Raw genomic sequence first — 55,608 nt, forward strand, 5'->3', positions numbered from 1 at the left:
GCTGAACAACAGATGAAATAAACGGCCGATCGGCCTGGCGATGATCCTGAACGACCAATTGGCTCTTGGAAGCCGCTTACTTTATTAGGATCGCCAGGCGCGAATGCTCATCGTGGCGCGGGATACGAGCCCAATAGACGCCGGATAGATTGAAGCAAGCCATCCATTCCATCTGATGAACAGTATTGCAAAAAATGGGGTGACCATAGATTTGTCGTGGCAAAAAGGAACCAAAAACCGTGCGCTCCATTCATCCGGCCCCTACGCTTCGCTCCGGGGTTCCCTCACTCCGGCCTTGCTCCCGGGAGGACCGCGCTGTAGGGCCCATCCTGGGCCCCAGCGCTTGACGGGCATCCATGCCCGTCACCTCCCTTCGCAAGGCCTGCGTTCGGCCTCCTGAAGTCGCGAAGTTAGGGGTGGCGCCTGCACTGGCGCAGCTGTCGCTCGCTGGGGGTGGCGTTAGCCTCTTGATCGGCAACGGCAACGGCAACGGCAACGGCAAGGGCAACGGCAAGGGCAAGGGCAAGGGCAAGGGCAAGGGCAACACTGCGTTCATGGAATGCGTCCATGCCGCCCGGCGGGTCTGCCGCCAACCCCGAGACTCGGTTATACTCGCGGGCTTTTCACCGAATTCGCACGAGAGCTGCCCGCCCATGGAAATCCAACCGATCCTGAACACCATCAAGGACCTCACCGAGCGTTCCCAGTCCATTCGGGGGTATCTTTGACTACGATCACAAACATGATCGTCTGGTCGAAGTAAACCGCGAGCTGGAAGACGCCGCTGTCTGGAACAAGCCCGAGTACGCCCAGGCCCTGGGCCGCGAGCGCGCCATGTTGGCGCAGGTGGTCGAGACCCTCGATAAACTGTCCAACGGCCTGACCGACTGCAAGGACCTGCTCGACATGGCTGTCGAAGAGGGCGATGAAGGCGCTGTCAGCGATGTCGAGACCGAGCTGCAAGGGCTTGAGGAATCCCTCGCCCAGCTCGAGTTCCGTCGCATGTTCAGCGGCGAGATGGACATGAACAACGCCTACCTGGACATCCAGGCCGGCTCCGGCGGCACCGAGGCCCAGGACTGGGCCAACATCCTGCTGCGCATGTACCTGCGCTGGGCCGACAAGCGTGGTTTCGACGCCACCATCATCGAACTGTCCGAAGGTGAAGTCGCCGGTATCAAGGGCGCCACCGTGCACATCAAGGGCGAGTACGCCTTCGGCTGGCTGCGCACCGAGATCGGCGTGCACCGCCTGGTGCGCAAGAGCCCGTTCGACTCCGGTGCCCGTCGCCACACCTCGTTCTCGGCGGTATTCGTCTCGCCCGAGATCGACGACAAGGTCGAGATCGAGATCAACCCGTCCGACCTGCGCATCGACACCTACCGCTCCTCCGGTGCCGGCGGTCAGCACGTCAACACCACCGACTCCGCGGTACGTATCACCCACGTGCCGACCAACACCGTGGTGGCCTGCCAGAACGAACGCTCCCAGCACGCCAACAAGGACACCGCCATGAAAATGCTGCGGGCCAAGTTGTACGAACTGGAAATGCAAAAACGCAACGCCGCTTCCCAGGCGCTGGAAGACAGCAAGTCGGACATCGGCTGGGGCCACCAGATCCGTTCCTACGTGCTCGATGACTCGCGCATCAAGGACCTGCGTACCGGCGTCGAGCGCAGCGACTGCCAGAAGGTCCTGGACGGCGACCTCGACCAGTATCTGGAAGCGAGCCTCAAGCAGGGGCTGTAAGCATCACCGCCGTGGCGGGCCCGTGGGAGCGGGCTTGCCCCGCGATCCCTCACCCGCGAGGGCAACGAATACCTGATGGAAAGAATGACGACATGAGCGACCTCAAGACCGAAGCGCAAGACCTGCAACAGGAAGAAAACGCCCTGATCGCCCTGCGCAAGGAAAAACTTGCCGCAGAGCGCGCCAAGGGCAATGCCTTCCCCAACGACTTCCGCCGCGACAGCTACTGCAACGACCTGCAGAAACAGTACGCGGACAAGACCAAGGAAGAGCTGGAAGCAGCCGCGATTCCGGTCAAGGTTGCCGGTCGCATCATGCTCAACCGTGGCTCGTTCATGGTCATCCAGGACATGACCGGGCGCATTCAGGTCTACGTCAACCGCAAGACCCTGCCAGAAGAAACCCTGGCCGCGGTCAAGACCTGGGACCTGGGCGACATCATCAGCGCCGAAGGCACCCTGGCCCGTTCCGGCAAGGGCGACCTGTACGTTGAAATGACCAATGTGCGCCTGCTGACCAAGTCGCTGCGTCCGCTGCCGGACAAGCACCACGGCCTGACCGACACCGAACAGCGCTACCGCCAGCGCTATGTCGACCTGATGGTCAACGAGGAAACCCGCCACACCTTCCGTGTGCGTTCGCAGGTGATCTCGCACATCCGCAAGTTCCTCATCGAGCGCGACTTCCTCGAAGTCGAGACGCCGATGCTGCAGACCATCCCCGGCGGCGCCGCGGCCAAGCCGTTCGAAACCCACCACAACGCCCTGGACATGGCCATGTTCCTGCGTATCGCCCCGGAGCTGTACCTCAAGCGCCTGGTGGTCGGTGGTTTCGAGAAAGTCTTCGAGATCAACCGCAACTTCCGTAACGAAGGCGTTTCGACCCGGCACAACCCCGAGTTCACCATGCTCGAGTTCTACCAGGCCTACGCCGACTACCGCGACAACATGGACCTCACCGAGGAACTGTTCCGCGAGCTGGCGCAGCTGGTGCTGGGCAGCACCGACGTGCCGTATGGCGACAAGGTATTCCACTTCGGCGAGCCGTTCGTGCGCCTGTCGGTGTTCGACTCGATCCTCAAGTACAACCCCGAGCTGACCGCCGCCGACCTGCAAGACGTCGACCGTGCCCGCGACATCGCCAAGAAGGCCGGCGCCAAGGTGCTCGGCCATGAAGGCCTGGGCAAGCTGCAGGTGATGATTTTCGAGGAACTGGTCGAGCACAAGCTGGAGCAGCCGCACTTCATCACCGAGTACCCGTTCGAAGTCTCGCCGCTGGCCCGTCGCAACGACGACAACCCGGCCGTGACCGACCGTTTCGAGCTGTTCATCGGTGGCCGCGAGATCGCCAACGCCTACTCCGAGCTCAACGATGCCGAAGACCAGGCCGAGCGCTTCCTGGCTCAGGTAGCCGAGAAGGACGCCGGTGACGACGAAGCCATGCACTACGACGCCGACTTCGTTCGCGCCCTGGAGTACGGCATGCCACCGACCGCCGGTGAAGGCATCGGCATCGACCGCCTGGTGATGCTGTTGACCAACTCGCCGTCGATTCGTGATGTGATTCTGTTCCCGCACATGCGTCCACAGGCCTGAGTGATGTGAACAAGCCGCCTTTCGAGGCGGCTTTTTCTTGCCTGAAGCTTTATGTTGTCTGTACTGGCCTCTTCGCGGGGCAAGCCCGTTCCTACAGGTATAGCGCCGGCCAGGAATGCTGTGCTGTACCTGTAGGAGCGGGCTTGCCCCGCGAATGGGCCGGTACAGGCAACCCACTGTTCGTGAGGTAAACCAGAGTGACCCCCGCAATGCCCCACCAAGGCGCCGCCGGCATCGCCACCGCCGTCGCTGAGAGCGTGCAGTACCAGGGCCGCAAGACCGCCCGCCAGGGCAGCGAGCAGCGCCGCCAGCAGATTCTCGACGCGGCCATGCGCATCGTCGTGCGTGATGGCGTGCGTGGCGTGCGCCACCGCGCCGTGGCGGCTGAAGCCGGTGTGCCGCTGTCGGCCACCACCTATTACTTCAAGGACATCCAGGACCTGCTGGCCGACACCTTCGCCCAGTATGTCGAGCGCAGCGCCGCCTACATGGCCAAGCTGTGGACCAATACCGAAGGCGTGTTGCGCCAGTTGCTCGCCCAGGGCGACGGCACGGCTCAGGCCCGGGCGCAACTGGCCGATGAAGTGGCGCGCATGCTGGCTGACTACGTCCTGCGCCAGCTTAACAATCGCCGCGACTTCCTCATGGCCGAGCAGGCCTTCCGCCAGGAGGCGCTGCTGTGTCGTCGCCTGGCAGAGCTGGTACAGGCTCACGAGCAGATCTTGCTGCATGGCGCACGGCAGATATTGCAAGTGGTCGGCTCGCGTCACCCCGAGCAGGACGCCCAGATGTTGACGGCGATAATCGAGCAGATGGAATATCAGGGCCTGCTCGAGGACGCGAATGCACGGGCCGATGAGCAGATGCTCGCTATCCTTGTCCGATACTTGCAGATGGTGCTGGTTTCGGCCTGAGTGGCGAACGATTTTTCAAGGAGAAGCGGATGAAAGCCTGGCGTGTGGTGTTGTTGACCTTGTCATTCCTCCTGCTGGGCGGTTGTCTGGTGACCTTCGACGAACCGCTGCCGGCCAACCAGGCGGCGCCTAAAGCCTTGCTTGGCCAATGGAGCAGCAAGGACGCCTGGGGCCAGCCGTTGAGGTTGAGCATCAGCCGCGCCGGTGGCAATACCTACAAGGCCGTGGCCCGCGCCCAGGGCAAGGAGCCCGAGGAATATGCCTTCACCGTGGCCCGGCATGGCAACCGCTGGTACCTGTCGGCTGGCGTGCCCAAGCGCCTGGGCGGCAATTTCCTGATTGGTGGTTTCGATATCGTCGATGGCAAGGAGCTGGTGATCTACAACCTCGATGTCGAACAGGTGCAGCAGGCTGTGGCCAAGAAGGAACTGAGCGGGCGCAGTACCGCGGTGCCGGACGACAACGGCGAGGGCGTGCTGATCGATAGCCCGGCGCAGCGGGTGCTGGCGTACCTGGACGACCCGGCCAACTCGGACCTGTTCGTTGAGGTGGCGCGCTTCCAGCGTGCCGCCAAGTAGCAGGGCGCGGTTCGCCGGCCTTGCCGGCGAACCAGGCTCATTCGAATGCAAGGAGTCCCCGGTGGACGAATACCAGCAAACCATCCGCAGCTTGTCCGACCGTATCGTCGCCGCGCAGACCCCGATCCGCGTGCTCGACGCGGTCAAGTGGGACGACGGCATCCGCCAGGGTTTTCTCAAGGCCAAGGGCAAGGAGCCGCCGGCAGTGGACCGGGCCTACTACCAGAGCCGCCCGCTGTCGTTCGACTCCAATGCGCTCAAGGCTGAATTCCAGGGCATCGAACGCGATATCACCCGTCAGCTTGGCCAGTTCAACCCGGTCGGGCAGATCATGCGGCGCATGTGCAAGGAATACCGCATGGTGGTGCGCATGCTCGAGGCGCGCGGTACCGAGGACTTCGGCCTGATCTCCCAAGAGCTCTACGGGGCAGCCTCGGACGCGTTCCACGCCGGTGACCCGACCCTGGCCGACCTGGGCCTGATGCTCTCGGACTACCTGAACAACATCGACGGTCGCGGCGACCTGAAGGACGAGCCGAAGAACCTCACGGCGAAAGAGGCGGTGGCGATCCTGCAGCGCCGCCTGAACAAGGTGTTCGGCGAGGCGGAGGAAACCATCCGCGTGTTCGAGTCCGACGGTATCGTCGCCGACGCCGCGGCGGGGGCCGACTACATCAAGGTGCGCGCCGACGCCATGTTCAACAGCCGCGACGTGCGGGCACTGGAGGTGCACGAGGGCCTGGTGCATGTCGGCACCACCCTCAACGGCCTCAACCAGCCGATCTGCACCTTCCTGGCCAAGGGCCCGCCCTCGTCCACGGTGACCCAGGAAGGCCTGGCCATCCTCATGGAGGTGATCGCCTTCGCCTCCTACCCCAGCCGCCTGCGCAAGCTCACCAACCGCACCCGCGCCATCCACATGGTCGAGGAGGGCGCGGACTTCCTGCAGGTCTTCGAGTTCTTCCGTGGCCAGGGCTTCGAGATGGGCCAGAGCTACAGCAACGCCAGCCGGGTGTTCCGCGGCTCGGTGCCCAATGGCCTGCCATTCACCAAGGACTTGTCCTACCTCAAGGGCTTCATCATGGTTTACAACTACATTCAGTTGGCCGTGAAGAAGGGCAAGCTGGAGCAGATCCCCTTGCTGTTCTGCGGCAAGACCACCCTGGAAGACATGCGCACGCTGCGCCAGCTGGTCGAGGAAGGCCTGGTGGAGCCGCCCAAGTACCTGCCCGAGCAGTTCCGCGACCTCAACGCGCTGTCGGCCTGGATGTGCTTTTCCAACTTCCTCAACCACCTGAGCCTGGACCGCATTGAAGCCGACTACGCGAACATTCTCTGACGCCTGGCGTCACCTCGCCCTCGGCCTGGGGTTGCTGCTGTTGGCCGGCTGCAGCAGCCTGCTGTTCTACCCCGAGCCAGGCCAGCCGTTTACCCCGGCGAAGGCCCGGCTCGCCTACCAGGACCTGACCCTGACCGCCACCGACGGCACCCGTCTGCACGGCTGGTGGTTGCCGGTGCCCGAAGGTGTCGCGATCAAGGGCACGGTGCTGCACTTGCATGGCAACGGTGGCAATCTGGCTTGGCACCTTGGCGGCAGCTACTGGTTGCCGAAGGAAGGCTACCAGGTACTGATGATCGACTACCGCGGTTACGGCCTGTCCCAGGGCAAGCCGACGCTGCCCGAGGTGTATGGCGACATCGCCGCGGCGTTGAGCTGGCTCGACCAGGCGCCCCAGGCGCAAGGCAAGCCGTTGGTGCTGCTGGGGCAGAGCCTTGGCGGGGCCATGGCCATCCACTACCTGGCGCAACACCCGCAACAGCGCCAGCGCTTCAGCGCCTTGGTGTTCGATGGCGTGCCGGCCAGCTACCGCGCGGTGGGGCGCTACGCGTTGAGCACGTCCTGGATGACCTGGCCCCTGCAGGTGCCGTTGTCGTGGCTGGTGCCGGACGGCGACAGCGCGATCCGTTCGATCGAGCGCCTGGACAGCCCACCGAAACTGTTCTTCCACAGCATCGACGACAACCTGGTGCCGCTGGCCAACGGCCTGCGCCTGTACCAGCACGCGCCCCCGCCACGGGTGCTGCAACTGACTCGCGGCGACCATGTGCAGACCTTCGCCGACCCGACCTGGCGCCAGGTGATGCTGCGCTTTCTGGACGACCCCACGCACTTCAATGGCCTGCGCCGCTTGGCCGAAGTGCCCAACTACCCTGACGAGAAAAACGCGCAATGAGTGAAGAACGCAACGCCATCCCCCTGATCCTGACCGGTGTCGGCAGCATCATCGTGACGGTGGGGGTCCTCTGGTACTACGGCTACCTGCATTTCGCCAAGCCGCAGGATGCGCTGCTGTTGCAGGACTTCACCATGCTCAAGACCATTCCCGGCGAGGACTACAAGCTTTCCCTGACCCCGGCGCCACAGGTGGCGCAGTGCATCGATGGCGTGCTGGTGCTGTTCGATACCGAGCAGAAGGGCCTGACCGGCGTGTTGGTGGACAACCGCAAGCGTGCGGTGCGTTGCATGGGGCAGGAGACGCCGCAGCAGGTGCAGTGAGAGGGCGGGGGTTAGAGAGTGCAATTCTGTTGCCGTACCTCGTAGCACTTATGAGTTTCGAGAGCTCGAAGACTGGCATGCATGAAAAACCCCGCCATCAGGCGGGGCTTTTCACTGCATCTGCGTGACTTACTGCACTTGGCTTACTGCGCGCGGCGCCACCGGCTGGTTGTCGTTGGAGATGGTCACCTCCACCCGACGGTTCTGCGCACGGCCCGAGTTGCTGCCGTTGTCGGCCACCGGATACTCCTTGCCGTAACCCTGGGCGACGATGCGCGCAGGGTCGACGCCGGCACGCACCAGCGCCATGCGTACCGAACCTGCGCGGCGCTCGGACAGGGTCTGGTTGTAGTTGGCCGAGCCGACGCTGTCGGTATAGCCCTCGACGATCACCTTGCGCTCAGGGTTCTCCTGGAGGAACTGGGCCAGCTTGGTGATGTTCGGGTAGGCGCTGCTCTTGAGGTTGGCCTTGTTGAAGTCGAACAGCACGTCGCCGAAGGTCACCAGGGTGCCGCGATCGGTCTGCTTGGCGTTGAGGCTGTCCTGCAGCTTCTTGATCTGCGCGTCGCGGGCGTCCAGCTTGGCCTGGGCGCGCTGGGCCGCGGCATTCTTCAGGTCGGCCTCTGCGGTGCGCAGGGCGATGGTCTGCTTGGCTACTTCCACGCGCTGGTTGGTCAGGTAGGCGAGCTGGTCGACCTTCTTCTCGTTCTCACGGTCCATGTAGGCCTTGTCGGCTTTGTTCAGCCAGTCCTGGGCGTCCTTGGTCTCCAGCGCGGCCACCTTGCTCGACTGCGGATCGCTCTGCAGGGCCGAGAAGTTGGTGCGGGCCGATTCCAGGTTGGCGTTCGGGTCGTGGGAGCAGGCAGCCAGGCCTACGCTCAGGGCCAGCAGGGCGGGAATCATGATGTGTTTGCGCATAGTGTTCATCCTTTGATCTCTAACGAAGGCTCAAGTGGCGGGGCAGGCTCATTCGGCGCTGCGCAGGCCTTCCTCACGTACGTCGTTGACACCCTGGCGGGCATCCTGCACGGCTTTCTGGGCCTTGGCGGCCTGGGCCTTGCGCTCGGCGACGCGGGCGTCCCACTCGGCCTGTTCGGCGAGCAGCTTGGCCTCGTCGTACTGCTTGTCATGCATGGCGATCTCGGCCTTCTTGAACTTGTCCTGGGCGGCTTTCATTTCCACCGCGGCAAACTCGGTACCGCCTGCACTCACCGCCGAGTTGACCGCCGACTGGGTCACGGCGTATTGCTCGGTAGGCGGTTTGCCCGCGCAACCGGCCAGCACCAGGCTGCTGCCCAGGGCCAGCGCGGCCAGCTTGAGCCCGCGCAGGTGAGTGGAAGTAGGTTTTTCGATGCGGGTCTTCATGGTGGTCAACTCCATTGGGTCACTCCTGTTAAACGACGATGGCCGCTACGGGTTCATCGCTGTTCCCCTGTCGCCAGGCGAGCGCGGCAACGCCCGGGTCTTAAGGGTTTTGCCGTGATGGCTATTGGCTGTGACCGAGGCGTTTTTTGAATAGTTCAGAAAAATTTGCACGCTAAAGGTATTTTTTTCTGACTAATTGGTCAGCGGATTTGACCAGGAACTTACGCGGCCGATGGCGGTATGCCGGGCCTTGCCCGGCACCCGCGAAGCTCAGTGCGAGGGGTCTTCCTGCACTCGGCCAAGGGCCTGCAGGTGGCGGCGGGAGAGGGCCAGAAAGCGCGGGGTAGGGCCGATGTCCTCGTACAGTGGATCGCCTTCCTCGTCGGTGGCGATCACCTGTTGGCCCTTGATGTAGGGGAAGCTGGCTTCCAGCTCCTCGAGCGCGGCGGCCACCAGCTCACCGAGCAGTTCCTCGGGGCTGCGCTTGGGGTACATCTCGATCAGCGCGGCCAGGCGCGCTTCGGCTTCCATGTCCAGGTGCAGGACATGGCCGGTCGGGCTCAGGCGGCCGGAGGCATTCTGTTCCCAGTGCTGGGCGAGTTCGCGGATTTTCATGATGACCTCTGTCAAAGCCTCGAAAGTGGCATTGCTTCGGATGACCTGTGTTCACTTTAGTTGCTTTGCGCGTTCCCGGCTTGCCAGGCGCGCGGCTTGGTGGGCACTCTTGGGGCCTGCTGTTTCCCGGAATGGAGAGGCCCGATGAGCGATATCGATCTGCGCTTGCGTGAGGATGTGCATCTGTTGGGGGAGCTGCTGGGCGAGACCATTCGCCAGCAGCATGGCGAGGCGTTCCTGCAGAAGATCGAGGACATTCGCCACAGTGCCAAGGCCGACCGGCGCGATGCCGGCGAGCAGTTGAGTTCGACCCTGGGCGACCTTGCCGAGCAAGACCTGCTGCCGGTGGCGCGGGCGTTCAACCAGTTCCTCAACCTGGCCAATATCGCCGAGCAGTACCAGCTGATCCACCGCCGCGACGCCGACCAGCCCGCGCCGTTCGAGGCGCGGGTACTGCCCGAGCTGCTGGCGCGGTTGCAGGCCGCGGGGCACGCCAATGATGCCCTGGCCCGCCAACTGGCCAGGCTGGATATCGAGCTGGTGCTCACCGCCCATCCCACTGAAGTGGCCCGCCGCACGCTGATCCAGAAGTACGACGCCATCGCCGCGCAACTGGCGGCGCAGGACCACCGCGACCTGCTTCCCGTCGAACGCCAGCAAGTGCGCGAGCGCCTGCGCCGACTGATCGCCGAGGCCTGGCACACCGAGGAGATCCGCCGCACCCGGCCGACCCCGGTGGACGAGGCCAAATGGGGCTTCGCGGTGATCGAGCATTCGCTGTGGCAAGCGATCCCCAATCACCTGCGCAAGGTCGACGGCGCGCTGCACGATGCCACCGGCCTGCGCTTGCCGCTGGAGGCGGCACCGGTGCGTTTCGCCTCCTGGATGGGCGGTGACCGCGACGGCAACCCCAATGTCACCGCGGCGGTAACCCGTGAAGTGCTGCTGCTGGCGCGCTGGATGGCCGCCGACCTGTTCCTGCGCGATATCGACCAGCTGGCCGCCGAATTGTCCATGCAGCAGGCCAGCCCGGCACTGCGCGCCCAGGTCGGCGACAGTGCCGAGCCGTACCGCGCCTTGCTCAAGCAGTTGCGTGACCGCCTGCGCGCCACCCGGGCCTGGGCCCATGCCTCGCTGGCGGCGACGCAGCCGGCCAGCGCCGCAGTGCTGGTCGACAACTGCGACCTGATCGCGCCATTGCAGCTGTGTTATCACTCGCTGCATGAGTGTGGCATGGGCGTTATCGCCGATGGGCCGTTGCTCGACTGCCTGCGCCGGGCGGTGACCTTCGGCCTGTTCCTGGTGCGCCTTGATGTGCGCCAGGACGCCGCCCGCCATCGTGATGCGCTGTCGGAAATTACCGATTACCTTGGGCTGGGGCGCTATGCCGATTGGGACGAGGAGGCGCGCATCGCTTTCCTCCAGGCCGAGCTGAAGAACCGTCGGCCATTGCTGGCGGCGCACTTCCAGCCCGAGGCCGACACTGCCGAAGTACTGGCCACCTGTCGCGAGATCGCGGCCGCGCCAGCGGCCTCGTTGGGCTCCTACGTGATCTCCATGGCCGGCGCCGCCTCGGATGTGCTGGCAGTGCAGCTGCTGCTCAAGGAGGCTGGCTTGACCCGGCCCATGCGGGTGGTGCCGCTGTTCGAGACCTTGGCCGACCTGGACAACGCCGGCCCGGTCATGCAACGCCTGCTGGGGCTACCCGGCTACCGCGCCGGCCTGCACGGTCCGCAGGAGGTGATGATCGGCTACTCGGACTCGGCCAAGGACGCCGGCACCACCGCCGCCGCCTGGGCCCAGTACCGCGCCCAGGAGAACCTGGTGCGTATCTGTCGCGAGCATCAGGTCGAGCTGTTGTTGTTCCATGGCCGTGGCGGCACGGTTGGCCGCGGCGGCGGCCCGGCCCATGCGGCGATCCTGTCGCAGCCACCGGGCTCGGTGGACGGGCGCTTGCGCACCACCGAGCAGGGCGAAATGATCCGCTTCAAGTTCGGCCTGCCCGGCATTGCCGAGCAGAACCTCAACCTTTACCTGGCCGCGGTGCTGGAAGCGACCTTGCTGCCGCCACCGCCGCCGCAGCCAGCCTGGCGCGCGCTGATGGACCAGTTGGCGGCCGATGGGGTCAAGGCTTATCGCGGCGTGGTGCGCGACAACCCGGACTTCGTCGAGTATTTCCGCGAGTCGACGCCGGAGCAGGAGCTGGGTCGCCTGCCGCTGGGCAGTCGCCCGGCCAAGCGCCGCGCCGGCGGTATCGAGAGCCTGCGGGCCATTCCCTGGATTTTCGGCTGGACCCAGACGCGGCTGATGCTGCCCGCCTGGCTGGGCTGGGAAACCGCGCTGAACAATGCCCTGGCCCGCGGCCAGGGTGAACTGCTGGCGCAGATGCGCGAGCAATGGCCGTTCTTCCGTACCCGCATCGACATGCTGGAGATGGTCCTGGCCAAGGCCGACGCGCAGATTGCCGAGGCCTACGACCAACGTCTGGTGCAACCTGCGCTGCTGCCCCTGGGCGCGCACCTACGCGACCTATTGTCGCAGTCTTGCCAGGTGGTACTGGGTTTGACCGGCCAGCCGGTGCTACTCGCGCACAGCCCGGAAACCCTGGAATTCATCCGCTTGCGCAACACCTACCTGGACCCGTTGCACCGCCTGCAGGCTGAGCTGCTGGCACGCTCGCGCAGCCGTGAAGCCGCTCTGGACAGCCCGTTGGAGCAGGCCTTGCTGGTGACCGTGGCGGGTATCGCGGCGGGCTTGCGCAATACCGGTTGAAGGGCCGGGGCGCCAGGTCACCCGGGTGTGCTGCCTGGGGCCCCGCGCGGGCATGATGCCTGGTTGCGCCGGGCGCAACCGCCCCCCTGGCGGGCCGCAAGTGGCGCATTCCTGCCACTTTGGGACGCTTGTCGGGGGGGCGGGCGCTGTGTATCTTGATCAGCCTTTTGACCGATTTTGCGGTCTCATCCGATTTTCCGGAGTTGGCCTTGTGCGCCGAATCCGTTGATTTGCATAGAAAAATATGAGGAGCACAAGATGCGCGTAATTCTGCTGGGAGCTCCCGGGGCCGGTAAAGGTACTCAGGCAAAGTTCATCACCGAAAAGTTCGGTATTCCCCAGATCTCCACCGGTGACATGCTGCGTGCCGCCGTCAAGGCCGGCACCCCGCTGGGCCTGGAACTCAAGAAAGTCATGGATGCCGGCCAGCTGGTCTCCGACGAGCTGATCATCAGCCTGGTCAAGGAGCGCATCGCCCAGCCGGACTGCGCCAACGGCTGCCTGTTCGACGGTTTCCCGCGCACCATCCCGCAGGCTGAAGCCATGGTCGCTGCCGGTGTCGACATCGACGCCGTGGTCGAGATCGCCGTGGACGACGAAGAGATCGTCGGGCGCATGGCCGGTCGCCGCGTGCACCTGGCCTCGGGTCGCACCTACCACATCCAGTACAACCCGCCGAAGGTTGCAGGCAAGGACGACGCCACTGGCGAAGACCTGATCCAGCGCGACGACGACAAGGAAGAGACCGTGCGTCATCGCCTGTCGGTCTATCACAGCCAGACCAAGCCGCTGGTGGACTTCTACCAGAAGCTGTCGGCCGCCAACGCCGGCAAGCCGAAGTACAGCCATATCGAAGGCGTTGGCTCGGTCGAGTCGATCACCGCCAAGGTGCTGGCAGCCCTGAGCTGATCCGCCACCGTGCGTCACGACGGCCCGCTTGCGGGCCGTTGTCGTTTATACTGCCGCTCTTTTTCCTATCGCCTGGATACCTTGCTCGATGACCACCTTGCTGGCCCTGGATACCGCCACCGAAGCCTGTTCCGTCGCCCTGCTGCATGATGGCAAGGTGACCAGCCATTACGAGGTGGCCCCGCGCCTGCACGCGAAGAAGCTGCTGCCGCTGATCAAGCAGCTGCTGGCCGACTCGGGCGTGGCCTTGAGCGCGGTGGATGCCATCGCCTTCGGTCGTGGCCCCGGTGCCTTCACCGGCGTGCGTATCGCCATTGGCGTGGTCCAGGGCCTGGCCTTCGCCCTCGAGCGCCCGGTGCTGCCGGTATCCAACCTGGCCGCGCTGGCCCAGGGCGCGCTGCGTGAGCGTGGTGCGCAGCAGGTGGCCGCGGCCATCGATGCGCGCATGGACGAGGTGTACTGGGGCTGCTACCAGGCGCATCAGGGCGAAATGCGCCTGGTCGGCCACGAGGCAGTGCTGCCGCCGGAGCGCGTTGCCCTGCCATCCGGGCTGGGCGGTGAGTGGTTCGGCGCCGGCAGTGGCTGGGGCTATGCCGAGCGCCTGGCGGTGCAGGTCGCCGCCAGCGATGCCTGCGCGTTGCCCAGCGCCCAGGATATCCTGACCTTGGCCGGCTTTGCCTGGGCCCGGGGCGAGGCGGTCGCCGCCGAGCAGGCGCAACCGGTGTACCTGCGCGATAATGTGGCTACGCCCAAGGCGCGCTGAAGGCAGTTCGTCGGCTATCGCCGATCACGATAAAACCTTTTGCGCGATCTGTGGTCCAGTTATCAGTTCGGGCATTAGCGAAGGATTCCTGATGCTGCTAAATTGCCATCATTGATCCTGAGTGCCTTTTCATGCGTATCGACGGTTTTTCCTCATCGATCTACCCCATCAAGCGCGCGCCGCGCAAGGCGTTGGCCCGTGACGAAAACATCGACGAGGCCGATGCCGAGATCATCGACGACACCGACGCGCAGATCAGCCGCGCCAGCCGTCGCAGCGAGAACCTCCCAGCTCGTCAGCAGGACCTGATCTTCCCCCGCGCCCGTGACCGACGCACGGCCTCGGCCCTGGCCAGCTACCTGACCACTGCCGGCTTCACCGACTGGGAGATGGAAGTGCTGGGGCTGGACCTGTACATTTGATGGATGACGCCATCAGCCCTGCCTTATTTTCTCGGTTGTCCGTCCTGGGCTGAAAATGCCTGGCGCGACTATCTCTATCCCGCCGACGCGCGCTCCGGCGAGTACCTTGGGCTGTACAGCCAGGTGTTCAACGCCGTCGAGGGCAATACCACCTTCTATGCCCGTCCAGCCCCCACCACCGTCGAGCGCTGGGCGCAACTCATGCCGCCGGGGTTTCGCTTCACTGCCAAGTTCCCTGGTGATGTCAGCCATGCTGGCGACCTGCGCGAACAACTCGATTCGGCCCGCAACTTCACTCAGCTGATGGCGCCACTGGGCGCGCGGGTATCCCCGTACTGGCTGCAGTTACCTGCGATGTTCGGCCCGACGCGGTTGGGTGAATTGGCGTGTTTCCTCGATGAGATCGGCGTGCCGGTGGCGGTGGAGGTGCGCAACGATGCGTTCTTTGCTCGTGGCGAAGAGGAGCGCCTGCTCAACCGCCTGTTGCGTGAGCGGGGTGTCGAACGTATCTGCCTCGATCCACGCGCGCTGTTCAGTTGCGCGTCCCGCGAGCCCGCTGTGCTTCACGCCCAGTCCAAGAAGCCCAAGGTGCCGCCGCGCCCCGCTGCGTTCAGCCTGCATCCTCAGGTGCGCTTCATCGGCCATCCGGAGTTGGCGGCCAACGAGCCTTTCCTCACGCCCTGGGTCGACAAGGTGGCGGCCTGGATCGAAGAGGGGCGCAGCCCTTATGTCTTCCTGCACACCTCGGACAACCGCCTCGCCGCAGCGCTTGCCCAGCGTTTTCACCAGCGTCTGATGGCCCGCCTGCCGGGGCTGGCGCCCCTGGCGGAATTGCCACGCGCCCCGGAGGTCGAACAACTGGGGCTACTTTGACCTTAACGCGAGAGGTTGATCCATGGATGTGCAAACCCTGCGAGCCGAAGCCTTCAAGGCGCTGCATGAACGTGATGGCGCGTTCGTCATCGCCAATCCGTGGGATGCCGGTTCTGCGCGGTTGCTGGCCAGCCTGGGTTTCGAGGCGCTGGCCAGCACCAGCGCGGGCCTGGCCTTCAGCCTGGGGCGACCGGACGCGGAAGGTGCGTTGACCCTGGATGAGACCCTGGACAACGCCAAGGCGATTGTCGACGCCACGCCGCTGCCGGTGGCGGCAGACCTGGAAAACGGCTTTGGCGACCTGCCGGAGGACTGCGCGCAGGCCATCCTGCGGGCGGCCGAGGTCGGCCTGGTGGGTGGCTCCATCGAGGATGCCAGTGGCCAGGGCGCGGCGCCGATCTACGACTTCGAGCTGGCGCTGGCGCGGGTGCGTGCCGCGGTCCTGGCTGCCCGCAGCCTGCCGTTTCCCTTCACCCTGTGCGCCCGCGCGGAGAACCTGCTGCATGGGCGCCTGGATCTGGACGACACCATCAAGCGGCTGCAGGCCTATGCCGAGGCGGGGGCCGATGTGCTCTACGCGCCGGGGTTGCGCAGTGTCGATGAGATCCGCGCGGTGGTGCAGGCCGTGGCGCCTAGGCCGGTCAACGTGTTGATGGGGTTGGCAGGTGTGCCGCTGAGCGTGAACCAGTTGCAGGACCTGGGGGTCAGGCGCATCAGTGTGGGTTCGTCACTGGCCCGTGCCGCGCTGGGGGGCCTGCAGCGGGCAGCGCTGGAGATCCAGGGGCAGGGAACTTTCACTTATGGCGAGCAGGCGTTGCCTTTTGCCCAGCTCAATGACCTGTTTCGCCGCTGAGGCCGCATGCGCCTGACCCTGGCGCTGCTGGGAGGCCTGCTGCTGGCAGGCCTGGCTTGGCAGTTGCTGGGCTGGCGCCCGCCGGATACCTGGAACCCCTGGGCCGTGCTGGATGTGCGGCAGGCGCCGAACCTGCTGACGCCCTACAAGCTGTCACGCCTGCGCGATGATCCTGAGCTGTGTCGCCGGGCGTTGGCAACCTCGTCCCTGCGCTATCGACGGCAGGCGGACAGCCCTGAGGCTGCCAGTTGCCCATTGCGTAATGTCTGGCGCATCGATGGCGGCGATGTGCGTTTGAGCAGCAGTTTTCTAGCCAGTTGCCCGCTGGCGGTGGCCTATGCGTTGTTCGAGGTGCACGGTCTGCAACCGGCAGCGCAGCGTGCGTTCGGCCAGCCGGTGGCCCAGATAGATCACCTGGGCAGCTTCGCCTGCCGCAATGTCTACCATCGCAAACAGGGACGTCCAAGCCAGCATGCCACCGCCAATGCGCTGGATATCAGTGGTTTTCGCCTGAAGGACGGCCAGCGCATCGTACTGGCGCGGGACTGGCAAGGGCAGGGGATAAAGGCGCAATTCCTGCGTGAGGTGCAGCAGGTGGCTTGCGGGAGTTTCAGCACGGTGCTGGGGCCTGACTATAACGCCGCCCATCACAATCACTTCCACCTGGACATGGGGTTCTGGCAGATCTGCCGATGACCTCAGGCCTGTACGCGCACGTTGTTCAGCACCACCGGGCGTGCCCAGTGAATATCGAACTCCAGCTCGTTCTGTTGCTGGGCCAGGGTCGCTTCATCGAACGGCTCGGGCGCCGGGTCGAGCAGGTTCATCTCGAACTCGGCAATCGGCAGGAACAGTGGACGCGGCGAAGGACCGGGGCCTGGCTCGGCGATAGGTTGGCCCTGGCTCATCACCACCGGGCGCAGCCAGCTGTTGTTGATGTCCAGCTGGCGCTGCTGCTCGATCAACTCGGCAGTGCTGAACGGCTCGGGGGCAGGCGGCAACAAACGCGCCTCCAGCTCGGCCTTGGGCAGGAACAGCGGCTCGGGCGGCGCGACTTCGGTGTCGTGTACCGGCAGGCCACGCTGGGCATCGATCAGCGCCAGGGCGCGGGCGCCGCCGATGGGTTCGCCGCTTTCCTGGTCGTACTGCGCCAGGGCCTGGGCTGCGCCGTCGACCTCGCCTTGCTGCTCGGCCATCGCGCGGGCGAAGAAATCCTGCCACAGGTGGCTGACGCCACCCAGTGCCTGGGTATTCTGCCGACCGTAGTTGCCGACGGGCGACAGGTAGGTCAAGCCGATGGGAAGAGTATCTGACATGGCAGTCGCGCGCGTTGTGCTCTGGCAGAATAGCGGGAATATGGCCTGTATCGGCGTTGGCCGGGTTTTCATTAATTTATTTGCGAGTGCGGGATCGGATGGCAGAGCAACAGCAGGGCACAGGTATCAGGGTCGAGGCATTGGCCCCGCAATTCCAGGCGCAGGCCGTGGCATGGGCTGAGCGCCTGGGGTTGCCGCTGGTGGACGAGGCCGCGCAATTCGCTGTGCAGGTGGGCGACGAGGGTTTGCAGATCCAGCAACTGGGGCCGCAGGCGCCGGGCCCGGTGCGGGTTGATTTCGTCGAGGGCCAGGCTGCGCACAGGCGTTTGTTCGGTGGCGGCAGCGGGCAGATGATCGCCAAGGCCGTGGGCATCGCCCAGGGCGTGCGGCCGCAGGTGCTCGATGCCACGGCGGGTTTGGGCAAGGATGCATTCGTCCTGGCCAGCCTGGGCTGCCAGATGACCCTGATCGAGCGCCAGCCGTTGGTTGCCGCGCTGTTGGAGGACGGCCTGGCGCGGGCGCGGGGCAATGAAGAGGTGGGCGCGATCGTGGCGCGCATGCGCCTGCTGACTGGCAATGCCATCGAGCGCATGCGCGCCTGGGAAGGCGAGGCGCCGCAGGTGGTCTACCTGGACCCGATGTTCCCTCACCGCGACAAGAGCGCGCTGGTGAAGAAGGAAATGCGCGTGTTCCGGCCGCTAGTCGGGGATGACCTGGATGCGCCGGCGTTGCTCGAGGCAGCCTTGGCGTTGGCATCGCACCGGGTGGTGGTCAAGCGCCCGCGCAAGGCGCCGATTATCGATGGGCCCAAGCCGAGCCATAGCCTGGAAGGCAAGTCGAGCCGCTATGACATCTATCCCAAGAAGGCGTTGAAAGGCTAAGGCCTTCACCGGCTACTGCCGGTAAGCCCTGGCAAATACCCCAACCGCCTCTCGCACATGCGCCTCGGCCGCGTCGCCCTGCAAAGGCGGCGCATAACCGATCAGCAGGCGGTAGTCCGGCGCGCCCTTGACCAGGCAGAAAAAGTGCTCGGCCGCCTGCAACGGATGCTCGATGCGCAACAACCCCCGCTGGTCGACGTCGCGTAGCAAGCCTTCCATGCCCGCCAGTACCCGCTTCGGGCCGGCCTCGTAGAAGTACTGGCCGAAGCCTGGGTCCTGGCTGCCCAAGGCGATGATCAATCGGCTCAGCTTGACCGCCTCGTCACTGCTGATCAGCGCCTGGAAACCACGGGCGATGTTCAGCAGCACCTCTTCCACCGCCACCCCTTCGGGATACTCGAACATCAGGTCGGGCAACTGGTTCTGGCAGGTAGCCATGACGGCCATGCCGAACAGCGTCTGCTTGTCGGTGAAGTGGCTGTAGACCGTGAGTTTTGAAACACCTGCCGCCGCAGCGACCGCATCCATGCTGGTGTTGGCATAGCCAAGGCTGAGGAACAGCGACTTGGCGGCTTCGAGGATGGCCTCGCGCTTGGCCAGGTCCTTGGGCCGGCCTGGGCCGATGGGTGCGTCGTTGGACATTGGAAACCGTATCTGCTGGGAAAGGTGAGCATCTTACCGGGTCGCGGGCTGTCCGGCTGTAGCGTACGTCGCATGGCGAATGCACGTTTTCTCCTGTTTACCCGCTTCCCCGCCCCGTTTCGCTGACTTAATATACCGGCCAGTATAAATATTCGATGCGTCCTCTGCCAAAGGTCCTGCCCATGTTGCGTCGTGCGTTGTCCCTCGCCCTGCCTGCTGCCATCGTGCTGCTCACCGCCTGCGGCCAGGAGGCCGCGCCTCCTGCGGCTCCGCGCCCGGCGCTGGTGATCCAGCCCCAGCCCGCCGGGGCGTCCGCAGACAGTTATCCGGGCGAGGTGCGCGCGCGCTTCGAGCCGGAACTGGCCTTCCGCATTGGCGGCAAGGTCAGCAAGCGCCTGGTGGAGGAGGGGCAGCGGGTCAAGGCCGAGCAACCGCTGGCCGAACTCGACCCCCAGGATGTGCGCCTGCAACTGGAGGCCAATCGCGCTCAACTGGCCGCCGCCGAGGCCAACCTGGCGCTGGTGCGCGCCGAGCGCGACCGCTACCAGAAACTGCTCGAACGGCAAATGGTCAGCCATTCCCAGTTCGACAACGCCGAGAACCTCTACCGTGCCGGCCAGGCGCGGCTCAAGCAAGCCAAGGCCGAGTTCGAGGTGGCTGGCAACCAGGCCGAATATGCCGTGTTGCGCGCGCCGCAGGCGGGTGTGATCGCCAAGCGCCAGGTCGAAGTGGGCCAGGTGGTCGCGGCCGGACAGACCGTATTCACCCTGGCCGCCGATGGCGAGCGTGAGGTGGCCATTGGCTTGCCCGAGCAGCAGTTCGCCCGTTTTGCTGTCGGCCAGAAGGTCAGTGTCGAGCTGTGGTCGCACCCGGACCAACGCTTCGAGGGGCGCATTCGTGAATTGTCCCCGGCCGCCGATCCGCGCTCGCGCACCTTCGCCGCCCGTATCGCCTTCGCCTCCCGCAGCGCCCCGGCCGAACTGGGCCAGAGCGCGCGGGTGTTCATCGCCCACAGCGAGCGCGCGCCGTTGGCGGTGCCGTTGTCGGCGGTGACCGCCGAGGCGGGCCAGGCCTATGTCTGGCGAGTCGGCAAGGACAATCGCCTGGAGCGTGCCGCGGTACGCCTCGGCGCATATGGCGCCGACAGCGTGCCGGTGCTCGAAGGCCTGCAGGCCAGCGACTGGGTGGTGGCCGCCGGCGGCCATGTGCTGCGCGAAGGGCAGCAGGTCCGCCCGGTGGACCGCAGTAACCGTGAAGTGAACCTGACGGCCAAGGAGTAAGTCCCGATGGGTTTCAACCTTTCCGCCTGGGCGCTGCGCAATCGCCAGATCGTGTTGTTCCTGATGATCCTGCTGGCGGCGATCGGCGCCATGTCCTACACCAAGCTCGGCCAGAGCGAGGATCCGCCGTTCACCTTCAAGGCCATGGTCATTCGCACCTTGTGGCCGGGGGCGACCGCCGAAGAGGTATCGCGCCAGGTCACCGAGCGCATCGAGAAAAAACTGATGGAGACCGGCGAGTACGAGCGGATCGTCTCGTTCTCGCGCCCAGGCGAGTCGCAGGTCACCTTCATGGCCCGCGATTCGATGCATTCCAAGGACATTCCCGAACTCTGGTACCAGATCCGCAAGAAGGTCGCGGATATCAAGCACACCTTGCCGCCGGAGGCTCAGGGGCCATTCTTCAACGACGAGTTCGGCACCACCTTCGGCAATATCTACGCCCTGACCGGCGCCGGTTTCGACTATGCGGTGCTCAAGGACTACGCCGACCGTATCCAGATCCAGTTGCAGCGGGTCAAGGACGTGGGCAAGGTCGAGCTGGTCGGCTTGCAGGACGAAAAGGTCTGGATCGAGCTGTCCAACGTCAAGCTGGCCACCCTCGGCGTGCCGTTGAGCGCGGTGCAGCAGGCGTTGCGCGAGCAGAACGCGGTAAGCACCGCGGGCTTCTTCGAGACCCCCAGCGAGCGCCTGCAACTACGGGTGAGTGGCCGCTTCGACAGTGTCGAGCAGATTCGCCAGTTCCCCATTCGTGTCGGTGACCGTACCTTCCGCATCGGCGATGTCGCCGAGGTGCAGCGCGGTTTCAACGACCCGCCCGCGCCACGCATGCGCTTTATGGGCGAAGACGCCATCGGCCTGGCCGTGTCGATGAAGGACGACGGCGACATCCTGGTGCTGGGCAAGGCCCTGGAGGGCGAGTTCGCGCGTCTGGCGCAGAGCCTGCCGGCGGGCATGGAGCTGCGCAAGGTATCCGACCAGCCGGCGGCGGTGAAGGCCGGTGTCGGCGAGTTCGTCCAGGTGCTGATCGAGGCCCTGGCCATTGTCCTGCTGGTGAGTTTCTTCTCCCTGGGGCTGCGCACGGGCCTGGTGGTGGCGCTGGCGATTCCGCTGGTGCTGGCCATGACCTTCGCCGCGATGCACTACTTCGGCATCGGCCTGCACAAGATTTCCCTGGGCGCGCTGGTGCTGGCGCTGGGGCTGCTGGTGGACGACGCGATCATCGCGGTGGAGATGATGGCGATCAAGATGGAGCAGGGCTATGACAGGCTCAAGGCGGCCAGCTACGCCTGGACCAGCACCGCCTTTCCGATGCTCACCGGCACCCTGATCACTGCCGCTGGCTTCCTGCCGATCGCCACGGCAGCCTCGAGCACAGGTGAATACACCCGCTCGATCTTCCAGGTGGTGACCATCGCCCTGCTGACCTCATGGGTGGCCGCCGTGGTGTTCGTACCCTATCTGGGCGAGCGCCTGCTGCCGGACCTGGCCAAGCTGCACGCTGCCCGTGGACATGCCCCCGACCCTTACGGCACGCCGTTCTACCAGCGGGTGCGGCGGGTGGTGGAGTGGTGCGTGCGTCGGCGCAAGACGGTGATCGTGCTGACCATTGCCGCTTTCGTCGGCAGCATCCTGCTGTTCCGTTTCGTGCCGCAGCAGTTCTTCCCGGCCTCCGGGCGGCCCGAGCTGATGGTCGACCTCAAGCTGGCCGAAGGCGCCTCGCTGAACAACACGGCCGAGCGGGTCAAGCAACTGGAGGTGATGCTCAAGCAGCAGGACGGCATCGACAACTACGTCGCTTATGTCGGCACCGGCTCGCCGCGCTTCTACCTGCCGCTAGACCAGCAACTGCCGGCGGCGAGCTTCGCCCAGTTCGTGGTGCTGGCCAAGTCGTTGGAAGACCGCGAGCGCCTGCGCAGCTGGTTGATCGCCACCCTGGATGAGCAATTCCCCGACCTGCGCTCGCGGGTGACGCGCCTGGAGAACGGCCCGCCGGTGGGCTACCCGGTGCAGTTCCGCGTGACCGGCGAGCACATCGAGAAGGTCCGCGCCCTGGCCCGGGAAGTGGCGGCCAAGGTGCGCGAGAACCCGCACGTGGTCAATGTGCACCTGGATTGGGAGGAGCCGAGCAAGGCGGTGTACCTGGACATCGACCAGGACCGCGCCCGCGCGCTGGGGGTGAGCACCGCGCACCTGTCGAGCTTCCTGCAAAGCTCGCTGACCGGCAGCAGCGTCAGCCAGTACCGCGAAGACAACGAGCTGATCGAGATCCTCTTGCGTGGCACGCCTGAAGAACGCCGTGAGCTGGGCAACCTGGGCAGCCTGGCGCTGCCCACCGACAACGGCCAGAGCGTGGCGTTGTCGCAGGTGGCCACGCTGGAGTACGGCTTCGAGGAGGGCATCATCTGGCACCGCAACCGCTTGCCGACCGTCACCGTGCGGGCCGATATCTACGACAAGGAGCAGCCGGTAACCCTGGTCAAGCAGATCCTGCCGACCCTGCAACAGGTCAAGGACAAGCTGCCGGACGGCTACTTGCTGGAGGTTGGCGGCACGGTCGAGGACTCCGAGCGCGGCCAGCGTTCGGTCAACGCCGGTATGCCGCTGTTCATCGTGGTGGTGTTGAGCCTGCTAATGATTCAGCTGCGCAGCTTCTCGCGGATGTTCATGGTGTTCCTCACCGCGCCCTTGGGGCTGATCGGCGTGACCCTGTTCCTGCTGGTGTTCCGCCAGCCGTTTGGTTTCGTCGCCATGCTCGGGACCATCGCCCTGGCGGGCATGATCATGCGCAACTCGGTGATTCTGGTAGATCAGATCGAGCAGGATATCGCGGCGGGGCTGGATCGCTGGCAGGCGATCATCGAGGCCACGGTGCGGCGCTTCCGGCCGATCGTGCTGACCGCGCTGGCGGCGGTGCTGGCGATGATCCCGTTGTCGCGCAGCGTGTTCTATGGGCCGATGGCGGTGGCGATCATGGGCGGGTTGATCGTGGCCACGGTGTTGACCCTGTTGTTCCTGCCGGCGTTGTATGCGGCGTGGTTCAGGGTCCGGAAAGACTGAAAAGCGCAGGGGAGGGCTATGCCCTCCTTTCGCGGCACAAGGCCGCTCCTACGGGGGATCGCGGCGCGGCCTTGTGTCGCGAAAGGGCTGCAAAGCAGCCCTCATGGCCCTCAAAGAGCGCCGAACACCTTCTTGGCCAGGCTGGTGGCGGCACCGGCCGGGTTCTGGCGAATGCTTTCTTCCTGCTTGCCGATCATTTCGAACAGGCCATCCAGCGCCTTCTCGGTCACGTAGTTCTCGATGTTGGCGTCATCCTTGATCAGGCCCAGGCCCTTGGCCTGCCCGGCGAAGCTGTTGTATTGCTGGGCCAGGCCGACTTTGTCGGTGGCCTGCTTGACGATCGGCAGGAACTTGGCGCGGATCTGCTCGCGGCTGCTCTTGTTCAGGTACTGGGTGGCCGAGTCCTGGCCGCCGCTGAGGATGCCTTTGGCATCGGTCACGGTCATCTTCTTCACGGCATCCACGAGGATCGCCTGGGCTTGGGGCACAGCGGCCTCGGCGGCCTTGTTCATGCTGGTTTCCAGGGCTTCGACTTGATCCCCCTTGCCGAACATTTTCATCGCTTTGGCAGCCTTGCCCAGGTTGCCCGGCAGTTCGATGCGCACGTCTGGGTTGTTGCTGAAACCACCCGGGCTGCTCAGTTGCTTGACGGCGATCTGCGCGCCTTGGGTGAGGGCGTCTTTCAGGCCGCCGGAGGCGTCGCTCTGGGACAGGTCACCAAGGGACAGGGCCAAGGCGCTGGCCGACAGCAGCAGGCCGGCGCACAGGGTGGTGAAGCGCAGGGGAGTGCGGATCATGGGGATTTCCTTATGGGCAGAATATGAAACGAACGGGTTTAGCGGACCGGATCGACCTTGACCCGCACCGGCTGTGGGGCGCCGCCGTCGAGCTGGACGCCGTGGTGCTCGGTGTTGATGAACAGCAACTTGCCGTCCAGTTCGATACGCGCGCTCACTGCATAGCGGTGGCCAGGCTTGATCTGGGCAGGGTCGTAATCGAGGTGGAACGGCAGCGGCACGTTGCCTTTGACTGGGCCGGCCTGACGGGCCAGGATCACGGCCGGGGCATCCATCAACGATACGTCCTGCAGCTCGACGCTGAGGGTGGCGGCTGGCGGCAGGGCCATGCGCTGTAGATAGAAGACTTCGCCATCCAGGCTGGCCTGGTTTGACGCGGGGTGATGGGAACAGGCTGCGAGCAGGGATGCGCAACACAGCATGACAAGCTTTTTCATGGAATCTCCAAGGTCCTTGGGCCGGCTTTTAGCCAACCCAAGGACTTTAGCGGAAATTCACCGGCAGGGGTGACCTTGCCGTGGATCGATTACGCTTTGGGCTTGCGCAGCTCGATCTGCTGGCCGGACTCCCAGGTATTCAGGTCGATGTCGCGCACGTTACGACCGGCAACGATGCTGCCCGACGGCGCGCGCAGCATGAAACTCAGGTCGTGGCTGGCGCCGTTGTTCACCAGTACCTGCTTGTCGTAGTGCAGCGAGAAGGGAGCGTTGAGATTACGCATCTGGTAGACGTTCTCGGAGATCGAGTTGAAGACCTTCTGTCCCTCGTCGTTCAGGCTAACTCCATACAGGTTGACGAACAGCTGGTGCGCGGACAGGTCCTCGATGTCTGAAGCCAGTACCGTGCCAGTGATTTGTTTGAAGTCGGGGGCAGTCAGCGGCGACTGGCCCTGGCCTTGAACGGTGATGTCCTGCTCGACACGTGGAGTGTCGTGACCCAGCGACAGCTCGAGTTTGACGCGTGCCTTTTCGGAACCCTCACCCCAGCCTGCCAGCAGAATGGCTTCCAGTTCCAGTGTTTCATTGGCTTGGAAGGTACGCTTATCGACATGCAGCTGGTAGGGGATCGGCGCGCCGCTGTACTGCTGGGTGCAGGATGCCAGCCATTCGGCGCGAGGCACGATGCCTGGATGGGTCAGCGCCACCAGAACGCGCACCGGAGTGGCCTCGAATTGGGGAATGTTGTCGAGCTTGATCGAACCGCGCAGTTCGATGATGTTGTCAGTAGTCATAAAAATTCCTGTTTCAATCATTAGGTATGTACGGTGCTGGTAGCCAGCATCGGAACTGATTGTGGGAAACAGGAGGGGGGGCTGATCAGATGGAAGTTTTGCGCACGTGGGGTTGAGTTCCCCCCCCACGTACGTTGTCTCAGATGTTCATGCTGTCCTGTGGCTCGTCGCGATGCAACGCCACCTGGCGGATCGACAGGCGCAGCTCGGCCGACAGCACCCGCTTGGCCACACCTTCGGCCAGTTCGGCGAGCTTGTCGTGGTAACCCAGCTTGCCATCGCCATCGGGTTGCAACACCCCTTCGCGGACCAAGGTCTGGATGAAGTGGCGGAACAGGGTCTTGTCGAAGAACTCCGGGGCGTTGAGACCGTGCAGGATCGACAGGCGCTGGGCCATCATCACGCACAATTCTTCCAGCTCCTCGGCGTTCAGCGTGTGCTGGCCGCTGTTGAGCAGCAACGAGGTGGCCATGTAGAAGCGCTGCAGGGTCTGGGTGATGGTCCGCGCCAGCAGGGTCAGCAGCACGAACTGCCGCGAGCTCGGCGCCGGGCGCATGTACACCTCGCCCTCCTGGCGCAGCAGGCCCTGCTCGACCAGCGCCGCCAACCACTGGTCGATCACCTCGTCCAGTTGCTCGGGTGTCCAGCGCAGGAACAGCTCGGCTTGCAGGTACGGGTACAACGCTCGTACGTACTGGCCCAGCAACTCGCGGCTCATGCGCGAGCTGCTGAGGAAGAAGCTCGCCAGCAGCCCCGGCAGGGCGAAGATGTGCAGCACGTTGTTGCGGTAGTAGGTCATCAGCACCGCGTTGGCTTCGTCCAGGTAGAGGATGCGGCCCAGCGCGTCCTTCTGCTCGGCCAGCAAATCCATACCCAGTACGTGCTCGATAAGTGCCTTGCCGTCACCCTCGGGCAGGGTGGTGTGCGGCGAGTAGGGCACCTGGCGCAGCAGGGCCAGGTACAGGTCGAGCACGCGGGTCAGGGCACGTTCGTCCAGGGCCAGGCGGCTGGTCGACAACAGGGCCAGGGCCACCAGGTTGACCGGGTTGATCGCCGCGGCCTCGTTGAGGTGGCGGGCAACGGTCTCGCCCAGGCGGGTGGTGGTCTCGTTGAGCCAGTCCGGGCGGAACTGCGGGGCCAGCGCCTGTTCGCGCCAGCCGGGTTGCTGCTGGTCGAGGAAGCTGTTCAGGCGGATTGGCTCGCCGAAGTTGACGTACACCTGGCCGAAGCGCTGCTTGAGCGCGCCGATAACCTTGAAGATGTCGAAGATCGACTCCTTCTTCTTGCTGGCGCCGCGCAGCTCGCCCAGGTAGGTGCGGCCTTCGAGCACCCGCTCGTAGCCGATGTACACCGGGACGAAGACGATTGGCGTGCGCGATGAGCGCAGGAAGCTGCGCAGGGTGATCGCCAGCATGCCGGTGCGCGGCTGCAGCATGCGCCCGGTACGCGAGCGCCCGCCCTCGACGAAGTACTCCACCGGGAAGCCCTTGGTGAACAGGGTGTGCAGGTATTCGTTGAACACCGCGGTGTACAACGGGTTGCCCTTGAACGTGCGGCGCATGAAGAACGCCCCGCCGCGCCGCAGCAGGCCGCCGATCACCGGCATGTTGAGGTTGATGCCGGCAGCGATGTGCGGCGGCGTCAGGCCGTTGCGGAACAGCAGGTAGGACAGCAGCAGGTAATCGATGTGGCTGCGGTGGCAGGGCACGTAGATCACTTCGTGGCCCGGGGCGATGCCCTGCACCTGCTCGATATGGTTGACCTTGATGCCGTCGTAGATCTTGTTCCAGAACCAGCTGAGCACCACTTCGAGGAAGCGGATGGCGGTGTAGGTGTAGTCCGAGGCGATCTCGTTGCCGTAGTGCAGCGCCTTGGCCTCGGCCTTGGCGTAAGGGATTTTCTCGCGGTCGGCCTCGTCGCTGATCGCCTGGCGCACCAGCGGGTCGTGGACCAGGCCCTTTACCAGGTTGCGTCGGTGCGAGATATCCGGGCCGATCACCGCCGTCTTGAGGTTGCGAAAATGCACGCGCATGACCCGCTGGGCCATGCGCACCGTGCGTTCATGCCCCTTGTTGTGGGCGACCAGCTCGCGCAGGTGGATGGGGGCGGAAAACTGCACGCGGGTCTTGCGCCCGAGGATCAGCACGCTGAGCAGGCGCCGCAGGCGGCCGGTGACGGCCCAGCTGTCGGCGAACAGCAGTTTCCACGGGCTCGACTCGCTGGCCGGGGTCTGGCCCCAGAACACGCTGACCGGGATGATCTGCGCGTCTTCCTCGGCGTGCTGGCTGATCGCCGCGACCAGGCGCTCGAGGGTGGGCGGCGCGCCGCGTTTGTCCTGGCGCCCGAGCCAGTCGGGGTCGGGGGTCAGGTAGAAGAACGCCGCGGGCTCCTGCAGCGGGCCGACGGCCACCGGCAGTACCGGGCGCGGCAGCCCTGCTTTGGTGCACTCGTGGTCGACCACGGCCAAGTCGGTGAGCGACGGCGAGGAGAGGGCATAGAACACCGGTCGGCTGCGGTCGAGCTTGAGCGTCAGCGAGGACTGGTTGATGGTTTCGGAGCGCACCCACAGGTAGAGAACGCGACGCAGGGCGCCGAAGATGAGGCGGCGCAGGGGAGAACGGGTCATGGGGTGGGCCCTGGGTGGAAGTAACGGTGTTTTTTCAGCGCGTTAGTCTGCCGTATCTGCGTAAGTTCAGCAAAATTCCGCCATAAATGCCCCTGTCATGAATTTTTTTTGTTCCCTGTCATATACTCGGCCTGCCGCTTGCAGGATATTCGTGCAAGCTGCGTCGGCGCGGGCGGTGAGCCCATGCCAGCAAGGCGATCTTCAAAATAAAAATCCGGAGTAGTTCAGATGTCGTCTCGTGAGACTGGGAATGTGAAGTGGTTCAACGATGCCAAGGGTTATGGCTTCATTCAGCGTGAAGGTGGTGCGGACGTGTTCGTCCACTATCGGGCTATCCGCGGTGAGGGGCATCGCACCCTGGTCGAGGGGCAGCAGGTGGAGTACGCACTCGTGCAGGGCCAGAAAGGCCTGCAGGCAGAGGATGTAGTCGGGCTCTGAGCCTTCTGGCTGCACGCTCAAGCTGCAAGTTGTCCGTGGAACTTGCAGCCTGATGCGAACGGTCTCAGCTGGTACGCCAGGTGATTTCCTCTTCACCGTCGGCGCTGATGCGGATCCAGCGATCAGCATCTTCTTCCCCGTCTTCTTCCGCCCAGCTACCTGGCGCGCAACGCACTTCGACGTTGAGCGCGGCGAACGCCGCGCGGGCGCAGGCGATGTCGTCGTCCCAGGGGGTCTGGTCGCTTTCCAGGTACAGGCTGTTCCATTTCCCCACAGCCTTGGGTAACCAGGTGACCGGAATGTTACCGGCCGTGCACTTGAAGGTCTGGCCTTTTTGCTTCCATTCGCTGCACGGGCCCAGGGCCTGGGCCAGCCAGTCGGCGATCTGCTTGTGATCGACCTCGTCGTCCTTGAGGTAGATCTCGATATCGGGTTGACGCATGGGGGGCTCCGGTGTGTGCTCAGTCTTGGCGCACAAAATAGTCATAACGCATGGAAACGGTGACCTCGAACGGCTCGGGCTGGTCGATGACCTGCGCGCGTTTCTCGGCGCTGGCGCGCCAGCCGTGCGGGGTCATGGCCAGCAGGTCGGCGCGGGCCTTGGCCTCGACCAGGCTCAGGCGAAACTCCAGGGTTTCGCTGTGGGCGTGGTGCATGCCTGGCGGCACCAGCGCCAGGTGCTTGTCGTCGGCGTAGGGGCGTACTTCATCGTAGAGCACCTCGCGCAGTTCCAGCAGGTGGCCGCTGGTCGGGCCCACCCGCATCAGGCCGCCACCGGGGGCGAGCAGGCGCTTGGCTTCGGCCCAGTCCAGCGGGCTGAACACGCTGGCGATGAAGCCGCAGCAGGCGTCGGCCAGGGGCACGCGGGCCATGCTGGCGACCATCCAGGTGAGCTGCGGGGCACGGCGGCAGGCGCGCTTGACCGCCTCGCGGGAGATGTCCAGGGCATAGCCGTCGGCTGCCGGCAGGGCCTGGGCGATCTGTGCGGTGTAATAGCCCTCGCCGCAACCGATGTCCAGCCAGGCGCCTGGCTGGCGCTCGGCGGCCAGTTGCGCCAGGCGCCCGGCCACCGGCGCATAGTGACCGGCGTCGAGGAAATCGCGACGGGCTTCGACCATGGCTTGGTTATCGCCTGGATCGCGGCTGTTCTTGTGCTGCACCGGCAGCAGGTTCAGGTAGCCCTGGCGGGCGCGGTCGAAGCGGTGGCCGGCTGGGCAGGCCACGCCGTTGTCGAGACGCGCCAGGGGCGCCTGGCAAAGAGGGCAGGCGAGCATCAGGCGAGCAACCGTACCATTGTCTGGTAGTAGATCTCGGTCAGCAGGTCGAGATCGCTGGCCAGGATGCGCTCGTCCACCTGGTGGATAGTGGCGTTGACCGGGCCGAGTTCGACCACCTGGGTGCCCATGGTGGCGATGAAGCGGCCATCGGAGGTGCCACCGCTGGTCGACGGTCGGGTCTCGCGGCCGGTGACGGCTTTGATGCTCGAGGACACCGCATCGAGCAGGTCGCCCGGCTCGGTGAGGAACGGCAGGCCCGACAGCGCCCAGTCGATGTGCCACTGCAACTGATGCTTGTCGAGGATCGCCGCGACCCGCTGTTGCAGGCCTTCGACGGTCGACTCGGTGGAGAAGCGGAAGTTGAACAGCGCGGTCAGCTCGCCCGGGACCACGTTGGTGGCGCCGGTGCCAGAATTGAGGTTGGAGATCTGGAAGCTGGTCGGCGGGAAGAACGCATTGCCTTCGTCCCAGTGCTCGGCGGCAAGCTCCGCCAGGGCCGGCGCGGCCAGGTGGATCGGGTTGCGTGCCAGGTGTGGGTAGGCCACATGGCCCTGCTTGCCGCGCACGGTCAGGGTGGCGCCGAGCGAGCCACGGCGGCCGTTCTTGACCACGTCGCCGAGCAGGCTGGTGCTCGACGGCTCGCCGACGATGCACCAGTCCAGGCGTTCGTTGCGCGCTTTCAGGCGCTCGACCACGGCCTTGGTGCCGTGGTGGGCCGGGCCTTCCTCGTCGCTGGTGATCAGGAAGGCGACCTTGCCGCGGTGGTTCGGGTAGTTGTGCACGAAGCGTTCGCAGGCCACCACCATCGAGGCCAGGCTGCCTTTCATGTCGGCGGCGCCGCGGCCGCAGAGCATGCCGTCGGCGTCGATCAGTGCCTCGAACGGTTCATGCTGCCACTGCTGCACGGGGCCGGTGGGCACCACGTCGGTGTGGCCGGCGAAGCACAGCACCGGGCCGGCCTGGTTGCCATGGGTGGCCCAGAAATTGTCGACGTCCTCGAAGCGCATCGGCTCGAGCTGGAAGCCGACAGCGCCCAGGCGGTTCATCATCTGGGTCTGGCAGTCGGCGTCGACCGGGGTGACCGACGGGCGGCGGATCAGCTCGCAGGCCAGTTGCAGGGTAGGCGAAAGCTCGGCTGGGGCCGTCATTGCAGGACTCCGGGGCAAGGCAGGGCGGGAAATCTGAGGGGCGTTATCTTATATCAAACGGCGGGCCGCTGTGCGGCCCTTTCGCGACACAAGGCCGCTCCTACGGCAGTGTGCGATCCCCTGTAGGAGCGGCCTTGTGTCGCGAAAGGGGCGCACAGCGCCCCCGGTATTCTCAAGCCTGTTGTGTTTCGGCGGCCTTTGCGGCGGGCTTGGGCAGCGACGACAGCAATGCCATCACCAGCGCCGCCAGGTAAGGCAGCGACTGCACCAGCAGCATCGCCACCCAGAAGCGCATGTCCGAACTTGGCAGCCCCTGCACCAGGTAGATCCCCAGCGCCGCGCCCCACAGTAGCAGCATGATGAACAGCTCTTCGCGGGCTTCGGCAAGCGCCACCAACAGGCCATGGCTGTCGGCATTCTTCGGCGTGCGGAAGAACGGCATGCTGTTGGTGAAGAAACCGTACAGCACCGCCTTGGCGATGGTATGCGACAGCGCCAGCCCTGCCAAAGCGGCGGCGAAGGCATCCTTCAGGTCGACCCCCACCGCGCGGCGGTAGAGGAACAGGATCTTGCCGACCTTGAAGAAGAACAGCGCCAGCGGCGGGATGGCGAACATCATCAACGGCGGGTCGACCCGATGCGGCACGATGATCATCGCCGCTGACCACAGCAGCGCGCCGACGGTGAAGAAAATGTTCATGCCATCGGCGATCCACGGCAGCCAGCCGGCCAGGAAGTGGTAGCGCTGGCCACGGGTCAGTTCGCTGTCCTTGCCGCGCAGCAACGCGCTGGCGTGGTGCTTGATGATCTGGATGGCGCCGTAGGCCCAGCGGAAGCGCTGCTTCTTGAAGTCGATGAAGGTGTCGGGCATCAGGCCCCTGCCGTAGCTGTTGTGGGCATAGGCGGCCGACAGGCCCTTTTCGAACACGCGCAGGCCCAGCTCGGCGTCCTCGCAGATGCACCATTCGGCCCAACCCAGTTCTTCGAGCACGCTGCGCCGGGTCATGGTCATGGTGCCGTGCTGGATGATCGCGTCACGGTCGTTGCGGGTGACCATGCCGATATGAAAGAACCCCTTGTACTCGCTGTAGCACAGCTTCTTGAAGGTGCTTTCGTGCTGGTCGCGATAGTCTTGCGGCGACTGCACCACGGCGATCTTCGGGTCGGCGAAATGCGGCACCATGTGCTTGAGCCAGTTGCGGTCGACGCAGTAGTCCGAGTCGATCACCGCGATCACCTCGGCGTCCTTGGCCGTGTGCGGGATCAGATAGTTCAGCGCGCCGCCCTTGAAGCCGGCCAGCGGTGCGACGTGGAAGAACTTGAAACGCTCGCCCAACTTCTCGCAATGGGCCCTCAACGGCTCCCACACGGCTGGGTCCTTGGTGTTGTTGTCGATCACCAGCACTTCGTAGTCGGGGTAGTCCAATGCGGCGAGGGCGTCGAGGGTCTGTTTCACCATCTCGGGTGGCTCGTTGTAGCACGGCACATGCACCGAGACCTTCGGGCGGTAAGCGCTGTCGGCCTGCACTGGCAGGAACTCCCGTCGGCGCTTGTGAATCCACACCGCCTCGGCCAGCTCATGGGCCTCGGTCAGCAGCACGATGAACACGCCCAGGGCACCGAGCGCCAGCAGCACGCCCACGGTCAGGCTGAACCAGGTGCTGTACTGCTGACTGTAGTCATAGGCGATCCACACCAGCACCGAGCCGCACAGGAAGGTGATGAAGGTGAGGAAGGTACGCCCGCGCTGGCGCAGGGCCGAGCCGTCGATCAGCAATATGGCCAGGGCGATCATCGCCAGCACCACCGAGGCCACGGCCAGGGCACGCCACTGCGGGATCGCCACGATCGGCCCCTCGAAGTTGAATTTCTGCTGGCGCTCGGCGTTGTACACGCCCCAGTAGGCGCCTACCGAACCTTCGTCGCTGGCCTTCCATGGTTGGTCGTAGGCCTCGATGACGAAGTAGTTGTAGCCGCGACGGTTGAGGGTGTTGACCAGGGTGCGCAGGTAGATGGCCTGATCGGCCTGGGTGGCGTCGGCGCCGCCGCGCATGCGGCCATTGCTCGGCCAGCCGACCTCCGAGAGCAGCAGCGGCTTGCGCGGGAACTGCTTGCGCAGTTCGCGGGCGCGGTCGAGGACGAACTGCACCGAGTCCTTCATCGGCACGAACTCCCAGTACGGCAGGATGTGCGCGGCGATCAGGTCGACATGCTTGGCAAGTTCCGGATGTTCCTTCCAGATATGCCACTGTTCACTGGTGGTCACCGGGACCTTGACCGCGGCGCGCACCCGGTCCAGGTAGCCAATCAGTTGCTCGGCGCTGACCTCCTCGCGGAACAGCGCCTCGTTGCCGACCACCACCCGCACCACGCTACGCGAAGTATTGGCCAGGCCAATGGCCTTCTCGATCTCGCGTTCGTTGCGTTCCTGGTCATTGCTGATCCAGATACCCAGGGTAACGCGCAGGCCAAGCTCCTCGGCCAGGTGCGGCACTTCGGCCTGGGTGCCCTCGACGGTGTAGATGCGGATGTTGTCGGTCAGCTTGTTGAGTTGCTCGAGGTCCTGGCGGATTTCCTCCTCGCTGGGGTACTGGCCCTTCTGCGGGCTCTGGCCCAGGCGGAACGGCGAGTAGGAAAAGCCGGAGACCTGCTCCGGCCAGGCAGGGGCGGATACCGGGCGGTTGATCAGGGCCCAGAACCCGGTGAACAGCGCGGCGATGGCCAGCACCACCACCAGGTTGAGACCGAATTTGCGTGATGACATAGGTGTTCGTGGTTCCGAAGAGAGGCGCGGGGCGTGGTGTCTGGCTGTAAGTCCTACACTGCCAGGGCAGGCAATGCGTTGGATTTTCGACAAGGGATGAAGTTCTTGGCCCGCTCGCTTGTCGTTCAGATCGTCTTACGTAATAGGACATTAAAGCAGGCTTGGCAGGACTCTTGCCAACGCCGTCCCGGAATCACGCTGCTTGGCCTATAATGCGCGCCGGATTTTTCGAGGTAGCAGCATGAGCACAGAAGACCCACGCTTCGCCGGCGTTGCCCGGCTCTACGGCGACGACGGCCTGCAGCGCCTGCGCCAGGCCCATGTGGCCATCGTCGGTATCGGCGGGGTGGGCTCGTGGGCGGCCGAAGCCCTGGCTCGCAGTGGCGTGGGCGAGATCAGCCTGTTCGACCTGGATGACGTGTGCGTCAGCAACACTAACCGTCAGGCCCATGCCCTCGAGGGTCAGGTCGGGCGCGCCAAGGTCGAGGTGATGGCCGAGCGCCTACGCGCCATCAACCCAGCCTGCACGGTGCACGCGGTGGCCGACTTCGTCACCCGCGAGACCATGGTCGAGTACATCACCGAGCAGTTGGATTGCGTGATCGATTGCATCGACAGCGTGATGGCCAAGGCCGCGCTGATCGCCTGGTGCCGGCGGCGCAAGATTGCCGTGGTCACCACCGGTGGCGCCGGCGGGCAGATCGATCCGACGCAGATCCAGATCGGCGACCTGAACAAGACCTTCAACGACCCGCTGGCCTCGCGGGTGCGCTCGACCCTGCGCCGGGACTACAACTTCTCGCGCAACACCAGCCGCAACTATGGCGTGCCGTGCGTGTTCTCCAGCGAGCAACTGCGCTATCCCAAGGGGGATGGCAGCGTGTGCCTGCAGAAGAGCTTCGTTGGCGAAGGTGTGCGGCTGGACTGTGCTGGTGGGTTTGGCGCGGTGATGATGGTGACGGCCACCTTTGGTATGGTGGCGGCGAGCAAGGCGGTGGAGAAGCTGGTGGCCGGAGCGCGGCGCCCGTCGGAGCGGGCCAAGCCCCTGTAGGAGCGGCCTTGACGTCAGTGAGTGGTCGCCAGGTCGGCCATTCTCAGCAACACCGCATGCAGCCCATTGCTGCGCGACGGTGACAGCTGGCGCTCCAACCCCAATTGGGTAAACCAGGCGCCCAGGTCCAGCACCGCTAGCTCGTCGCTGGCCAAGCCCTGCACCCGTACCAGCAGCAGTGCCAGCAAGCCGCGCAACAGGCGTGCATCACTAGCGGTTTTGAAATGCCACTGACCATTTTCCTGATGTGCCACCAGCCACACCAGGCTTTCGCAGCCGTGCACCCGGTTGGCCTCGGTCTTCTCGCTGTCACCCAGTGGCTCCAGCCGATCGCCCCACTGCATCAGCAGTCGCGCCCGCTGCTCCCACCCTCGCGCCTGTTGGAAACTCTCCAGCGCCTGGCTGGCCTCGGCCGACAGGCTCATCGCAGCAGCTCCAGGCCCTGGTCGAGCGCGTCGAATAAACGTTGCAGGTCATCGCTGTCGGTATAGAGCCCGAGAGAAACACGGATCGCGCCCTCCAGCCCCAGCCCCTTGAGCAAGGGCATGGCGCAGTGATGCCCGGCGCGTACGGCAATGCCTTGTTCCGTCAGCAGGTGGGCGATATCGGCGTTGTGCACCCCTTCAATGACGAAACTGGCGAGCGCCGCTTGCGGTGAGCCAAGCAGACGAACCCCTTCCCGATCAGCCAGGCCGCGTACCAGGTGTTGGTGCAAGGTGGCCTCATGGGTGGCCACCGCGTTGGCGTCTAGGCTGGCCAGGTAGTCCAGGGTTGCACCCAGGCCGATCACCCCGGCGATTGGTGGGGTGCCTGCCTCGAAGCCCAGCGGTGTAGGGCGGAAACTGGCGGTCTGGTACTCGGCGAGCTGGACCATTTCGCCGCCAAATTGCCAGTGGCGCAGCAGCCCCAGCGCCTGGGGGCGGCCATAGAGCACACCGACGCCTTCCGGGCCGTAGAGCTTGTGGCTGGAGAATACGTAGAAGTCACAGGCCAGCTGTTGCACATCGTGACGGCCATGGACCACGCCCTGGGCGCCATCGACCACCGTCAGGGCACCCTGGGCCTGGGCATGGGCCAGCAGAGGCGCCAGCGGTTGCCAGGTGCCCAGCACGTTGGACAGCTGGCTGATGGCGAGCAGGCGGGTGCGCGGGCCGATCAGTTGCAGGGCCTGATCCAGGTCGACATGGCCCTGCTCGTTTACCGGCAGCACCACCAGGCGCAGTTGGCGACGTTGCGCCATTTGCTGCCAAGGCAACAGGTTGGCGTGGTGTTCCAAGGCACTGATGGCGATTTCGTCGCCGGCCTCGAAGCGGTGTTCCAGGCCATAGGCCAGCAGGTTCAGCGCCGAGGTGGCGCCGTGGGTGAAGATGATCTGCCGTGAGTCGGCGGCATTGAGCCAGGCGGCGACCTTGTCGCGGGAGCCCTCGAAGGCCTGGGTGGCCAGGGCGCCGGGCAGGTGCTGGGCACGGTGCACGTTGGCCGCGCCATGGCCGTAATAGTGGCTCAGGGCATCGAGCAGGGCCTGGGGTTTCTGCGTGGTGGCGGCGCTATCCAGATAGGTCTGGTGCTGGCGTTGCAGGGTGGCGATGGCGGGAAAGTCGGCACGCCAGGGGGAGGGTTGGAACATGGTCGCGGGGCCTGGAATGAAAATCGGGTCTGCCTTCAAGAGCAAACCCGATCTTATCACTTCACGCCTGAGGGGAATCAGTTGTGGGCGTGCAACGCCTCGTTCAGCTCGATGGCCGACTTGTGGGTCTTGCACTCCACGGCGCCATTGAGCGAGTTGCGGCGGAACAGCAAGTCGGTCTGGCCGGCCAGATCGCGTGCCTTGACCACCTTGACCAGCTGGTTGTTCTCGTCCAGCAGGTTCACCTTGGTGCCGGCGGTGATGTACAGGCCGGCCTCGACGGTGTTGCGGTCGCCCAGCGGAATGCCGATACCGGCGTTGGCACCGATCAGGCAACCTTCGCCGACCTTGATGACGATGTTGCCGCCACCGGACAGGGTGCCCATGGTCGAGCAGCCGCCGCCCAGGTCCGAGCCCTTGCCGACGAATACGCCGGCCGACACGCGGCCTTCGATCATGCCCGGGCCTTCGGTGCCGGCGTTAAAGTTGACGAAGCCTTCGTGCATGATGGTGGTGCCTTCGCCGATGTAGGCGCCCAGGCGCACACGGGCGGTGTCGGCGATGCGCACGCCGGCCGGGACCACGTAGTCGGTCATCTTCGGGAACTTGTCCACCGAGAACACTTCCAGCAGTTCGCCCTTGAGGCGCGCTTCCAGTTGCTGCTCGGCCAGCTCGGCCAGGTCGATGGCGCCCTGGCTGGTCCAGGCCACGTTTGGCAGCAGCGGGAAGATGCCGGCCAGCGACACGCCGTGCGGCTTGACCAGGCGGTGCGACAGCAGGTGCAGCTTGAGGTAGGCCTCTGGCGTGGAGGCTAGAGCAGCGTCTTCGGCCAGCACGGTGGCGACCAGCGGCTTGTGGCTTTCGGCCAGGCGGGTCAGCAGGGCGGCTTGTGCGGCGTCCACACCCTTGAGTGCTTCAGCCAGTTGCGCGGCCTGGGCGGTGGTGAAGGCGATGGCCTGGTTGCCGCCCTCATAGCCGAGGATCGGCGCGACGGCGGCTACCAGCTCGGCCGACGGCTTGAGCACAGGCTGCGCGTAGAAGACTTCCAGCCAGGCACCCTGGCGGTTCTGGGTGCCGACACCGAAGGCCAGGCTGAACAGCGATTGAGACATGCGATTACCTCATGCGAAAAGGGGATGGAGCGTAATGCGGGATCAGGTCAGCGCAGCGGCGTACAGGTCGGGCTTGAAGCCAACCAGGGTACGCTCGCCAAGGTCGAGTACCGGACGCTTGATCATCGACGGTTGGGCGAGCATCAGTTCGACGGCCTTGGCCTGGTCGAGGTCGGCCTTGCTGGCGTCGTCGAGCTTGCGGAAGGTGGTCCCGGCGCGGTTCAGCACGATTTCCCAGCCATGCTCGTCGCACCAGCGGTTGAGGCTGTCGCGGTCGATGCCCTGGGTCTTGTAGTCGTGGAACTCGAAGCCGATGGCCTGTTCTTCAAGCCAGGTGCGGGCCTTTTTCATGGTGTCGCAGGCTTTGATGCCGTAGAGAGTGTAAGCCATTGAATGCCTGGGGCAGCCTGGGCGTGCCCGATACTCCTTGAAGAGGGGGTAGGGCCGATTATGCGGTATCGACAGGGTTGGCGCCACGGCTGCGGGCTTATCGGTACGGGGCGATGTGTGTCACGGCGTCACTAGTAGCATTGTGTTACATATTCGTTGAGCGGCTGCGACTATCGTGCAGCGGTCCAAGATAGACGTAGGCCGCTAACATATTGTTTCAATGGCGATGTTGCCCCCGCTATCGTTTCTCGAATCACACAGGAAGTTTGCCGATGCAGTCAGCTTATACCGTTCTTATCCTGCTGATGCTGGTGAGCGTTTCCAAACTGGTGGGGCGCCTGTTGCCGCTGCCGCTGCCGTTGGTGCAGATCGGCGCCGGTGCCTTGCTGGCGTGGCCGACCCTGGGCCTGCATGTGGCGCTGGACCCGGAGCTGTTCCTGTTCCTGTTCCTGCCTCCGCTGCTGTTCGCCGACGGCTGGCGCATGCCCAAGCGCGAGCTGTGGCGCATACGCGGGCCGGTGGTGGCACTGGCGGTGGGGCTGGTGCTGTTCACCGTGGTCGGCGCCGGGTACTTCATCCACTGGCTGCTACCGAGCATTCCCCTGCCGGTGGCCTTTGCCCTGGCGGCGGTGCTGTCGCCCACCGATGCGGTGGCGGTCTCGGCCATCACCCAGGACCGCCTGCCCACGCCGCTGATGCACATGCTCCAAGGCGAGGCGTTGATGAACGACGCCTCGGGCCTGGTGACCTTCAAATTCGCCCTGGCCGCCGCCATCACCGGCGTGTTCTCGCTGACCGAGGCCAGCTTGACGTTCGTCCTGGTCGCCCTGGGCGGCCTGGCGGTGGGGGTGGCGCTGAGCTGGTTGGTTGGGCGCCTGCGCATGTGGATGATCACCCGCGGCTGGGACGATCCGGCCACCCACGTGGTGTTCATGCTGCTGCTGCCGTTCGCCGCCTATGTGCTGGCCGAGCGCCTAGGGGTGTCGGGCATCCTGTCAGCAGTGGCCGCCGGCATGATGCAGAGCTGGCTCGACCTGCTACCACGCCAGACCAGCACGCGCCTGCTCAATCGCAGTGTCTGGTCGTTGCTTGAATTCGCCTTCAACGGCCTGATTTTCCTGCTGCTGGGCCTGCAATTGCCGGACATCATCAAAGCGGTGATCAGTGACGAAGCGGCGGTATGGCCGACCCTGGCCTGGCGCTGCCTGGATGTCGTGGCGATCTTCGCCGCGCTGGTATTGCTGCGCTTCGTCTGGGTCCAGAGCATCTGGCGCGCCATTGGCGTGGTGCGGCGTTGGCGTGGCAAGCCGGCGTTGGTGCTGATGCCTACCGCGCGTTCCTGCTGGCTGCTGACCCTGGGAGGGGTGCGTGGAGCGGTGACCCTGGCCGGCGTGATGTCGATTCCGCTGCTGATCGGAGCGGGCCAAGCCTTCCCAGAGCGTGACCTGCTGATTTTCATCGCTGCCGGGGTGATCCTGTTGTCGCTGGTCAGTGCCGTGATTGCCCTGCCAATCCTGCTGCGCGGCGTCACCAAGAGCCCGGATGAGCGCCTGCAGCAGGAGGTTCAGGAGGCTTGGCGACGCACGGCGGAGGCCGCGATCCATGCCTTGGAGGCGGAAGAAGTGACCGACGCCAACACGCCGCAGGATGCCGCCCAGGCGGCCCTGGCGGTCGAGCTAAAGGCGCGGTTGATGGCCGAATACCGAGACGAGCTCGAGAGCTACAACGACAGCGTCGAGGCCCGTGCCCTGGCCGAGCAGATGGACCTGCTGGAGCGCCGCCTGCGCGTGCGGGCACTGCGCGCCCAGCGCCTGGAGTTGTACAACTTGCATCGCCAGCATCGAGTAGGAGATGAGGTGGTGCGCCAGGTGCTGGGCGAACTGGACTTGAGCGAGGCCAAGCTAGGGCAGCTCAGATAGCCGCAGGCTATTCAGGGATCGGATAGATCATGCTGATGAACTGCTTGTCCTTGTTGCTGAGCTGGAAATTCCAGTCCGATGACCAGTCCGTCAAGGTCAGCGATTGGTCGATGGCGTAGTGCATGATTGACTCCTTGTCATAGCGCAAGGTGATGATGGTCTCATAGGTGATCGGCAGGTAATTCTGCCTGATCAACCGCTCCAAGGTTTCCGCGAAGGCTGGGTCCTCGCGTTCCTCTTGCGTGAACTTCGCTGCGACGTACTCCCGCACGGCGTCCAGATCCCAGGGAATATTGGCCTCGGGATGCTGGTGCTCGTGGTAGAGGCCCAATGCATGTCCAAACTCATGCAGCACAGTAAGTTCGAAGCGCGGATGACCCGGCTTGATACCCAGGGTCATGGTCTCATCGTCCGGATCCGGCCGGTACTTGCCGTAGTTGCTTTGGTTCAGGGTTTCAGGGGCGTCGGTCTCGATGTATATCTCGGCCGAGCTATCATTGTCTTCGCGCAGTTCGAATGTCAGGTTAGCGTGATCGAGCCATTGGGTGGCGGCGCTCATTATTGCTTGCTTGAGGGATTCCTCTGGCGCGCCGCGGAACGAGACGCCCAGTGTCTGGCCGGGGGCCCAGAAGGTCTCTGGCAAACCGATCGAGCGGGTGGAGAGGGTGTGCTTGCGGCGCAATGTCTTGCGTACTTGATGAACGGTTTTTTCGAGTAGGATGTGTTTCATGTCATGTACCTTTTTGTGTAGGAAATCCCACTTTAAAAAGGTCATGGGTGCGCAATGCGGTACATATTGCTACGGGTGGCGCCCGATAAGTTTTTGAACCAAGGGGCGCCAGCTCCTGTTGATTGCTGCCCAGCCCTGCGGATGAGGGGCCGGCAGCGCTGCATTGTCAGCGAGTCAGGAATGCCCTGATTCGCTCCGCCGCCTCGATGCACTCGGCCAGCGGCGCGACCAGCGCCATGCGCACACGCCCGGCCCCCGGGTTGACGCCATCCACTTCCCGCGACAGATACGACCCCGGCACCACCGTCACATGCTCGGCTTCGTACAGGTCGCGGGTGAAATCGGCATCGCTGCCCGGCACCTTGGCCCACAGATAGAAGCTGCCATCCGGGCGCTGCACGTCCAGCACCGGTTGCAGGATCTCGAGCACGGCGTCGTACTTGGCCCGGTACAGGTCGCGGTTCTCGCGCACATGGGCTTCGTCCTGCCAGGCAGCGACGCTGGCCAGTTGGGTTTGCACCGGCATCGCGCAGCCGTGGTAGGTGCGGTACAGCAGGAATGGTTTGATGATCTCGGCGTCGCCAGCCACGAAGCCCGAACGCAGGCCTGGCAGGTTGGAGCGCTTGGATAGGCTGTGGAACACCACGCAGCGCTTGAAGTCACTGCGACCAAGGGCAGCGCAGGCACTCAGCAGACCCGCTGGCGGCGCGTCCTCGTCGAAGTACAGCTCGCTGTAGCACTCATCGGCGGCGATCACGAAGTCGTGCTTGTCGGCGAGGGCGATCAGCTTCTTCAAGGTGTCCATCGGTACCAGGGCGCCGGTGGGGTTGCCTGGGGAGCACAGGAACAGGATCTGGCAGCGTTCCCAGGTCTCGGCCGGTACAGCATCGAAGTCGGGGTTGAAGCCGTTGCTTTCCAGGCATGGCAGGTAGTGCGGGGTGGCGCCGGCCAGCAGCGCCGCGCCTTCGTAGATCTGGTAAAACGGGTTGGGGCTGACCACCAGGGCGTCGTCGCTGCGGTTGACCACGGCTTGAGTGAAGGCGAACAGCGCCTCGCGGGTGCCGTTGACCGGCAGGATGTGGCGGTCGGCATCGAGCCAGCCGGCCGGGACGTCGAACCGCCGCTCGCACCACTGGCCGATGGCCTGGCGCAGGGCAGGCAGGCCGATTGTGCTTGGATACACCGCCAGCTTGTCGAGGTTGTCGGCCATGGCCTGAGCGACGAACGCCGGCGATGCATGCTTCGGCTCACCGATAGACAGGGCGATGGCGCGCTTGTCGGCTGCCGGCTTCACGGTGCCCAGCAGGGCGCGCAGTTTCTCGAACGGGTAGGGCTGGAGCTGGGTCAAGGCGTGGTTCATCGGCGCAAGGTCTCGTTATCGTCAAAAGGTCATGCGGGTAGGGCTGGCATCGCTGGCCTGGCCGGCCTGCAACTGCTGGACGATGGCTTCCTGCAGGCGGCTGCACAGTTGCGGATCGGATAGCGGCTGGTTGTCGGCGTCGGTGATGAAGAACACGTCTTCCACGCGCTCGCCGAGGGTGGCGATCTTGGCGTTCTGCAGCGAGATGTCGAACTCCAGGAAGATCCGCCCGATCCGCGCCAGCAAGCCGGGGCGGTCGGGGGCGGTGATCTCCAGCACGGTCACCGGGCGCTGGGCATCGTTGAGGATGGTCACCTGCGGCGGGAAGTTGAAGTGCTTGAGCTGGCGCGGCACCCGACGCTGGATGATGGTCGGGTAATCCTCCGGGTTGCGCAGCGCCTCGGTCAGGCCGTCGCGGATCTGCCGGACCCGTTGCGGGTTGTCGCCGATAGAGCCGCCGTCGTTGTCGAGCACGATGTAGGTGTCGAGGGTGAACTGGCTGCTCGAGGTGATGATCCGCGCATCGTGAATGTTCAGGTTGAGTTGGGCCATGGCGGCCACGGTCACTGCGAAGAAGTCATGCTGGTCGGGGGCATAGATGAAGATCTGCGTGCCGCCCTCGAACTCGCGCTGGGTGGTTTCCTTGATCAGCACCAGTGGGCCGCCGTCGGCCGGCTGCTGGAGGATCGCGTCGCTGTGCCAGGCCACGTCGGCGGCGTTGTGCTTGAGGAAGTAGTCATCGCCCAGCTGTGACCACAACTGCTCGACGTCGTCCGGGTCGGTGCCTTCGCGCACGAGAATATCCAGGGCCGCGGATTGGGTCTGGCGGATCTGCTCCTCGCGGTCCAGCGGGTTCTCCAGGCCCCGGCGCAGGGCGCGCTTGGTCTCGGTGTAGAGCTGGCGCAGCAGGCTTGCCCGCCAGGAGTTCCACAGGCTGGGGTTGGTGGCGTTGATGTCGGCCACGGTCAGCACATAGAGGTAGTCCAGGCGTGTCTCATCGCCGACATGCAGGGCGAAATCGTTGATCACCTGCGGGTCGGAGAGGTCCTTGCGCTGGGCGGTGGTGGACATCACCAGGTGGTTCTGCACCAGCCAGACGATCAGCCGGCTGTCCCAGGCGGGTAGCTGGTGCCGCGTGCAGAAGGCTTGCGCGTCTACCGCGCCAAGCTCGGAATGGTCGCCCTGGCGGCCCTTGCCGATGTCATGGTACAGCCCGGCCAGGTAGATCAGCTCGGGCTTGGGCAGACGGCCCATGAGCTTGCTGGCCAGCGGGAATTTCTCCGACACCGGGGTGTACTGCAGCTTGCGCAGGTGCTTGATCAGGTTGAGGGTGTGGGCGTCGACCGTATAGATGTGGAACAGGTCGTGCTGCATCTGCCCGACGATCAGGCCGAATTCCGGCAGGTAGCGGCCGAGGATGCCGTAGCGGTTCATCCGCCGCAGGTTGCGGTGGATACCGATTTCGCACTTGAACAGTTCGATGAACAGGCTGGTGTTGCGGATATCGTGGCGGAACTTGTCGTCGATCAGATGACGATGCTCGCGCAGCAGGCGCACGGTGTCGGCGCGCACACCCTTGATTTCCGGGTGCTGGGCCATCAGCACGAAGATTTCCAGCATGGCGAACGGTGTGCGGCGGAACACGTTGGGGTTGGCTGCCTCGATATAGCCGTCGTGTAGGCGGAACCGGGCGTTGAGCGGCTGCGTGCTGCCGCTGTCATCGGCGAGGATCACCTCCTCGAAGTGCTGGATGATCAGGTCGCACAACTGGCTGATGCTCATCACCACCCGGTAGTACTGCTGCATGAACTGCTCGATGGCGCGCTTGGGGTTGTCGTCGCTGTAGCCCAGCAGCGCGGCGATGCTGCGCTGGTGGTCGAACAGCAAGCGGTCTTCGGCGCGCCCGGCGAGCATGTGCAGGGCGTAGCGCACACGCCAGAGGAAGGCCTGGGACGAGGCCAGCAGCTCGTTCTCGCTTTCCAGCAGGAAGTCCTCGCCGGCCAAGGCGTGCAGGTTGAGGGTGCCGTACTGGCGCCGAGCTACCCACAACACCGTCTGGATGTCGCGCAGGCCGCCGGGGCCGCCCTTGACGTTGGGCTCCAGGTTGTACTCGGTGTCGTTGTACTTGTGGTGGCGGGCCTTGAGTTCGGCGCGTTTGGCCAGGAAGAACTCCTTGCTCGGCCACATGTGCGCCGTGCTGGTGGCATCGAGCATGCGCTGGCGCAGTGGCTCGGGGCCGGCGATGGTGCGGCTTTCCATCAGGTTGGTGATGACCGTGAGGTCGGCGCGCGCCTGCTCGGCGCATTCGTCGACAGTGCGCACGCTCTGACCGACTTCCAGGCCGATGTCCCACAGCAAGGTCAGAAAACGTTCGATGGCGTCGCGGTACTGCTCGTGCTCGGCGGCCTCGAGCAGGATCAGCAGGTCGATGTCGGAGTACGGGTGCAGCTCGCCGCGACCATAGCCGCCGACGGCGACCAGGGCGATGCCGTCGGGGTTGCCCCAGTCGAACTGGCGCCAGGCCTGTTGCAGGATGTTATCGACGAACCAGGCACGGTCCTCGATCAGGCGGCGGATCTCCCGGCCCTCGCGAAAACGCTTGTCGAGCACCTCGCCGGCCATGCGGATGGCCTTCTTGAACGCGGCGATGGGGCTAGCCTTGAGGGCCAGTTCCGCCTGGAACTGGCCGCGGTCGAACAGCTCGGGATCCACCTGGGGCATCGAGTCGCGTTCCTTTGGATAAGAGTCAGGCCGAGGTGCGCGGGATAGTGTCGTCCTTGCGCAGGGTAAAGATCTCGTAGCCGTCTGCGGTCACCACCAGGGTATGTTCCCACTGGGCCGAGAGCTTGCGGTCCTTGGTAATGGCGGTCCAGCCATCGCCCAGCACCTTGGTGTCGGCCTTGCCCTGGTTGATCATCGGCTCGATGGTGAAGGTCATGCCTTCCTTGAGCTCCATGCCGGTGCCGGCGCGGCCGTAGTGGAGAATCTGCGGCTCTTCATGGAACACCTTGCCGATGCCGTGGCCACAGAACTCGCGGACCACCGAGAAACCATTCTTTTCGGCGTGCTTCTGGATCACTTCGCCGATGTCGCCCAGGCGGCAGCCCGGCTTGACCAGCTCGATGGCCTTGTACAGGCATTCCTGGGTGACTTTCGACAGGCGCTCGGCCCACGGGGCGACGGTCCCGACGTGGTACATGCGGCTGGTGTCGCCGTGATAGCCGTCCTTGATCACGGTGACATCGATGTTGATGGTGTCGCCGTCCTTCAGGGGTTTGTCATTGGGGATGCCATGGCAGACCACGTGGTTGATCGAGGTGCAGATCGACTTGGGGAAGCCCTTGTAGTTGAGCGGTGCGGGGATCGCCTGCTGGACGTTGACGATGTAGTCGTGGCACAGGCGGTCGAGCTCTTCGGTGGTGACACCGGGCTTGACGTGCTGTTCGATCATTTCCAGCACTTCGGCGGCCAGGCGGCCGGCGATGCGCATCTTTTCGATGTCTTCTGCGGTCTTGATGGTGACGGTCATTACAGGCTCTCTACGGCGCCACGGGCGGCGCGAACAAACGGGAAAGACCGGATTCTACCAGAGCGCGGCGGCGATCTGGCGGGCTCTCGCGGGAGAAACCCGGCGATCCGGTGGTCTATTGAAGGCATTCTGGCCCCAAAGCCGGGTCGCTGCAAAAGCCGCTGACGGACGCTGCATCATCCGGGTTCCGTTAGCGCGCAGTCTGTGGTATAAAATGCGCCGCTTTCGGGGGAGACCTCCGTTAGCTCAAACCCACACACGTGTCGACACGATGGCCTGGGTGCCCCGCTTGTTCGCAAGCGCGGGTTGGTCATTGGGATACGTGGAGGCCCAACCCGACTTATCAAGGAACTATCATGTCCCAAGTCAACATGCGCGATATGCTGAAGGCCGGTGTGCACTTCGGCCACCAGACCCGTTACTGGAACCCGAAAATGGGCAAGTACATTTTCGGCGCGCGTAACAAGATCCACATCATCAACCTGGAAAAAACCCTGCCGATGTTCAACGAGGCTCTGTCCTTCGTCGAGCGCCTGGCCCAGGGCAAGAACAAGATCATGTTCGTCGGCACCAAGCGTTCCGCCGGCAAGATCGTCGCCGAGCAAGCTGCTCGTTGCGGTTCGCCATACGTTGACCACCGTTGGTTGGGCGGCATGCTGACCAACTACAAGACCATCCGCGCCTCGATCAAGCGTCTGCGCGACCTGGAAACCCAGGCCGAAGACGGCACCTTTGCCAAGCTGACCAAGAAAGAAGCCCTGATGCGTTCGCGCGATCTGGAAAAGCTGGACCGCAGCCTGGGTGGTATCAAGGACATGGGCGGCCTGCCTGATGCCCTGTTCGTGATCGACGTCGACCACGAGCGCATTGCCATCACTGAAGCCAACAAGCTGGGCATCCCGGTCATCGGCGTTGTCGATACCAACAGCAGCCCAGAAGGTGTTGACTACATCATCCCAGGTAACGATGACGCCATCCGCGCTATCGAGCTGTACATGACTTCGATGGCTGACGCCGTCATCCGCGGCCGCAACAATGTTGCCGGCGGCACTGAAGTCTACGCTGAAGAAGCGGCTGCACCTGCTGCTGAGTAATTGACGCCTGGCGTCTACTTGGCACGCAAAAAGGGGGCTTGGCCCCCTTTTTGCCACCTTGAAATCCTGCTGTCAGCAACGGCCCCGCATCATGGGCGAGCTGATATAAAGGCAGCGATTTGCAGAATTTAACGCCCGTGACGAGCGGGTGGAATGGTTGAAAAACTTTCCAAGAGGATTTTGAAATGGCAGCAATTACTGCGGCGCTGGTCAAAGAACTGCGCGAGCGTACCGGCGAAGGCATGATGGATTGCAAGAAGGCCCTGGAAAAGGCCGGCGGCGACATCGAGAAAGCCATTGACGACATGCGTGCCTCGGGCGCCATCAAGGCCGCCAAGAAGGCTGGCAACGTCGCTGCTGAAGGCGCTATCGCCGTCAAGACCGACGGTAAATCCGCCGTCCTGCTGGAAGTGAACTCGCAGACCGACTTCCTGGCCCTGCAAGACGACTTCAAGAACTTCGTTGCCGAAAGCATCGAAGAAGCCTTCGCCCAGAAGCTGACCGACGCCGCTCCGCTGATCGCCTCGCGTGAAGCTGCTCGTGAAGCCCTGGTCGCCAAGTGCGGCGAGAACGTCAACATCCGTCGCCTGGTGCGCGTTGAGGGTGACGTTGTCGGTGCCTACCTGCATGGCAACAAGATCGGTGCCGTCGTTGTCCTGAAAGGCGGTGACGTCGATCTGGCCAAGAACATCGCCATGCACGTTGCAGCCTCGAACCCAGAGTTCCTGGATGCGTCGGAAATCTCCGCCGAGGCCATCGAGCGCGAGAAGAACGTCTTCCTGCAGCTGAACGCCGACAAGATCGCCGGCAAGCCGGAAAACATCGTTGAGAACATGATCAACGGTCGTATTTCCAAGTTCAAAGCCGAAGCCTCGCTGAAAGAGCAAGCCTTCGTGATGGATCCGGAAGTCAAGGTCGGCGCACTGGCCAAGAAAGCCGGCGCTGAAATCGTTTCCTTCACCTACTTCAAGGTCGGCGAAGGCATCGAGAAGCCGGTTGACGACTTCGCTGCCGAAGTTGCCGCCCAGGTAGCTGCCGCCAAGCAGTAAGACGGACTCGTCTGTCGCCCCAAAGAGGCTGCCCGCTCACGCGCGCAGCCTCTTTGTCAAAGCGGGAGCGGTTTGTCAGGCCGTTGCTCGCTGACGCAGTCGCTGCGTCATGTCAGTGTTACATGCAGGCTCAAGCAGCCCGCCAGAATTTTACAAACGCCGCAGGAGAGATTCGCAATGGCTCAGCAGGGCAGTGGTTATCAGGCTCGCTATAAACGCATTCTACTCAAACTTAGCGGCGAGGCCCTGATGGGCTCGGAAGAGTTCGGGATCGACCCCAAGGTCCTGGATCGCATGGCGCTGGAAGTCGGCCAACTGGTCGGTATCGGCGTTCAGGTCGGCCTGGTGATTGGTGGTGGCAACCTGTTCCGTGGCGCGGCGCTCAGTGCAGCCGGCATGGATCGTGTCACCGGCGACCACATGGGCATGCTGGCGACCGTGATGAATGCCCTGGCGATGCGCGACGCGCTGGAGCGGGCGAACATCACCGCAATCGTCATGTCGGCCATCTCCATGGTCGGTGTGACCGATCACTACGATCGTCGCAAGGCCATGCGCCACCTGAACTCCAAGGAAGTCGTGATCTTCGCCGCCGGTACCGGTAACCCGTTCTTCACCACCGACTCCGCCGCTTGCCTGCGCGCCATCGAAATCGATGCCGACGTGGTTTTGAAGGCAACCAAGGTCGATGGTGTATACACTGCAGATCCATTCAAGGACCCGCATGCCGAGAAGTTCGATCATCTGACCTACGATGAAGTGCTGGATCGCAAGCTGGGCGTGATGGATCTGACGGCAATTTGCCTGTGCCGCGACCACCAGATGCCGCTGCGCGTCTTCAATATGAACAAGCCCGGCGCCCTGCTGAACATCGTGCATGGCGGCGCGGAAGGAACTCTGATCGAGGAAGTTCAAAAATGATCAACGAAATCAAGAAAGACGCCCAGGAGCGCATGGGCAAGTCCATCGAGGCGCTGGCCCGCAACCTGGCGGCGATCCGTACCGGTCGCGCCCATCCGAGCATCCTGGACAGCGTCAAGGTCCCTGCCTGGGGTAGCGACATGCCGCTGAACCAGGTGGCCGCGATCACCGTCGAGGACGCCCGTACCCTGAAGATCGTCGCTCACGACAAGAACCTCAGCGCGGCCATCGAGAAGGCCATCCTGACGTCCGACCTGGGCCTGAACCCGTCTAGCGCCGGCACCACCATTCGCGTGCCGATGCCGGCCCTGACCGAGGAAACCCGCAAGGGCTACACCAAGCAGGCCAGCGCTGTGTCCGAAGACGCCAAGGTCGCCGTGCGCAACGTGCGTCGCGATGCCCTGGCCGACCTGAAGAAGCTGACCAAGGACAAGGAAATCAGCGAAGACGAAGAGCGTCGCGCCGCGGACGAGATCCAGAAGCTGACCGACAAGTTCGTCGCTGAAGTCGACGCCGCGTTCAAGGCCAAGGAAAAGGACCTGATGGCCGTTTGAGGCCAGGGTTGCTCTTTAATGGAAAAGACCAAGCCAGCGGCGCCGTCCTCGGTGCCGCGTCATGTCGCTATCATCATGGATGGCAACAACCGCTGGGCGAAGAAGCGCCTGCTGCCTGGCGTCGCCGGGCACAAGGCGGGTGTCGATGCCGTCCGCGCGGTGATCGAAGTGTGCGCCGAGGCGAAGGTCGAGGTGCTCACGCTCTTCGCTTTCTCCAGCGAAAACTGGCAGCGCCCGGCCGAAGAGGTCGGTGCGCTGATGGAGCTGTTCTTCTCGGCGCTGCGTCGCGAGGCCAAGCGCCTGAACGACAACAACATCAGCCTGCGCATCATCGGTGACCGTTCGCGGTTCCATCCGGAGTTGCAAGCGGCCATGCGCGAGGCGGAGGCTGCCACCGCTGGCAGCAACCGCTTCATCCTGCAGATCGCCGCCAACTATGGTGGCCAGTGGGATATCGCCCAGGCCGCGCAGCGCCTGGCGCGGGAAGTTCAGGCCGGGCACCTGCGTCCGGAGGACATCACCCCCGAGCTGTTGCAGACGTGCCTGGCCACCGGGGACCTGCCGCTGCCCGACCTGTGCATCCGCACCGGTGGCGAACACCGCATCAGCAACTTCCTGCTGTGGCAGCTGGCCTACGCCGAGCTGTACTTCTCCGACCTGTACTGGCCGGACTTCAAACACGAGGCCATGCGCAACGCGCTGGCCGATTTCGCTTCGCGCCAGCGCCGCTTCGGTAAGACCAGCGAGCAGGTCGAAGCTGGAGCCCGTGCTTAATGCTTAAACAACGCATCATTACCGCGCTGATCCTGCTGCCGATCGCGCTGGGTGGTTTCTTCCTGCTCAATGGTGGGGATTTCGCCCTGTTCATCGGTTTCGTGGTCACGCTCGGCGCCTGGGAGTGGGCGCGCCTGGCCGGCCTGGTGGCGCAGCCGCTGCGCATCGCCTATGCCGCGGTGGTGGCCGGTGGGCTGATGCTGCTCTACTTGATGCCGGACCTCGCTCCCTGGGTGCTGGGCGCCTCGGTGATCTGGTGGGCGCTGGCCACCTGGCTGGTGCTGACCTATCCACGCAGCAACGAGCTGTGGAGCAGCGCCGCCTGCCGCCTGCTGATCGGCTTGTTGGTGCTGCTGCCGGCCTGGCAGGGCCTGGTGCTGCTCAAGCACTGGCCGCTGGGCAACTGGTTGATCCTGGCGGTGATGGTGCTGGTCTGGGCCGCCGACATTGGTGCCTATTTCTCCGGGCGTGCCTTCGGCAAGCGCAAGCTGGCGCCCCAGGTGAGCCCAGGCAAGAGCTGGGAGGGTGTCTATGGCGGCCTGGTGGTCAGCCTGCTGATCACCCTGGGCGTGGGCCTGGCCCGCGACTGGGGCATTGGCCAGATCCTGCTGGGCCTGCTGGGCGCGGTGGTGGTGGTCATGTCCTCGGTGGTCGGTGACCTGACCGAGAGCATGTTCAAGCGCCGCGAAGGCATCAAGGACAGCAGCAACCTGCTGCCGGGGCACGGCGGGGTGCTCGATCGCATCGACAGCCTGACCGCGGCGATTCCGATGTTTGCCGTACTTTTGTGGGCTGCCGAATGGGGTGTGATGTGAATCGTGCGCAACGTATTACCGTGCTCGGGGCCACCGGCTCGATCGGTCTGAGCACCCTGGATGTCATCGCGCGCCACCCTGAGCGTTACCAGGTGTTCGCCCTGAGTGGCTATTCACGCATCGACGAGTTGCTGGCCCTGTGCGTGCGTCACCGTCCGGCATTCGCCGTGGTGCCGAGCGCCGAGGCCGCCGCGCGCTTGCGTGACGGGCTGGCCGCGGCGGGCTGCGCCACCGAGGTGCTGGAAGGCGAGGCCGGCCTCTGCCAGGTGGCGTCGGCGTCGGAAGTGGACGCGGTGATGGCGGCCATCGTCGGCGCCGCGGGCCTGCGTTCTACCCTGGCGGCGGTCGAGGCGGGCAAGAAGGTGCTGCTGGCCAACAAAGAGGCCCTGGTGATGTCCGGGGCCTTGTTCATGGACGCGGTGCGTCGCAGCGGTTCGGTGTTGCTGCCGATCGACAGCGAGCACAACGCGATCTTCCAGTGCATGCCCGGCGACTTCGCCCGTGGCCTGGGCAACGTGGGGGTGCGACGGATCCTGCTGACCGCCTCCGGTGGCCCGTTCCGTGATACCCCGGCCGCGGAGCTGCTCAACGTCACGCCCGAGCAGGCCTGCGCCCACCCCAACTGGTCCATGGGCCGCAAGATCTCGGTCGACTCGGCGAGCATGCTCAACAAGGGCCTGGAGCTGATCGAGGCCTGCTGGCTGTTCGATGCCAAGCCGTCCCAGGTGGAAGTGGTGGTGCACCCGCAGAGCGTCATTCACTCGCTGGTCGACTACATCGACGGCTCCGTGCTGGCCCAGCTGGGCAACCCGGACATGCGCACGCCGATCTCCAATGCCCTGGCCTGGCCGGAGCGTATCGACTCGGGTGTCGCGCCGCTGGACCTGTTCGCCATCGCCCGTCTGGATTTCCAGGCCCCCGACGAACAGCGCTTCCCATGCCTGCGCCTGGCGCGTCAGGCTGCCGAGGCCGGCAACAGTGCGCCGGCGGTGCTTAACGCCGCCAACGAGGTGGCGGTGGATGCGTTCCTGCAGCGTCGTATTCGCTTCCCGGAGATCGCGAGTATGATCGAGCAGGTACTCGATCAGGAGCCGGTGGTCTCGCTGCCTACGCTCGAGGCGGTGTTCGCCGCCGATCAACGTGCCCGGGAACTGTCCCGGGAGTGGTTGCGGCGCCACGGCCGCTGACGCCAGCGGCACGCCGCGCCGACTGTCACCCGGAGATTGGACATGACTGCGCTCTACATGATCATCGGTACCCTGATTGCGCTGGGTGTGCTGGTCACCTTCCACGAGTTCGGCCACTTCTGGGTGGCGCGCCGCTGCGGGGTCAAGGTGCTGCGCTTCTCGGTCGGCTTCGGCACGCCGCTGCTGCGCTGGCATGACCGCCAAGGCACCGAGTTCGTAATCGCGGCGATTCCGCTGGGCGGCTACGTCAAGATGCTCGATGAGCGTGAGGGCGAAGTGCCGCCAGCGCTGGTCGAGCAGTCGTTCAACCGCAAGTCGGTGCGCCAGCGCATTGCGATTGTCGCCGCCGGTCCGATCGCCAACTTCCTGCTCGCCATCCTGTTCTTCTGGGTGGTCGCCATGCTCGGCTCGCAGCAGGTGCGGCCGGTCATTGGCGCGGTGGAACCGGGTAGCCTGGCGGCAACCGCCGGTCTGAATGTCGGTCAGGAAATTGTTTCCATTGATGGCGAGCCGACCACGGGCTGGTCGGCAGTCAATTTGCAGCTGGTGCGGCGCCTTGGCGAGAGCGGCACCCTGCGGGTGGGCGTGGTCGACGAAGGCGCGACTACCGAGCGTCATCACCAAATCACCTTGAGCCACTGGCTCAAGGGCGTCGACGAGCCGGACCCGATCCAGTCCCTCGGCCTGCGTCCGTGGCGCCCGGCGGTAGCGCCGGTGCTGGCCGAGATCGACCCCAAGGGGCCGGCGGCGGCCGCCGGGCTCAAGACCGGCGACAAGCTGCTGGCCCTGGACGGCGTGGCCCTCGCCGACTGGCAGCAAGTGGTCGACGCCGTGCGCGCGCGCCCGCAGCAGCAGGTGAGCCTGCGGATCGAGCGTGACGGCGCGTCGCTCGAGGTGCCAGTGACCCTGGCGCGCAAGGGCGAAGGCAAGGCCGCCGGCGGTTATCTGGGGGCGGGCGTCAAGGCCACGCAATGGCCGGCGCAGATGCTCCGCGAGGTCAGCTATGGCCCGCTGGAAGCGGTGGGCGAGGGCCTTTCGCGTACCTGGAACATGAGTGTTCTGACCCTCGAATCGCTGAAGAAAATGCTGTTCGGGGAGCTCTCGGTAAAAAACTTGAGCGGACCGATAACCATTGCTAAAGTGGCGGGCGCTTCAGCCCAGTCGGGCGTCGGGGATTTCCTGAATTTCCTGGCCTATCTGAGCATAAGCCTGGGGGTTCTGAACCTGCTGCCCATCCCGGTACTGGATGGGGGGCATTTGCTGTTCTACCTGATCGAGTGGGCGCGCGGTCGTCCGCTCTCGGATCGGGTGCAAGGTTGGGGGGTCCAGATCGGTATCAGTTTGGTCGTCGGGGTGATGTTGCTCGCCCTGATCAATGATCTGGGTCGACTATAAAAAGCTTCGCTCAATCGCGAAAACCTGCCGCCCTGTCGCGGCGGGTTGTTTATTGCCAGTTGGAATAAAAGGACTTCATGAAACGTCTGCTGCTAACTGCGGTGCTCTCCGCACTGATGATCGCTGAAGTTCACGCCGAGTCCTTCACCATCTCCGATATCCGTGTCAACGGCTTGCAGCGGGTCTCCGCCGGCAGCGTGTTCGGCGCCTTGCCGCTGAACGTCGGTGACCAGGTCGACGACCGCCGTCTGGTCGATTCGACCCGCTCGCTGTTCAAGACCGGCTTCTTCCAGGACATTCAGCTGAACCGCGACGGCAATGTCCTGATCATCAACGTGGTCGAGCGCCCATCGGTGTCGAGCATCGAGATCGAAGGCAACAAGGCGATCAGCACCGAAGACCTGATGAAGGGCCTGAAGCAGTCGGGCCTGGCCGAAGGCGAAATTTTCCAGCGCGCGACCCTCGAAGGCGTGCGTAACGAACTGCAGCGCCAGTACGTGGCCCAGGGCCGCTACTCGGCCGAGGTCGACGCCGAGGTCGTGCCGCAGCCGCGCAACCGCGTTGGCCTGAAGATCAAGATCAACGAAGGCACCGTGGCCGCGATCCAGCACATCAACGTGGTGGGCAACACGGTCTTCGACGACGAGACCCTTGGCCAGCTGTTCGAGCTCAAGACCACCAACTGGCTGTCGTTCTTCAAGAACGACGACAAGTACGCCCGCGAAAAACTCTCCGGTGACCTTGAGCGCCTGCGTTCCTACTACCTGGACCGCGGCTACATCAACATGGACATCGCCTCTACCCAGGTGTCGATCACCCCGGACAAGAAGCACGTCTACATCACCGTCAACATCAACGAAGGCGAGAAGTACACCGTCCGCGACGTGAAGCTCTCCGGTGACCTCAAGGTACCGGAAGACCAGGTCAAGTCGTTGCTGCTGGTGCAGCCGGGGCAGGTGTTCTCGCGCAAGGTGATGACCACCACGTCCGACCTGATCACCCGCCGGCTGGGTAACGAAGGTTACACCTTCGCCAACGTCAACGGCGTGCCACAGCCGAACGACGAAGATCACACTGTCGACATCATGTTCGTCGTCGATCCGGGCAAGCGTGCCTACGTCAACCGCATCAACTACCGCGGCAACACCAAGACCGAAGACCAGGTGCTGCGTCGCGAGATGCGCCAGATGGAAGGCGGCTGGGCCTCGACCTACCTGATCGACCAGTCCAAGACCCGCCTCGAGCGCCTGGGCTTCTTCAAGGAAGTCAACGTCGAGACCCCGCCGGTGCCGGGCACCGACGACCAGGTCGACGTCAACTACAGCGTCGAGGAGCAGGCCTCCGGCTCGATCACCGCCAGCGTCGGTTTCGCCCAGAGCGCCGGTTTGATCCTCGGCGGCTCGATCAGCCAGAGCAACTTCCTGGGTTCCGGTAACAAGGTCTCCATCGGCCTGACCCGTTCCGAATACCAGACCCGCTACAACTTCGGCTTCGTCGATCCCTACTTCACTGCCGACGGTGTGAGCCTGGGCTACAACGCCTTCTACCGCAGCACCGACTACGACGACCTCGATGTCGACGTGGCCAGCTACGCGGTGGACAGCCTCGGTGCCGGTGTCAGCCTCGGTTACCCGATCAGCGAGACTTCGCGCCTGACCTACGGCCTGACCGTGCAGCAGGACAAACTGAAAACCGGTCGCTACACCGTGGATGAGATCTTCAAGTTCATCCAGGACGAAGGCGACAGCTTCCTCAACTTCAAGGCGTCGATCGGCTGGTCCGAATCCACCCTGAACAAGGGCGTGCTGGCCACCCGTGGTCACTCGCAGAGCCTGACCCTGGAAACCACCGTGCCGGGCAGCGACCTGTCGTTCTACAAGCTCGACTACCGCGGCCAGCTGTTCAAGCCAATCAACAACGACTACACCCTGCGCCTGCACACCGAACTGGGCTATGGTGATGGTTTCGGTTCGACCTCGGGCCTGCCGTTCTACGAGAACTACTACGCCGGTGGCTTCAACTCCGTGCGCGGCTTCAAGGACAGTACCCTGGGCCCACGCAGTACGCCAAGCCGTGGCGCTGCGGTGACCGGCAACCAGGGCACCATCGCCGACCCGGATCAGGATCCACTGCCGTTCGGTGGTAACGTCCTCGTCCAGGGTGGTGTCGAGTTGCTGTTCCCACTGCCGTTCGTCAAGGATCAGCGCTCGCTGCGTACCTCGGTATTCTGGGACGTGGGTAATGTGTTCGATACCAACTGCGGCTCGAAGCCCGATTGCACTAAGGTCGGTTTCTCGGACATGGCCAGCTCCGTCGGTCTGGGCGTGACCTGGATCACCGCGCTGGGCCCGCTGAGCTTCAGCCTGGCGATGCCGATCAAGAAACCGGACGACGCCGACACGCAAGTGTTCCAATTCTCTCTGGGCCAGACCTTCTGAGGTCGGCCCTTGCATAACGACAACGGATTATCCAGGAGTGCATCGTGCGTAAGTTGACCCAACTGGCCCTCGTGGCCGCGGCGCTGGTCGCCACCCCGGCTTTCGCCGAAATGAAGGTTGCCGTGCTGAACTATCAGATGGCGCTGCTGGAATCCGACGCGGCCAAGAAGTATGCCGTGGATGCCGAGAAGAAGTTCGGCCCGCAACTGACCAAGCTCAAGGGCCTGGAAAGCAGCGC

General features: G+C 64.3%; 52 protein-coding genes (1 of these 52 only partly in view). 31 read left to right on the forward strand and 21 right to left on the reverse strand.

Annotation, left to right across the window (positions count from 1 at the left end; all coding sequences use genetic code 11):
• Nucleotides 1–356: 356 nt before the first annotated feature.
• The 8 genes from ACODS5_RS13255 to ACODS5_RS13290 all read left to right on the forward strand — a co-directional run bounded on the left by ACODS5_RS13255 (nucleotide 357) and on the right by ACODS5_RS13290 (nucleotide 7,393).
• On the forward strand, nucleotides 357–728 hold the full coding sequence (locus tag ACODS5_RS13255) for a hypothetical protein (protein WP_489108943.1): 372 nt from the start codon (nucleotides 357–359) through the stop codon (nucleotides 726–728).
• Nucleotides 654–1,749, forward strand: a protein-coding gene (gene prfB / locus ACODS5_RS13260) for a peptide chain release factor 2 (protein ID WP_489108942.1) whose coding sequence is annotated in 2 segments (ribosomal slippage) — nucleotides 654–725 and nucleotides 727–1,749 — 1,095 coding nt in all. Because the reading frame shifts where the segments join, the coding sequence is not laid out codon by codon here. The genes ACODS5_RS13255 and prfB overlap by 75 nt, the downstream gene beginning before the upstream one ends.
• Before the next feature lie 92 nt (nucleotides 1,750–1,841).
• Nucleotides 1,842–3,344 (forward strand): lysine--tRNA ligase, encoded by a 1,503-nt coding sequence (gene lysS / locus ACODS5_RS13265; RefSeq protein WP_134689574.1) that lies wholly within the window; start codon nucleotides 1,842–1,844, stop codon nucleotides 3,342–3,344.
• Nucleotides 3,345–3,553: 209 nt separating this feature from the next.
• Entirely contained in the window at nucleotides 3,554–4,258 is a 705-nt protein-coding gene (locus tag ACODS5_RS13270) for a TetR/AcrR family transcriptional regulator (protein ID WP_134689573.1), read from the forward strand.
• Nucleotides 4,259–4,287: 29 nt separating this feature from the next.
• Nucleotides 4,288–4,836 carry a hypothetical protein gene (locus ACODS5_RS13275; RefSeq protein WP_489108893.1) on the forward strand — a complete coding sequence of 183 codons (549 nt, stop codon included), beginning with the start codon at nucleotides 4,288–4,290 and terminating at the stop codon, nucleotides 4,834–4,836.
• A 61-nt stretch (nucleotides 4,837–4,897) separates the two neighbouring features.
• Nucleotides 4,898–6,175 (forward strand): flavohemoglobin expression-modulating QEGLA motif protein, encoded by a 1,278-nt coding sequence (locus ACODS5_RS13280; protein ID WP_134689571.1) that lies wholly within the window; start codon nucleotides 4,898–4,900, stop codon nucleotides 6,173–6,175.
• Complete coding sequence (locus tag ACODS5_RS13285; protein WP_134689570.1) at nucleotides 6,147–7,070, forward strand: alpha/beta hydrolase; 924 nt, start codon at nucleotides 6,147–6,149, stop codon at nucleotides 7,068–7,070. The genes ACODS5_RS13280 and ACODS5_RS13285 overlap by 29 nt, the downstream gene beginning before the upstream one ends.
• The gene (locus tag ACODS5_RS13290; protein WP_134689569.1) at nucleotides 7,067–7,393 is read left to right on the forward strand and encodes a PA3694 family proteiin; all 327 of its coding nucleotides are present in this window, start codon (nucleotides 7,067–7,069) and stop codon (nucleotides 7,391–7,393) included. Before ACODS5_RS13285 ends, ACODS5_RS13290 begins: the two co-directional genes overlap by 4 nt.
• Nucleotides 7,394–7,522: 129 nt before the next feature.
• Here ACODS5_RS13290 and lptF read toward each other — a convergent pair whose 3' ends face one another.
• From lptF to ACODS5_RS13305, 3 genes are all read right to left on the reverse strand, one after another.
• Nucleotides 7,523–8,311 (reverse strand): lipotoxin F family OmpA-related lipoprotein LptF, encoded by a 789-nt coding sequence (gene lptF, locus ACODS5_RS13295; RefSeq protein WP_134689568.1) that lies wholly within the window; start codon nucleotides 8,309–8,311, stop codon nucleotides 7,523–7,525.
• A 48-nt stretch (nucleotides 8,312–8,359) separates the two neighbouring features.
• A complete protein-coding gene (locus ACODS5_RS13300) occupies nucleotides 8,360–8,773 on the reverse strand; it encodes a DUF4398 domain-containing protein (protein ID WP_134689567.1) in 414 nt (137 codons plus the stop codon).
• A gap of 255 nt (nucleotides 8,774–9,028) precedes the next feature.
• Nucleotides 9,029–9,373 (reverse strand): pilin assembly protein, encoded by a 345-nt coding sequence (locus tag ACODS5_RS13305; RefSeq protein ID WP_134689566.1) that lies wholly within the window; start codon nucleotides 9,371–9,373, stop codon nucleotides 9,029–9,031.
• Between the two features lie 144 nt (nucleotides 9,374–9,517).
• On the opposite strand from ACODS5_RS13305, the gene ppc reads away from it, so the two are divergent.
• The 7 genes from ppc to ACODS5_RS13340 all read left to right on the forward strand — a co-directional run bounded on the left by ppc (nucleotide 9,518) and on the right by ACODS5_RS13340 (nucleotide 16,661).
• The gene (gene ppc, locus ACODS5_RS13310; RefSeq protein WP_134689565.1) at nucleotides 9,518–12,145 is read left to right on the forward strand and encodes a phosphoenolpyruvate carboxylase; all 2,628 of its coding nucleotides are present in this window, start codon (nucleotides 9,518–9,520) and stop codon (nucleotides 12,143–12,145) included.
• 258 nt (nucleotides 12,146–12,403) lie between these two features.
• Nucleotides 12,404–13,054, forward strand: coding sequence for an adenylate kinase (gene adk, locus ACODS5_RS13315; RefSeq protein ID WP_134689564.1), 651 nt, complete (start codon nucleotides 12,404–12,406; stop codon nucleotides 13,052–13,054).
• 88 nt (nucleotides 13,055–13,142) lie between these two features.
• Nucleotides 13,143–13,817: a tRNA (adenosine(37)-N6)-threonylcarbamoyltransferase complex dimerization subunit type 1 TsaB gene (gene tsaB, locus ACODS5_RS13320; protein WP_489108894.1), complete on the forward strand. Its 675-nt coding sequence runs from the start codon at nucleotides 13,143–13,145 to the stop codon at nucleotides 13,815–13,817.
• A 131-nt stretch (nucleotides 13,818–13,948) separates the two neighbouring features.
• Nucleotides 13,949–14,239 (forward strand): hypothetical protein, encoded by a 291-nt coding sequence (locus ACODS5_RS13325; protein WP_489108895.1) that lies wholly within the window; start codon nucleotides 13,949–13,951, stop codon nucleotides 14,237–14,239.
• Between the two features lie 3 nt (nucleotides 14,240–14,242).
• On the forward strand, nucleotides 14,243–15,112 hold the full coding sequence (locus ACODS5_RS13330) for a DUF72 domain-containing protein (RefSeq protein WP_489108896.1): 870 nt from the start codon (nucleotides 14,243–14,245) through the stop codon (nucleotides 15,110–15,112).
• A gap of 22 nt (nucleotides 15,113–15,134) precedes the next feature.
• Complete coding sequence (locus ACODS5_RS13335; RefSeq protein ID WP_134689560.1) at nucleotides 15,135–15,965, forward strand: isocitrate lyase/PEP mutase family protein; 831 nt, start codon at nucleotides 15,135–15,137, stop codon at nucleotides 15,963–15,965.
• A 6-nt stretch (nucleotides 15,966–15,971) separates the two neighbouring features.
• Nucleotides 15,972–16,661, forward strand: a complete 690-nt coding sequence (locus ACODS5_RS13340; RefSeq protein WP_489108897.1) for an extensin-like domain-containing protein — start codon at nucleotides 15,972–15,974, stop codon at nucleotides 16,659–16,661.
• A gap of 2 nt (nucleotides 16,662–16,663) precedes the next feature.
• On the opposite strand, the gene ACODS5_RS13345 is transcribed toward ACODS5_RS13340, so the two are convergent.
• Nucleotides 16,664–17,281 carry an energy transducer TonB gene (locus ACODS5_RS13345; RefSeq protein WP_134689558.1) on the reverse strand — a complete coding sequence of 206 codons (618 nt, stop codon included), beginning with the start codon at nucleotides 17,279–17,281 and terminating at the stop codon, nucleotides 16,664–16,666.
• A 98-nt stretch (nucleotides 17,282–17,379) separates the two neighbouring features.
• Between ACODS5_RS13345 and ACODS5_RS13350 the strand changes: the two genes are divergently transcribed.
• Nucleotides 17,380–18,162, forward strand: coding sequence for a class I SAM-dependent methyltransferase (locus tag ACODS5_RS13350; RefSeq protein WP_489108898.1), 783 nt, complete (start codon nucleotides 17,380–17,382; stop codon nucleotides 18,160–18,162).
• Between the two features lie 12 nt (nucleotides 18,163–18,174).
• On the opposite strand, the gene ACODS5_RS13355 is transcribed toward ACODS5_RS13350, so the two are convergent.
• Entirely contained in the window at nucleotides 18,175–18,804 is a 630-nt protein-coding gene (locus tag ACODS5_RS13355; protein ID WP_167659424.1) for a TetR/AcrR family transcriptional regulator, read from the reverse strand.
• Between the two features lie 182 nt (nucleotides 18,805–18,986).
• Here ACODS5_RS13355 and ACODS5_RS13360 point away from each other — a divergent pair, with 182 nt between their 5' ends.
• Both ACODS5_RS13360 and ACODS5_RS13365 read left to right on the forward strand, forming a co-directional pair.
• Entirely contained in the window at nucleotides 18,987–20,084 is a 1,098-nt protein-coding gene (locus ACODS5_RS13360) for an efflux RND transporter periplasmic adaptor subunit (protein ID WP_489108899.1), read from the forward strand.
• 6 nt (nucleotides 20,085–20,090) lie between these two features.
• Nucleotides 20,091–23,144 (forward strand): efflux RND transporter permease subunit, encoded by a 3,054-nt coding sequence (locus ACODS5_RS13365; protein WP_489108900.1) that lies wholly within the window; start codon nucleotides 20,091–20,093, stop codon nucleotides 23,142–23,144.
• 110 nt (nucleotides 23,145–23,254) lie between these two features.
• Here the strand turns inward: ACODS5_RS13365 and ACODS5_RS13370 are convergent, their stop codons facing one another.
• The 4 genes from ACODS5_RS13370 to plsB all read right to left on the reverse strand — a co-directional run bounded on the left by ACODS5_RS13370 (nucleotide 23,255) and on the right by plsB (nucleotide 27,798).
• Nucleotides 23,255–23,941: a DUF4197 domain-containing protein gene (locus ACODS5_RS13370; RefSeq protein WP_489108901.1), complete on the reverse strand. Its 687-nt coding sequence runs from the start codon at nucleotides 23,939–23,941 to the stop codon at nucleotides 23,255–23,257.
• A gap of 38 nt (nucleotides 23,942–23,979) precedes the next feature.
• Nucleotides 23,980–24,378 carry a YbaY family lipoprotein gene (locus tag ACODS5_RS13375; RefSeq protein ID WP_134689552.1) on the reverse strand — a complete coding sequence of 133 codons (399 nt, stop codon included), beginning with the start codon at nucleotides 24,376–24,378 and terminating at the stop codon, nucleotides 23,980–23,982.
• An 89-nt stretch (nucleotides 24,379–24,467) separates the two neighbouring features.
• Nucleotides 24,468–25,172: a hypothetical protein gene (locus ACODS5_RS13380; protein ID WP_489108902.1), complete on the reverse strand. Its 705-nt coding sequence runs from the start codon at nucleotides 25,170–25,172 to the stop codon at nucleotides 24,468–24,470.
• 139 nt (nucleotides 25,173–25,311) lie between these two features.
• Nucleotides 25,312–27,798, reverse strand: a complete 2,487-nt coding sequence (plsB, locus tag ACODS5_RS13385; protein ID WP_134689550.1) for a glycerol-3-phosphate 1-O-acyltransferase PlsB — start codon at nucleotides 27,796–27,798, stop codon at nucleotides 25,312–25,314.
• Between the two features lie 228 nt (nucleotides 27,799–28,026).
• On the opposite strand from plsB, the gene ACODS5_RS13390 reads away from it, so the two are divergent.
• On the forward strand, nucleotides 28,027–28,236 hold the full coding sequence (locus ACODS5_RS13390) for a cold-shock protein (protein ID WP_011535295.1): 210 nt from the start codon (nucleotides 28,027–28,029) through the stop codon (nucleotides 28,234–28,236).
• A 64-nt stretch (nucleotides 28,237–28,300) separates the two neighbouring features.
• Here the strand turns inward: ACODS5_RS13390 and ACODS5_RS13395 are convergent, their stop codons facing one another.
• The 4 genes from ACODS5_RS13395 to ACODS5_RS13410 all read right to left on the reverse strand — a co-directional run bounded on the left by ACODS5_RS13395 (nucleotide 28,301) and on the right by ACODS5_RS13410 (nucleotide 33,425).
• The gene (locus ACODS5_RS13395) at nucleotides 28,301–28,678 is read right to left on the reverse strand and encodes a hypothetical protein (RefSeq protein ID WP_134689549.1); all 378 of its coding nucleotides are present in this window, start codon (nucleotides 28,676–28,678) and stop codon (nucleotides 28,301–28,303) included.
• A 19-nt stretch (nucleotides 28,679–28,697) separates the two neighbouring features.
• Complete coding sequence (locus ACODS5_RS13400) at nucleotides 28,698–29,510, reverse strand: putative RNA methyltransferase (protein WP_134689548.1); 813 nt, start codon at nucleotides 29,508–29,510, stop codon at nucleotides 28,698–28,700.
• Nucleotides 29,510–30,661 carry a succinyl-diaminopimelate desuccinylase gene (gene dapE, locus ACODS5_RS13405; protein WP_489108903.1) on the reverse strand — a complete coding sequence of 384 codons (1,152 nt, stop codon included), beginning with the start codon at nucleotides 30,659–30,661 and terminating at the stop codon, nucleotides 29,510–29,512. Before dapE ends, ACODS5_RS13400 begins: the two co-directional genes overlap by 1 nt.
• A 172-nt stretch (nucleotides 30,662–30,833) precedes the next feature.
• Nucleotides 30,834–33,425 carry a glycosyltransferase gene (locus tag ACODS5_RS13410; protein WP_489108904.1) on the reverse strand — a complete coding sequence of 864 codons (2,592 nt, stop codon included), beginning with the start codon at nucleotides 33,423–33,425 and terminating at the stop codon, nucleotides 30,834–30,836.
• A gap of 241 nt (nucleotides 33,426–33,666) precedes the next feature.
• Between ACODS5_RS13410 and tcdA the strand changes: the two genes are divergently transcribed.
• Nucleotides 33,667–34,476 (forward strand): tRNA cyclic N6-threonylcarbamoyladenosine(37) synthase TcdA, encoded by an 810-nt coding sequence (tcdA, locus tag ACODS5_RS13415; protein WP_134689545.1) that lies wholly within the window; start codon nucleotides 33,667–33,669, stop codon nucleotides 34,474–34,476.
• 14 nt (nucleotides 34,477–34,490) lie between these two features.
• On the opposite strand, the gene ACODS5_RS13420 is transcribed toward tcdA, so the two are convergent.
• The 4 genes from ACODS5_RS13420 to ACODS5_RS13435 form a co-directional block, all read right to left on the reverse strand.
• Nucleotides 34,491–34,901: a SufE family protein gene (locus ACODS5_RS13420; protein WP_134689544.1), complete on the reverse strand. Its 411-nt coding sequence runs from the start codon at nucleotides 34,899–34,901 to the stop codon at nucleotides 34,491–34,493.
• Entirely contained in the window at nucleotides 34,898–36,103 is a 1,206-nt protein-coding gene (locus ACODS5_RS13425; RefSeq protein WP_134689543.1) for a cysteine desulfurase, read from the reverse strand. Before ACODS5_RS13425 ends, ACODS5_RS13420 begins: the two co-directional genes overlap by 4 nt.
• A 77-nt stretch (nucleotides 36,104–36,180) precedes the next feature.
• Nucleotides 36,181–37,215 (reverse strand): 2,3,4,5-tetrahydropyridine-2,6-dicarboxylate N-succinyltransferase, encoded by a 1,035-nt coding sequence (gene dapD / locus ACODS5_RS13430; RefSeq protein ID WP_134689542.1) that lies wholly within the window; start codon nucleotides 37,213–37,215, stop codon nucleotides 36,181–36,183.
• Between the two features lie 42 nt (nucleotides 37,216–37,257).
• The gene (locus ACODS5_RS13435) at nucleotides 37,258–37,605 is read right to left on the reverse strand and encodes an ArsC family reductase (RefSeq protein WP_134689541.1); all 348 of its coding nucleotides are present in this window, start codon (nucleotides 37,603–37,605) and stop codon (nucleotides 37,258–37,260) included.
• Between the two features lie 272 nt (nucleotides 37,606–37,877).
• On the opposite strand from ACODS5_RS13435, the gene ACODS5_RS13440 reads away from it, so the two are divergent.
• Nucleotides 37,878–39,524: a Na+/H+ antiporter gene (locus ACODS5_RS13440; protein ID WP_134689540.1), complete on the forward strand. Its 1,647-nt coding sequence runs from the start codon at nucleotides 37,878–37,880 to the stop codon at nucleotides 39,522–39,524.
• A gap of 7 nt (nucleotides 39,525–39,531) precedes the next feature.
• Here the strand turns inward: ACODS5_RS13440 and ACODS5_RS13445 are convergent, their stop codons facing one another.
• The 4 genes from ACODS5_RS13445 to map all read right to left on the reverse strand — a co-directional run bounded on the left by ACODS5_RS13445 (nucleotide 39,532) and on the right by map (nucleotide 45,143).
• The gene (locus tag ACODS5_RS13445) at nucleotides 39,532–40,254 is read right to left on the reverse strand and encodes a M12 family metallopeptidase (RefSeq protein ID WP_489108905.1); all 723 of its coding nucleotides are present in this window, start codon (nucleotides 40,252–40,254) and stop codon (nucleotides 39,532–39,534) included.
• Between the two features lie 166 nt (nucleotides 40,255–40,420).
• Nucleotides 40,421–41,614, reverse strand: coding sequence for a succinyldiaminopimelate transaminase (gene dapC / locus ACODS5_RS13450; RefSeq protein WP_489108906.1), 1,194 nt, complete (start codon nucleotides 41,612–41,614; stop codon nucleotides 40,421–40,423).
• Nucleotides 41,615–41,635: 21 nt separating this feature from the next.
• Nucleotides 41,636–44,335, reverse strand: coding sequence for a [protein-PII] uridylyltransferase (locus tag ACODS5_RS13455; RefSeq protein ID WP_489108907.1), 2,700 nt, complete (start codon nucleotides 44,333–44,335; stop codon nucleotides 41,636–41,638).
• Nucleotides 44,336–44,360: 25 nt separating this feature from the next.
• Nucleotides 44,361–45,143 carry a type I methionyl aminopeptidase gene (gene map / locus ACODS5_RS13460; protein ID WP_134689536.1) on the reverse strand — a complete coding sequence of 261 codons (783 nt, stop codon included), beginning with the start codon at nucleotides 45,141–45,143 and terminating at the stop codon, nucleotides 44,361–44,363.
• Between the two features lie 356 nt (nucleotides 45,144–45,499).
• Here map and rpsB point away from each other — a divergent pair, with 356 nt between their 5' ends.
• The 10 genes from rpsB to ACODS5_RS13510 form a co-directional block, all read left to right on the forward strand.
• A complete protein-coding gene (gene rpsB, locus ACODS5_RS13465) occupies nucleotides 45,500–46,237 on the forward strand; it encodes a 30S ribosomal protein S2 (RefSeq protein ID WP_028690678.1) in 738 nt (245 codons plus the stop codon).
• A gap of 185 nt (nucleotides 46,238–46,422) precedes the next feature.
• Nucleotides 46,423–47,286 (forward strand): translation elongation factor Ts, encoded by an 864-nt coding sequence (tsf, locus tag ACODS5_RS13470; protein WP_050704410.1) that lies wholly within the window; start codon nucleotides 46,423–46,425, stop codon nucleotides 47,284–47,286.
• Nucleotides 47,287–47,463: 177 nt separating this feature from the next.
• A complete protein-coding gene (gene pyrH / locus ACODS5_RS13475; RefSeq protein ID WP_134689535.1) occupies nucleotides 47,464–48,207 on the forward strand; it encodes a UMP kinase in 744 nt (247 codons plus the stop codon).
• Nucleotides 48,204–48,761 carry a ribosome recycling factor gene (frr, locus tag ACODS5_RS13480; protein WP_134689534.1) on the forward strand — a complete coding sequence of 186 codons (558 nt, stop codon included), beginning with the start codon at nucleotides 48,204–48,206 and terminating at the stop codon, nucleotides 48,759–48,761. The genes pyrH and frr overlap by 4 nt, the downstream gene beginning before the upstream one ends.
• An 18-nt stretch (nucleotides 48,762–48,779) precedes the next feature.
• A complete protein-coding gene (gene uppS, locus ACODS5_RS13485) occupies nucleotides 48,780–49,535 on the forward strand; it encodes a polyprenyl diphosphate synthase (protein ID WP_134689533.1) in 756 nt (251 codons plus the stop codon).
• Complete coding sequence (locus ACODS5_RS13490) at nucleotides 49,535–50,350, forward strand: phosphatidate cytidylyltransferase (RefSeq protein ID WP_134689532.1); 816 nt, start codon at nucleotides 49,535–49,537, stop codon at nucleotides 50,348–50,350. Before uppS ends, ACODS5_RS13490 begins: the two co-directional genes overlap by 1 nt.
• Entirely contained in the window at nucleotides 50,347–51,537 is a 1,191-nt protein-coding gene (ispC, locus tag ACODS5_RS13495) for a 1-deoxy-D-xylulose-5-phosphate reductoisomerase (RefSeq protein WP_489108908.1), read from the forward strand. The genes ACODS5_RS13490 and ispC overlap by 4 nt, the downstream gene beginning before the upstream one ends.
• 42 nt (nucleotides 51,538–51,579) lie before the next feature.
• On the forward strand, nucleotides 51,580–52,932 hold the full coding sequence (gene rseP, locus ACODS5_RS13500) for a sigma E protease regulator RseP (RefSeq protein ID WP_489108909.1): 1,353 nt from the start codon (nucleotides 51,580–51,582) through the stop codon (nucleotides 52,930–52,932).
• A 77-nt stretch (nucleotides 52,933–53,009) separates the two neighbouring features.
• Nucleotides 53,010–55,370, forward strand: a complete 2,361-nt coding sequence (gene bamA, locus ACODS5_RS13505; protein WP_134689529.1) for an outer membrane protein assembly factor BamA — start codon at nucleotides 53,010–53,012, stop codon at nucleotides 55,368–55,370.
• Nucleotides 55,371–55,414: 44 nt separating this feature from the next.
• Nucleotides 55,415–55,608, forward strand: partial view of an OmpH/Skp family outer membrane protein gene (locus ACODS5_RS13510; RefSeq protein WP_023629834.1) — the 5' end (the start) only. It continues 310 nt past the right edge of the window; only the first 194 of its 504 coding nucleotides appear in the window; it begins with the start codon at nucleotides 55,415–55,417; its stop codon lies beyond the right edge, outside the window.

The organism is Pseudomonas sp. FG47, assembly GCF_057809115.1.

Coding starts and splice junctions, on each gene's coding strand:
- ACODS5_RS13255 (WP_489108943.1), top strand. CDS start 357: ATGCCCGTCACCTCCCTTCGCAAGGCCTGCGTTCGGCCTCCTGAAGTC.
- lysS (WP_134689574.1), top strand. CDS start 1,842: ATGAGCGACCTCAAGACCGAAGCGCAAGACCTGCAACAGGAAGAAAAC.
- ACODS5_RS13270 (WP_134689573.1), top strand. CDS start 3,554: ATGCCCCACCAAGGCGCCGCCGGCATCGCCACCGCCGTCGCTGAGAGC.
- ACODS5_RS13275 (WP_489108893.1), top strand. CDS start 4,288: ATGAAAGCCTGGCGTGTGGTGTTGTTGACCTTGTCATTCCTCCTGCTG.
- ACODS5_RS13290 (WP_134689569.1), top strand. CDS start 7,067: ATGAGTGAAGAACGCAACGCCATCCCCCTGATCCTGACCGGTGTCGGC.
- lptF (WP_134689568.1), bottom strand. CDS start 8,311: ATGCGCAAACACATCATGATTCCCGCCCTGCTGGCCCTGAGCGTAGGC.
- ACODS5_RS13300 (WP_134689567.1), bottom strand. CDS start 8,773: ATGGAGTTGACCACCATGAAGACCCGCATCGAAAAACCTACTTCCACT.
- ACODS5_RS13305 (WP_134689566.1), bottom strand. CDS start 9,373: ATGAAAATCCGCGAACTCGCCCAGCACTGGGAACAGAATGCCTCCGGC.
- ppc (WP_134689565.1), top strand. CDS start 9,518: ATGAGCGATATCGATCTGCGCTTGCGTGAGGATGTGCATCTGTTGGGG.
- adk (WP_134689564.1), top strand. CDS start 12,404: ATGCGCGTAATTCTGCTGGGAGCTCCCGGGGCCGGTAAAGGTACTCAG.
- tsaB (WP_489108894.1), top strand. CDS start 13,143: ATGACCACCTTGCTGGCCCTGGATACCGCCACCGAAGCCTGTTCCGTC.
- ACODS5_RS13325 (WP_489108895.1), top strand. CDS start 13,949: ATGCGTATCGACGGTTTTTCCTCATCGATCTACCCCATCAAGCGCGCG.
- ACODS5_RS13330 (WP_489108896.1), top strand. CDS start 14,243: ATGACGCCATCAGCCCTGCCTTATTTTCTCGGTTGTCCGTCCTGGGCT.
- ACODS5_RS13335 (WP_134689560.1), top strand. CDS start 15,135: ATGGATGTGCAAACCCTGCGAGCCGAAGCCTTCAAGGCGCTGCATGAA.
- ACODS5_RS13340 (WP_489108897.1), top strand. CDS start 15,972: ATGCGCCTGACCCTGGCGCTGCTGGGAGGCCTGCTGCTGGCAGGCCTG.
- ACODS5_RS13345 (WP_134689558.1), bottom strand. CDS start 17,281: ATGTCAGATACTCTTCCCATCGGCTTGACCTACCTGTCGCCCGTCGGC.
- ACODS5_RS13350 (WP_489108898.1), top strand. CDS start 17,380: ATGGCAGAGCAACAGCAGGGCACAGGTATCAGGGTCGAGGCATTGGCC.
- ACODS5_RS13355 (WP_167659424.1), bottom strand. CDS start 18,804: ATGTCCAACGACGCACCCATCGGCCCAGGCCGGCCCAAGGACCTGGCC.
- ACODS5_RS13360 (WP_489108899.1), top strand. CDS start 18,987: ATGTTGCGTCGTGCGTTGTCCCTCGCCCTGCCTGCTGCCATCGTGCTG.
- ACODS5_RS13365 (WP_489108900.1), top strand. CDS start 20,091: ATGGGTTTCAACCTTTCCGCCTGGGCGCTGCGCAATCGCCAGATCGTG.
- ACODS5_RS13370 (WP_489108901.1), bottom strand. CDS start 23,941: ATGATCCGCACTCCCCTGCGCTTCACCACCCTGTGCGCCGGCCTGCTG.
- ACODS5_RS13375 (WP_134689552.1), bottom strand. CDS start 24,378: ATGAAAAAGCTTGTCATGCTGTGTTGCGCATCCCTGCTCGCAGCCTGT.
- ACODS5_RS13380 (WP_489108902.1), bottom strand. CDS start 25,172: ATGACTACTGACAACATCATCGAACTGCGCGGTTCGATCAAGCTCGAC.
- plsB (WP_134689550.1), bottom strand. CDS start 27,798: ATGACCCGTTCTCCCCTGCGCCGCCTCATCTTCGGCGCCCTGCGTCGC.
- ACODS5_RS13390 (WP_011535295.1), top strand. CDS start 28,027: ATGTCGTCTCGTGAGACTGGGAATGTGAAGTGGTTCAACGATGCCAAG.
- ACODS5_RS13395 (WP_134689549.1), bottom strand. CDS start 28,678: ATGCGTCAACCCGATATCGAGATCTACCTCAAGGACGACGAGGTCGAT.
- ACODS5_RS13400 (WP_134689548.1), bottom strand. CDS start 29,510: ATGCTCGCCTGCCCTCTTTGCCAGGCGCCCCTGGCGCGTCTCGACAAC.
- dapE (WP_489108903.1), bottom strand. CDS start 30,661: ATGACGGCCCCAGCCGAGCTTTCGCCTACCCTGCAACTGGCCTGCGAG.
- ACODS5_RS13410 (WP_489108904.1), bottom strand. CDS start 33,425: ATGTCATCACGCAAATTCGGTCTCAACCTGGTGGTGGTGCTGGCCATC.
- tcdA (WP_134689545.1), top strand. CDS start 33,667: ATGAGCACAGAAGACCCACGCTTCGCCGGCGTTGCCCGGCTCTACGGC.
- ACODS5_RS13420 (WP_134689544.1), bottom strand. CDS start 34,901: ATGAGCCTGTCGGCCGAGGCCAGCCAGGCGCTGGAGAGTTTCCAACAG.
- ACODS5_RS13425 (WP_134689543.1), bottom strand. CDS start 36,103: ATGTTCCAACCCTCCCCCTGGCGTGCCGACTTTCCCGCCATCGCCACC.
- dapD (WP_134689542.1), bottom strand. CDS start 37,215: ATGTCTCAATCGCTGTTCAGCCTGGCCTTCGGTGTCGGCACCCAGAAC.
- ACODS5_RS13435 (WP_134689541.1), bottom strand. CDS start 37,605: ATGGCTTACACTCTCTACGGCATCAAAGCCTGCGACACCATGAAAAAG.
- ACODS5_RS13440 (WP_134689540.1), top strand. CDS start 37,878: ATGCAGTCAGCTTATACCGTTCTTATCCTGCTGATGCTGGTGAGCGTT.
- ACODS5_RS13445 (WP_489108905.1), bottom strand. CDS start 40,254: ATGAAACACATCCTACTCGAAAAAACCGTTCATCAAGTACGCAAGACA.
- dapC (WP_489108906.1), bottom strand. CDS start 41,614: ATGAACCACGCCTTGACCCAGCTCCAGCCCTACCCGTTCGAGAAACTG.
- ACODS5_RS13455 (WP_489108907.1), bottom strand. CDS start 44,335: ATGCCCCAGGTGGATCCCGAGCTGTTCGACCGCGGCCAGTTCCAGGCG.
- map (WP_134689536.1), bottom strand. CDS start 45,143: ATGACCGTCACCATCAAGACCGCAGAAGACATCGAAAAGATGCGCATC.
- rpsB (WP_028690678.1), top strand. CDS start 45,500: ATGTCCCAAGTCAACATGCGCGATATGCTGAAGGCCGGTGTGCACTTC.
- tsf (WP_050704410.1), top strand. CDS start 46,423: ATGGCAGCAATTACTGCGGCGCTGGTCAAAGAACTGCGCGAGCGTACC.
- pyrH (WP_134689535.1), top strand. CDS start 47,464: ATGGCTCAGCAGGGCAGTGGTTATCAGGCTCGCTATAAACGCATTCTA.
- frr (WP_134689534.1), top strand. CDS start 48,204: ATGATCAACGAAATCAAGAAAGACGCCCAGGAGCGCATGGGCAAGTCC.
- uppS (WP_134689533.1), top strand. CDS start 48,780: ATGGAAAAGACCAAGCCAGCGGCGCCGTCCTCGGTGCCGCGTCATGTC.
- ACODS5_RS13490 (WP_134689532.1), top strand. CDS start 49,535: ATGCTTAAACAACGCATCATTACCGCGCTGATCCTGCTGCCGATCGCG.
- rseP (WP_489108909.1), top strand. CDS start 51,580: ATGACTGCGCTCTACATGATCATCGGTACCCTGATTGCGCTGGGTGTG.
- bamA (WP_134689529.1), top strand. CDS start 53,010: ATGAAACGTCTGCTGCTAACTGCGGTGCTCTCCGCACTGATGATCGCT.